General features: G+C 73.5%; 54 protein-coding genes and 1 pseudogene (2 of these 55 only partly in view). 35 read left to right on the top strand and 20 right to left on the bottom strand.

Going from position 1 to position 56437, the window contains the following annotated elements; translation table 11 throughout:
• Positions 1-2034, top strand: the 3' portion of a protein-coding gene (dnaE, locus tag OG802_RS09185) for a DNA polymerase III subunit alpha (RefSeq protein ID WP_329408912.1). 1506 nt of this gene lie to the left of the window's left edge; 2034 of the gene's 3540 nt are visible here — the last part of the coding sequence; the start codon falls outside the window, past its left edge; it ends in the stop codon at positions 2032-2034.
• 86 nt (positions 2035-2120) lie between these two features.
• Here dnaE and OG802_RS09180 read toward each other — a convergent pair whose 3' ends face one another.
• Complete coding sequence (locus OG802_RS09180) at positions 2121-2285, bottom strand: hypothetical protein (protein WP_329408910.1); 165 nt, start codon at positions 2283-2285, stop codon at positions 2121-2123.
• Between the two features lie 223 nt (positions 2286-2508).
• On the opposite strand from OG802_RS09180, the gene OG802_RS09175 reads away from it, so the two are divergent.
• The 4 genes from OG802_RS09175 to OG802_RS09160 all read left to right on the top strand — a co-directional run bounded on the left by OG802_RS09175 (position 2509) and on the right by OG802_RS09160 (position 6473).
• Complete coding sequence (locus tag OG802_RS09175; RefSeq protein ID WP_329408908.1) at positions 2509-3729, top strand: NYN domain-containing protein; 1221 nt, start codon at positions 2509-2511, stop codon at positions 3727-3729.
• Between the two features lie 108 nt (positions 3730-3837).
• Entirely contained in the window at positions 3838-4812 is a 975-nt protein-coding gene (locus OG802_RS09170) for an ABC transporter ATP-binding protein (protein WP_329417005.1), read from the top strand.
• A 103-nt stretch (positions 4813-4915) separates the two neighbouring features.
• Positions 4916-5740, top strand: a complete 825-nt coding sequence (locus OG802_RS09165) for an ABC transporter permease (protein ID WP_329408906.1) — start codon at positions 4916-4918, stop codon at positions 5738-5740.
• Between the two features lie 34 nt (positions 5741-5774).
• Positions 5775-6473, top strand: coding sequence for a DUF2567 domain-containing protein (locus tag OG802_RS09160; protein WP_329408904.1), 699 nt, complete (start codon positions 5775-5777; stop codon positions 6471-6473).
• A 191-nt stretch (positions 6474-6664) separates the two neighbouring features.
• Here OG802_RS09160 and ybaK read toward each other — a convergent pair whose 3' ends face one another.
• From ybaK to OG802_RS09140, 4 genes are all read right to left on the bottom strand, one after another.
• Positions 6665-7168, bottom strand: coding sequence for a Cys-tRNA(Pro) deacylase (ybaK, locus tag OG802_RS09155; RefSeq protein WP_329408902.1), 504 nt, complete (start codon positions 7166-7168; stop codon positions 6665-6667).
• Positions 7169-7187: 19 nt separating this feature from the next.
• Positions 7188-7928, bottom strand: a complete 741-nt coding sequence (locus OG802_RS09150) for an LON peptidase substrate-binding domain-containing protein (protein ID WP_329408900.1) — start codon at positions 7926-7928, stop codon at positions 7188-7190.
• Positions 7929-7939: 11 nt separating this feature from the next.
• The gene (locus tag OG802_RS09145) at positions 7940-8983 is read right to left on the bottom strand and encodes a hypothetical protein (RefSeq protein WP_329408898.1); all 1044 of its coding nucleotides are present in this window, start codon (positions 8981-8983) and stop codon (positions 7940-7942) included.
• A 120-nt stretch (positions 8984-9103) separates the two neighbouring features.
• Positions 9104-10693 carry an oxidoreductase gene (locus OG802_RS09140; protein WP_329408896.1) on the bottom strand — a complete coding sequence of 530 codons (1590 nt, stop codon included), beginning with the start codon at positions 10691-10693 and terminating at the stop codon, positions 9104-9106.
• A 167-nt stretch (positions 10694-10860) separates the two neighbouring features.
• Here OG802_RS09140 and hisD point away from each other — a divergent pair, with 167 nt between their 5' ends.
• The 10 genes from hisD (at position 10861) to OG802_RS09090 (ending at position 18626) form a co-directional block, all read left to right on the top strand.
• Positions 10861-12186 (top strand): histidinol dehydrogenase, encoded by a 1326-nt coding sequence (hisD, locus tag OG802_RS09135; protein ID WP_329408894.1) that lies wholly within the window; start codon positions 10861-10863, stop codon positions 12184-12186.
• Entirely contained in the window at positions 12183-13292 is a 1110-nt protein-coding gene (locus tag OG802_RS09130; protein WP_329408892.1) for a histidinol-phosphate transaminase, read from the top strand. Before hisD ends, OG802_RS09130 begins: the two co-directional genes overlap by 4 nt.
• The gene (gene hisB, locus OG802_RS09125) at positions 13289-13882 is read left to right on the top strand and encodes an imidazoleglycerol-phosphate dehydratase HisB (protein WP_329408891.1); all 594 of its coding nucleotides are present in this window, start codon (positions 13289-13291) and stop codon (positions 13880-13882) included. Before OG802_RS09130 ends, hisB begins: the two co-directional genes overlap by 4 nt.
• Before the next feature lie 4 nt (positions 13883-13886).
• The gene (locus tag OG802_RS09120) at positions 13887-14051 is read left to right on the top strand and encodes a hypothetical protein (protein WP_329408889.1); all 165 of its coding nucleotides are present in this window, start codon (positions 13887-13889) and stop codon (positions 14049-14051) included.
• The gene (hisH, locus tag OG802_RS09115) at positions 14048-14701 is read left to right on the top strand and encodes an imidazole glycerol phosphate synthase subunit HisH (RefSeq protein WP_443055207.1); all 654 of its coding nucleotides are present in this window, start codon (positions 14048-14050) and stop codon (positions 14699-14701) included. Before OG802_RS09120 ends, hisH begins: the two co-directional genes overlap by 4 nt.
• Entirely contained in the window at positions 14698-15423 is a 726-nt protein-coding gene (gene priA / locus OG802_RS09110) for a bifunctional 1-(5-phosphoribosyl)-5-((5-phosphoribosylamino)methylideneamino)imidazole-4-carboxamide isomerase/phosphoribosylanthranilate isomerase PriA (RefSeq protein ID WP_256914149.1), read from the top strand. Before hisH ends, priA begins: the two co-directional genes overlap by 4 nt.
• Complete coding sequence (locus tag OG802_RS09105; RefSeq protein ID WP_329408883.1) at positions 15420-15818, top strand: RidA family protein; 399 nt, start codon at positions 15420-15422, stop codon at positions 15816-15818. The genes priA and OG802_RS09105 overlap by 4 nt, the downstream gene beginning before the upstream one ends.
• Positions 15815-16570, top strand: a complete 756-nt coding sequence (hisF, locus tag OG802_RS09100; RefSeq protein ID WP_329408881.1) for an imidazole glycerol phosphate synthase subunit HisF — start codon at positions 15815-15817, stop codon at positions 16568-16570. Before OG802_RS09105 ends, hisF begins: the two co-directional genes overlap by 4 nt.
• Before the next feature lie 187 nt (positions 16571-16757).
• Entirely contained in the window at positions 16758-17345 is a 588-nt protein-coding gene (locus OG802_RS09095; protein ID WP_329408879.1) for an ArsR/SmtB family transcription factor, read from the top strand.
• Between the two features lie 12 nt (positions 17346-17357).
• Positions 17358-18626: an MFS transporter gene (locus tag OG802_RS09090; RefSeq protein ID WP_329408878.1), complete on the top strand. Its 1269-nt coding sequence runs from the start codon at positions 17358-17360 to the stop codon at positions 18624-18626.
• 55 nt (positions 18627-18681) lie between these two features.
• Here OG802_RS09090 and OG802_RS09085 read toward each other — a convergent pair whose 3' ends face one another.
• The gene (locus OG802_RS09085; RefSeq protein WP_329408876.1) at positions 18682-19317 is read right to left on the bottom strand and encodes a TIGR03085 family metal-binding protein; all 636 of its coding nucleotides are present in this window, start codon (positions 19315-19317) and stop codon (positions 18682-18684) included.
• A gap of 130 nt (positions 19318-19447) precedes the next feature.
• On the opposite strand from OG802_RS09085, the gene hisI reads away from it, so the two are divergent.
• From hisI to lgt, 11 genes and pseudogenes are all read left to right on the top strand, one after another.
• On the top strand, positions 19448-19897 hold the full coding sequence (gene hisI / locus OG802_RS09080) for a phosphoribosyl-AMP cyclohydrolase (RefSeq protein ID WP_329408874.1): 450 nt from the start codon (positions 19448-19450) through the stop codon (positions 19895-19897).
• An 11-nt stretch (positions 19898-19908) separates the two neighbouring features.
• A complete protein-coding gene (locus OG802_RS09075; RefSeq protein WP_329408873.1) occupies positions 19909-21393 on the top strand; it encodes an anthranilate synthase component I in 1485 nt (494 codons plus the stop codon).
• Positions 21394-21491: 98 nt separating this feature from the next.
• Entirely contained in the window at positions 21492-22142 is a 651-nt protein-coding gene (locus OG802_RS09070) for a TIGR02234 family membrane protein (RefSeq protein WP_329408871.1), read from the top strand.
• Positions 22143-22286: 144 nt separating this feature from the next.
• Positions 22287-22538 (top strand): HGxxPAAW family protein, encoded by a 252-nt coding sequence (locus OG802_RS09065; protein WP_329408870.1) that lies wholly within the window; start codon positions 22287-22289, stop codon positions 22536-22538.
• Between the two features lie 107 nt (positions 22539-22645).
• The gene (locus OG802_RS09060; protein WP_329408868.1) at positions 22646-23080 is read left to right on the top strand and encodes a DUF2752 domain-containing protein; all 435 of its coding nucleotides are present in this window, start codon (positions 22646-22648) and stop codon (positions 23078-23080) included.
• Positions 23081-23274: 194 nt separating this feature from the next.
• On the top strand, positions 23275-24084 hold the full coding sequence (gene trpC, locus OG802_RS09055) for an indole-3-glycerol phosphate synthase TrpC (protein ID WP_329408866.1): 810 nt from the start codon (positions 23275-23277) through the stop codon (positions 24082-24084).
• 21 nt (positions 24085-24105) lie between these two features.
• Positions 24106-24279: a tryptophan biosynthesis modulator TrpM gene (gene trpM / locus OG802_RS09050; RefSeq protein ID WP_329408864.1), complete on the top strand. Its 174-nt coding sequence runs from the start codon at positions 24106-24108 to the stop codon at positions 24277-24279.
• Positions 24280-24392: 113 nt separating this feature from the next.
• Complete coding sequence (gene trpB / locus OG802_RS09045) at positions 24393-25676, top strand: tryptophan synthase subunit beta (protein ID WP_329408863.1); 1284 nt, start codon at positions 24393-24395, stop codon at positions 25674-25676.
• The gene (gene trpA, locus OG802_RS09040) at positions 25673-26491 is read left to right on the top strand and encodes a tryptophan synthase subunit alpha (protein ID WP_329408861.1); all 819 of its coding nucleotides are present in this window, start codon (positions 25673-25675) and stop codon (positions 26489-26491) included. The genes trpB and trpA overlap by 4 nt, the downstream gene beginning before the upstream one ends.
• 77 nt (positions 26492-26568) lie before the next feature.
• Positions 26569-27345, top strand: a complete 777-nt coding sequence (locus tag OG802_RS09035; RefSeq protein ID WP_329408859.1) for a DsbA family protein — start codon at positions 26569-26571, stop codon at positions 27343-27345.
• 96 nt (positions 27346-27441) lie between these two features.
• Positions 27442-28261 (top strand): annotated as a pseudogene (lgt, locus tag OG802_RS09030) (prolipoprotein diacylglyceryl transferase); the annotation flags it as partial.
• Between the two features lie 393 nt (positions 28262-28654).
• On the opposite strand, the gene OG802_RS09025 reads toward lgt, so the two are convergent.
• The 7 genes from OG802_RS09025 to OG802_RS08995 form a co-directional block, all read right to left on the bottom strand.
• Positions 28655-29488: an HpcH/HpaI aldolase/citrate lyase family protein gene (locus OG802_RS09025; RefSeq protein WP_329408856.1), complete on the bottom strand. Its 834-nt coding sequence runs from the start codon at positions 29486-29488 to the stop codon at positions 28655-28657.
• A complete protein-coding gene (locus OG802_RS09020; protein ID WP_329408854.1) occupies positions 29485-30681 on the bottom strand; it encodes a CaiB/BaiF CoA transferase family protein in 1197 nt (398 codons plus the stop codon). Before OG802_RS09020 ends, OG802_RS09025 begins: the two co-directional genes overlap by 4 nt.
• Positions 30678-31571 (bottom strand): ribokinase, encoded by an 894-nt coding sequence (gene rbsK, locus OG802_RS09015; protein WP_329408852.1) that lies wholly within the window; start codon positions 31569-31571, stop codon positions 30678-30680. The genes OG802_RS09020 and rbsK overlap by 4 nt, the downstream gene beginning before the upstream one ends.
• Positions 31568-32956 (bottom strand): ADP-ribosylglycohydrolase family protein, encoded by a 1389-nt coding sequence (locus OG802_RS09010; protein ID WP_329408851.1) that lies wholly within the window; start codon positions 32954-32956, stop codon positions 31568-31570. Before OG802_RS09010 ends, rbsK begins: the two co-directional genes overlap by 4 nt.
• Positions 32944-34119 carry an ADP-ribosylglycohydrolase family protein gene (locus tag OG802_RS09005; protein ID WP_329408849.1) on the bottom strand — a complete coding sequence of 392 codons (1176 nt, stop codon included), beginning with the start codon at positions 34117-34119 and terminating at the stop codon, positions 32944-32946. Before OG802_RS09005 ends, OG802_RS09010 begins: the two co-directional genes overlap by 13 nt.
• An 8-nt stretch (positions 34120-34127) precedes the next feature.
• Positions 34128-35369, bottom strand: a complete 1242-nt coding sequence (locus tag OG802_RS09000; RefSeq protein ID WP_443055439.1) for an ADP-ribosylglycohydrolase family protein — start codon at positions 35367-35369, stop codon at positions 34128-34130.
• Positions 35370-35587: 218 nt separating this feature from the next.
• Positions 35588-36670 (bottom strand): ADP-ribosylglycohydrolase family protein, encoded by a 1083-nt coding sequence (locus OG802_RS08995; protein ID WP_329408846.1) that lies wholly within the window; start codon positions 36668-36670, stop codon positions 35588-35590.
• 282 nt (positions 36671-36952) lie between these two features.
• Between OG802_RS08995 and OG802_RS08990 the strand changes: the two genes are divergently transcribed.
• The 3 genes from OG802_RS08990 (at position 36953) to OG802_RS08980 (ending at position 44122) form a co-directional block, all read left to right on the top strand.
• Entirely contained in the window at positions 36953-37684 is a 732-nt protein-coding gene (locus tag OG802_RS08990) for a VIT1/CCC1 transporter family protein (RefSeq protein ID WP_329408845.1), read from the top strand.
• A 383-nt stretch (positions 37685-38067) separates the two neighbouring features.
• Positions 38068-42666, top strand: a complete 4599-nt coding sequence (gltB, locus tag OG802_RS08985; RefSeq protein WP_329408843.1) for a glutamate synthase large subunit — start codon at positions 38068-38070, stop codon at positions 42664-42666.
• Entirely contained in the window at positions 42659-44122 is a 1464-nt protein-coding gene (locus OG802_RS08980; RefSeq protein WP_329408842.1) for a glutamate synthase subunit beta, read from the top strand. The genes gltB and OG802_RS08980 overlap by 8 nt, the downstream gene beginning before the upstream one ends.
• A gap of 136 nt (positions 44123-44258) precedes the next feature.
• Here OG802_RS08980 and OG802_RS08975 read toward each other — a convergent pair whose 3' ends face one another.
• The gene (locus tag OG802_RS08975) at positions 44259-45209 is read right to left on the bottom strand and encodes a chitosanase (protein WP_329408841.1); all 951 of its coding nucleotides are present in this window, start codon (positions 45207-45209) and stop codon (positions 44259-44261) included.
• 118 nt (positions 45210-45327) lie between these two features.
• On the opposite strand from OG802_RS08975, the gene OG802_RS08970 reads away from it, so the two are divergent.
• Together OG802_RS08970 and qcrB are read left to right on the top strand one after the other, a co-directional pair.
• Positions 45328-46050, top strand: a complete 723-nt coding sequence (locus tag OG802_RS08970) for a vWA domain-containing protein (RefSeq protein ID WP_329408838.1) — start codon at positions 45328-45330, stop codon at positions 46048-46050.
• A gap of 93 nt (positions 46051-46143) precedes the next feature.
• Positions 46144-47898: a cytochrome bc1 complex cytochrome b subunit gene (qcrB, locus tag OG802_RS08965; protein ID WP_329408837.1), complete on the top strand. Its 1755-nt coding sequence runs from the start codon at positions 46144-46146 to the stop codon at positions 47896-47898.
• Between the two features lie 64 nt (positions 47899-47962).
• Here qcrB and OG802_RS08960 read toward each other — a convergent pair whose 3' ends face one another.
• Positions 47963-48535, bottom strand: coding sequence for a TetR/AcrR family transcriptional regulator (locus OG802_RS08960; protein ID WP_329408836.1), 573 nt, complete (start codon positions 48533-48535; stop codon positions 47963-47965).
• A 121-nt stretch (positions 48536-48656) separates the two neighbouring features.
• Here OG802_RS08960 and OG802_RS08955 point away from each other — a divergent pair, with 121 nt between their 5' ends.
• Positions 48657-49148, top strand: a complete 492-nt coding sequence (locus OG802_RS08955; RefSeq protein ID WP_329408834.1) for an FBP domain-containing protein — start codon at positions 48657-48659, stop codon at positions 49146-49148.
• Positions 49149-49223: 75 nt separating this feature from the next.
• Here the strand turns inward: OG802_RS08955 and OG802_RS08950 are convergent, their stop codons facing one another.
• On the bottom strand, positions 49224-50183 hold the full coding sequence (locus OG802_RS08950; protein ID WP_329417004.1) for an acyl-CoA dehydrogenase family protein: 960 nt from the start codon (positions 50181-50183) through the stop codon (positions 49224-49226).
• 23 nt (positions 50184-50206) lie between these two features.
• Positions 50207-51349 (bottom strand): acyl-CoA dehydrogenase family protein, encoded by a 1143-nt coding sequence (locus OG802_RS08945; RefSeq protein ID WP_329408832.1) that lies wholly within the window; start codon positions 51347-51349, stop codon positions 50207-50209.
• 60 nt (positions 51350-51409) lie between these two features.
• On the opposite strand from OG802_RS08945, the gene OG802_RS08940 reads away from it, so the two are divergent.
• From OG802_RS08940 to OG802_RS08930, 3 genes are all read left to right on the top strand, one after another.
• Positions 51410-52198, top strand: coding sequence for an SDR family oxidoreductase (locus OG802_RS08940; protein ID WP_329408830.1), 789 nt, complete (start codon positions 51410-51412; stop codon positions 52196-52198).
• A 26-nt stretch (positions 52199-52224) separates the two neighbouring features.
• On the top strand, positions 52225-52887 hold the full coding sequence (locus OG802_RS08935) for a TetR/AcrR family transcriptional regulator (RefSeq protein ID WP_329408828.1): 663 nt from the start codon (positions 52225-52227) through the stop codon (positions 52885-52887).
• A 94-nt stretch (positions 52888-52981) separates the two neighbouring features.
• Complete coding sequence (locus tag OG802_RS08930; RefSeq protein WP_329408826.1) at positions 52982-54139, top strand: acetyl-CoA C-acetyltransferase; 1158 nt, start codon at positions 52982-52984, stop codon at positions 54137-54139.
• On the opposite strand, the gene OG802_RS08925 is transcribed toward OG802_RS08930, so the two are convergent.
• The 3 genes in view from OG802_RS08925 to OG802_RS08915 are tightly spaced (each overlapping or abutting the next) and all read right to left on the bottom strand, a layout consistent with a single transcriptional unit that may run on beyond the window.
• Positions 54123-55181, bottom strand: a complete 1059-nt coding sequence (locus tag OG802_RS08925; RefSeq protein WP_329408825.1) for an NAD(P)H-dependent flavin oxidoreductase — start codon at positions 55179-55181, stop codon at positions 54123-54125. The genes OG802_RS08930 and OG802_RS08925 overlap by 17 nt on opposite strands.
• Complete coding sequence (locus OG802_RS08920; RefSeq protein ID WP_329408823.1) at positions 55181-55900, bottom strand: CoA-transferase subunit beta; 720 nt, start codon at positions 55898-55900, stop codon at positions 55181-55183. The genes OG802_RS08925 and OG802_RS08920 overlap by 1 nt, the downstream gene beginning before the upstream one ends.
• Positions 55897-56437, bottom strand: the 3' portion of a protein-coding gene (locus OG802_RS08915; RefSeq protein ID WP_329408822.1) for a CoA transferase subunit A. 296 nt of this gene lie beyond the right edge of the window; the window shows 541 of its 837 coding nt (coding positions 297-837); its start codon lies off the right edge, out of view; its stop codon occupies positions 55897-55899. The genes OG802_RS08920 and OG802_RS08915 overlap by 4 nt, the downstream gene beginning before the upstream one ends.

Raw genomic sequence — 56437 nt, 5'->3', positions numbered from 1 at the left:
GAGGCCGGCGAGATCCGCGCGATGTACGAGAACGAGCCGGACGTCAAGAAGGTCATCGACACCGCCAAGGGCGTCGAGGGCCTGGTCCGGCAGATGGGCGTGCACGCCGCCGGCGTCATCATGTCCAGCGAGACCATCACCGAGCACGTGCCCGTCTGGGTCCGGCACACCGACGGCGTGACCATCACGCAGTGGGACTACCCGAGCTGCGAGTCGCTCGGCCTGCTGAAGATGGACTTCCTGGGCCTGCGCAACCTGACGATCATGGACGACGCCGTCAAGATGGTGAAGTCCAACAAGGGCGTCGACCTGGAGCTGCTCAGCCTCCCGCTCGACGACCCCAAGACCTTCGAACTGCTCCAGCGCGGCGAGACCCTGGGCGTCTTCCAGTTCGACGGCGGCCCCATGCGTTCGCTGCTGCGTCTGATGAAGCCGGACAACTTCGAGGACATCTCCGCCGTCTCGGCGCTGTACCGGCCCGGCCCGATGGGCATGGACTCGCACACCAACTACGCCCTGCGCAAGAACAAGCTCCAGGAGATCACCCCGATCCACAAGGAGCTGGAGGAGCCGCTCGAAGAGGTCCTGGCGGTCACCTACGGCCTGATCGTCTACCAGGAGCAGGTGCAGAAGGCGGCCCAGATCATCGCGGGCTACTCGCTCGGCGAGGCCGACATCCTGCGCCGCGTGATGGGCAAGAAGAAGCCCGACGAGCTGGCGAAGAACTTCACGATCTTCCAGGCCGGCGCCCAGAAGAACGGCTACAGCGACGAGGCGATCCAGGCCCTGTGGGACGTCCTGGTGCCGTTCGCCGGCTACGCGTTCAACAAGGCGCACTCCGCCGCGTACGGACTGGTGTCGTACTGGACGGCCTATCTGAAGGCGAACTACCCGGCCGAGTACATGGCCGCGCTGCTCACCTCGGTCAAGGACGACAAGGACAAGTCCGCGATCTACCTCAACGAGTGCCGGCGCATGGGCATCAAGGTGCTCCCGCCGAACGTCAACGAGTCCGTGCACAACTTCGCCGCTCAGGGCGACGACGTGATCCTCTTCGGGCTGGAGGCCGTCCGCAACGTCGGCACCAACGTGGTCGACTCGATCATCAGGAGCCGCAAGGCCAAGGGCAAGTACGCCTCCTTCCCCGACTACCTCGACAAGGTCGAGGCGGTCGCCTGCAACAAGCGCACCACGGAGTCGCTGATCAAGGCCGGCGCCTTCGACACCATGGGGCACACCCGCAAGGGCCTCACCGCGCAGTTCGAGCCGATGATCGACAACGTGGTCGCGGTCAAGCGCAAGGAGGCCGAGGGCCAGTTCGACCTGTTCGGCGGGATGGGCGAGGAGGACACCAGCGAGCCCGGCTTCGGACTCGACGTCGAGTTCACCACCGACGAGTGGGAGAAGACGTATCTGCTCGCCCAGGAGCGGGAGATGCTCGGCCTGTACGTCTCCGACCACCCGCTCTTCGGCCTGGAGCACGTGCTGTCCGACAAGGCCGACGCGGGCATCGCCCAGCTCACCGGCGGCGAGCACGCGGACGGCGCGGTGGTGACCATCGGCGGCATCATCTCCGGCCTTCAGCGCAAGATGACCAAGCAGGGCAACGCCTGGGCGATCGCCACCGTGGAGGACCTCGCGGGCTCCATCGAGTGCATGTTCTTCCCCGCGACCTACCAGCTCGTCTCCACCCAACTCGTCGAGGACGCCGTCGTCTTCGTCAAGGGCCGCCTCGACAAGCGCGAGGACGTGCCGCGGCTCGTCGCGATGGAACTCCAGGTCCCCGACCTGTCCCATGCGGGCACCAACGCGCCCGTGATCCTCACCATCCCCGCCACCCGGGTCACCCCGCCGATGATCAACCGCCTCGGTGAGATCCTCACCCACCACCGGGGCGACAGCGAGGTGCGGATCAGGCTCCAGGGCCCGACGAAGACGACCGTGCTGCGTCTGGACCGGCACCGCGTCAAGCCCGATCCCGCCCTGTTCGGCGATCTGAAGGTGCTGCTCGGCCCGTCCTGCCTGGCCGGCTGATCACACGACGACGCGGCTGAGGGGCGCATCCGGCACCGGATGCGCCCCTCGCTGTGTCCGGGCTGCAACGGCCCGTCGTGCCGACGTCAGTTGTGGCCGAAGCGCTTCTGGCGGCCCTTGCGGGCCATGTCGGCGGGTGTCACCTGGGCGATGTGCTGCTCGGCCTGGGTCTCCATCGTGGACGGCCGTGCCGTCTGCTGACCACGCTCGGACTGCGGCTGCTTACGTTCCTGCTTCTTGTTCTTGGCCATGGTGCTCTGCCTCCTGGGGGGATCTAGGGGCCAGGGCCGGGACCAGATTCACATAGGCTGACTTACGACGCATTTCGGATAATTACCGTCTGTAACAGGGGTTGTCGGCGCGCACGTGCCCGAAACGCCACGCCGAAGATCGAGTTCGGGCCGTTAACCTCCGCGCCGTCGGGCAGACTCGAAGGAAGCCCGAAGCAAACCTCCCGGAAAGAGGGTGAGTCGTGTGGACCGCTGCATCGTCCTGGTGGACGCCGGGTATCTGCTGGGGGCGGCCGCGAGTCTCCTCGCCGGAGAGCCCTCGCGATCCCGGATCACCGTCGACCACGCCGCCCTCGTCCAGGGCCTGCGCGAACAGGCCGAGTCCGAGACCGAGCGGCCGCTGCTGCGCATCTACTGGTTCGACGGCGCACCCGACCGCGTTCCGCAGCCGGAGCACCGCAGACTGCGGGTGATGCCCCGGGTGACCGTCCGGCTGGGCGCCCTGACCCGCAGCGACGGGCGGTGGGCCCAGAAGGGCGTCGACGCCGCCATGCACGCCGAACTGACCGAGCTGGCCCGCAACCGCGCCTGCTCCGACGTCGTCCTCGTCACCGGCGACGGCGATCTGCTGCCCGGGATGATGGCCGCCAAGGAGCACGGCGTCGCCGTCCACCTGTGGGCCGTGCAGGCCGCCGACGGCGACTACAACCAGTCCGAGGACCTGGTCGCCGAGGCCGACGAACGGCGCGTCCTGGACCGCATCTGGATCACCAAGGCCGTCCGCGCGAAGGAACTGGGCGGGATCTGCGCGCCGCCGCCCGTCCCCCGCCCCGAGATCGCCGCCATCCTCTCCGCCCCGCTGCCCGACTCCGGCCTCGCGCCGACCGCCGAACGCGCCCCCGACGAGCCCGAGCACCCCTCCGGGGGCGGCGGCTCCGACAGCGGCGTCCAGGAACGCGTCCCCGCCCCCAAGGGCGTGCCCACCCCGAAGGACCTGGCCGCCCTGCGCGCCCCCGGCGCCCACCCCGCCCCGCACCCCGCCACCGCCACCCTGCGCTGGTCCTCCGACAAGGGCTGGGTCGACCGCCCCGGCACCGCCCCCGAGCCCTCCGACATCGCCTCGATGCCGACGCTCGCGCAGGTCACCACGGCCGAGCAGCGGTGGGCCGACCGCGAGGAGGACATCACCACCGTCGGCGGCGACCCCTACGAGGTGGGCCAGGTCTTCGCCCGCCGCTGGATGGGCCGCCTCGGCGACCAGGGCCATCTGCAGAAGCTGTCCGGCATGTATCCGCGGATCCCGCACCGCATCGACGGCGAGCTGCTCAGGTACGCCGCCCGCTTCGGCCTGCTCGCCCACAAGGACGACCAGATCGACGAACACGACCGCTACGCCATCCGGGCGGGCTTCTGGCGCGAGATCGACGTCCGCACGGCTGCCGAGCACGCTCCGGCGGGGGACTGAACCGGGTCCCCCGGCCGCCCCCGACGGCGAGCGGAGGTCCCTGACCCCGTAGTCTCGTGCCTTGTGAGTACGCGCGCGGCATCGGCACTTCGGCACGGGGACGAGGTCGTGTGCGCCGTGCGCGGGCTGACGAAGTCCTACCCGGCGGTCCGGGGCCGGCGCGGCGCTCCCGCCACCCCCGAGGTCCGGGCCACCGACGACGTGCGGCTGGACATCCGGCGCGGCGAGATCTTCGGGCTCCTCGGCCCCAACGGCGCGGGCAAGACCACCCTCGTACGTCAGATGACCGGCCTGATGCGGCCCGACGCGGGCCGGGTGGAGATCCTCGGCCACGACATCGTCCGCCACCCCGACCGGGCCGCCCGGATCCTCGCCTACCTCGGCCAGGAGTCCACCGCCCTCGACGAACTCACCGTCTCGCTGGCCGCGGAGACCACCGGCCGGCTGCGCGGCCTCGACGTGCACGCCGCCCGCCGGGAGCGCGACGCCGTCCTCGACGAGCTGGGCCTCACCCCGCTCGCCGGACGGCCGCTGCGCAAACTGTCCGGCGGACAGCGCCGCCTCGCCTGTTTCGCCGCCGCGCTGGTGGGCGAGCGGCCCCTGCTGGTGCTCGACGAGCCGACCACGGGAATGGACCCTGTCGCGCGCCGGGCCGTGTGGGCCGCCGTCGACCGGCGGCGGGCCGAACGCGGGACGACCGTGCTGCTCGTCACCCACAACGTCATCGAGGCCGAGACCGTCCTGGACCGGGTCGCCGTCCTGGACCGGGGCCGGGTCATCGCCTGCGACACCCCCACCGGGCTCAAGGAGCAGGTCGCCGGCGAGGTGCGGGTGGAGCTGGTGTGGCGCGAGCGCGCGCCGCTGGACGTGCCGGAGGTCGCCGCGCTGCGCGAGCGGGCCGTGGAGTCCGGCCGCCGCTGGACGCTGCGCCTGGCCCCCGACGAGGCCCGCGCCGTCGTCGCCACCGTCACCGGCGGGGCCGCCTTCGCCGCCCTGGACGACTTCACCCTGGCCACCCCGAGCCTGGAGGACGTCTACCTGGCGCTGGGCGGGGCGGCACGGCAGGGGCTGGTGCGCGCGTGAGCGCCTGGGAGGCCGGGAGGCCGAGGCGCCCCGGGGTGAGCGGGCGGGACGGCGGGGCCGTATGGGACGGTATGAGAACCGTAGGGAAGAGGAGCAGCGCCACGTGAGTGTCGTACCCGCCGAGGTTCTGCCGGGCGGCGCCCGGGGCGTCACCCGGATCGCCCCCGCCGGCGCCGCCGAACTCGCGCCGCGCGCCCGGCTGTGGCCGTCGCTGGCGGCCGTGTACCGGGCCCAGCTGTCGCGCGCCCGGGTGGCGCGCATCCCGCTGCTGTTCGTGGCGACCTTCCAGTCGGTCGGCATCCTGATCATGATGCGGGGCGTGGTCGACGGCGGTCACGAGGCGGAGTCGGTGGTCGCGGGGTCCGCGGTGCTGGTGGTCGCCTTCGTCGCGCTGAACCTGCTCGCCCAGTACTTCGGGCAGCTGCGGGCGAGCGGGGGACTGGACCACTACGCGACGCTGCCCGTGCCGCCCGCGGCCGTGGTGCTGGGCGCGGCGGGGGCGTACGCCTCCTTCACGGTGCCCGGCACGCTGGTGACCGCCGTGTTCGGATGCGTGCTGTTCGGGCTGCCCCTGACGCACCTGTGGGTCCTCGCGGCCGTGATCCCGCTGGCCGGCGCCGCCCTGTCCGGGCTCGGTGCGGCCTTCGGGCTGCTCGCGCCGCGGCCGGAGCTGGCCACGGTGCTCGGCCAGCTCGGCATGTCGGCCGCGCTGCTGCTGGGCGTGCTGCCGCCGGACCGGATGCCGCAGGCGGTGCGCTTCGCCCGCGACCTGCTGCCCTCGACCTACGGGGTCGAGGCGTTCGCCCGGACCTTCGGGACGGATCCGGACTGGGCGCTGGTGCTCGGCGATCTCGCCGTGTGCGCGGGGGTGGGCGTCGTCTCGCTCGCCGTCGCCACCTGGGCGTACCGCCGGGCCGCCGTCCGATGACGCGCCGTCCGGGCGGGCCTGGCACGATGTCAGGGTGACCGCACCGCTGACTCCGCCCCCGCCGCCGCACGAACCGTCCTCGCACGGGACCTGGCCGCCGTCGCCCGCGGGGCACGCCGGTCCGGCCGCCGCCCCCCACGACGTCGCGTACGGACAGGACGGGCCCGGGATGAGGACCGAACTGCGCGAGGCCGCCGTGATCACCGTCGCGGTCGCCGTCGCGGGCGTGCTGCTCGGGCTGCTGTGGGTGTGGCTGGCCCCGAACGTGCCGCTCGTCGGCGACCTGGCGGACGACCAGTGGGTCGTCTACTTCAAGGACACCGAGGGCGAACAGGCGATCGGGGTGGACGGGACGTTCGCGCTGCTGGCCCTGGCGTGCGGCGCGGTGAGCGCGGTCGCGGTGTTCTGGTGGCGGCGGCGCGGGGGAGTCCCGCTCGTCGTCGCGCTCGCGGTCGGCGGCTTCCTCGGCTCGCTGCTGGCCTGGCGGCTGGGGGTGTGGCTCGGGCCCGACTCCGACGTGATCGCGCACGCGCGGTCGGTGGGCAAGGGGGTGACGTTCTCCGCGCCGCTGAAGCTCGGGGCGAAGGGCGCGCTCCTGGCCTGGCCGTTCGCCGCCGCGCTGGTGCACCTGGGGCTCACGGCCCTGTTCGGGCCGCGCGACCCCGACCAGTACCAGGCCTACGGGCCGGCATCCGGACACGGGAAGGACGGGTACGGGGCACCCCTGTCCTAGAGCCTCCTGGAGGCGTCCTAGAGGGTCCTGGAGGGTCCTGGAGGGCGTGTTCCGAAAGGCCCGTCCGGTTCGCGACGTCCGGCACGGCGACTCGCCGCGTCGTCGCGAGGGCGACCCTCCGCCCTGCGATGCGCGCCTGCCGTCGCCGGCCGCGGGCCGGAGGCGGCCTGGGGCGGGCGGGCGCAGGCGGCTCAGCCGCGGCCGATGGGGGACAGGACGGCCGCCGTCAGCTCCGCCAGGTCCTTCGGGGACAGCTCCACCTCCAGGCCCCGGCGGCCCGCCGAGACGCAGATCGTGGCGTGGGCGGTCGCCGAGTCGTCCAGGACCGTCGGGAGCCTCTTGCGCTGGCCCAGCGGGGAGATGCCGCCCCGGACGTAGCCCGTGGTGCGCTCGGCGAGCGTGGGGTCGGCCATCGCCGCGCGCTTGCCGCCCACCGCGGCCGCCAGGGCCTTCAGGTCCAGGGAGCCGGCCACCGGGACCACCGCCACGGTGAGCGTCCCGTCGACGTCGGCGACCAGGGTCTTGAAGACCCGGTCGGGGGAGACGCCCATCGCCTGGGCCGCCTCCTCGCCGTAGGACGGGTGGTTCGGATCGTGGTCGTAGGCGTGGACCGTGAAGTCCACGCCGGCCGCCGTCAGGGCCACCGTCGCGGGCGTGCCCCCGGACTGCTGCTGCTTCTTCGACTTCTTCGCCATGCGGGCCTTCTCGGTGACGTCAGTTGAGACTCGTCGGGCCGCGGGTCAGGTCCGCCGCGGGCAGGGAGGGCAGGCTGCGGATGATCGCCGTCTCCGCGCGCAGCAGGGTCAGCTCGTCCCGCAGCCGGGAGGCCGTGTCCGGGGCCTGGAGCAGCCGCTGCTTGGTGGGGGTGTCCAGCATCATCGCCGCGGCCACCAGGTACGACACCACCGACGGGTCGTCCGGGAGGTCGGCGCCCGTGGTCAGCGAGCGTTCGCGGGCGCCCGCCAGCCGCTTCTGGTACTGGCGGAAGGACCGCAGCACGCCCTCCGCGAGGGCGCCCGCCTCCTCGCCCGGGTCCTCGGGCAGTTCCTCGAGCTCCGCCGTCAGGAACGGCCCGGAGGCGTCCACCGACAGCAGCTTCACGCGGGTCGTGCCCGTCGCCAGCACCTCGAAGGTGCCGTCGGCGCGCTCGCGGACCGTCGCGGCGTCGGCCACGCAGCCGACGCCGTGGAAGGCCTTGACCGGGTCGTCGCCGAAACCGGCCGCGGGGCCGCGTTCGGGCAGCGCCGTCTGGTCGGGCAGGCCGGGGGAGCTGGGCGCCACCTCGTGGCCGTCGCGGATGGCGACGACGGCGAACCGGCGCGATTCGTCCTCGGGGGTCTTCAGGAGGTCGCGCATCATGGCGCGATAACGCTCCTCGAAGACGTTGAGCGGGAGCACGAGTCCCGGGAACAACACCGAGTTCAGGGGGAAGAGCGGCAGACGGACGGTGGTCACGACGCAGAAGCCTAGTGGTCCGGCGGGCGGACTCGTCCGCCGTGCCCGCTCCCCGGACCCGCGGAAGGCTCCCCGGCCCGTCCCGAGGCCACTTCCTCCCGGACCGCCATGAAGTGGCCGAGGGGGTCGTCGGACAACCGGTCCCAGGGGAAGGACGTGGCGTACGGGCCGATCAGACGCAGCTGGGCGAGGGCCTCGTCGCGGCGGCCGAGGCGGACCAGGACGTACGTGAGCACGTTGCGTATCTCGGCCGGCCACGGGTCGGCCGCCGGGAAGCGGGCCGACAGCGCGACGGCACGGTCGGCGGCCGCCTCCAGCCGCTCGCGCGGCACCTCGGGGCCGCAGCCGTCGGTCAGGTAGGCGAAGGCCGCGCGGGCCGGCAGGGCCTGGACGAGGGAGCCGGCGGGCGCGTCCTGCGCGGCCCGGTCGGCGAAGTCGAAGCACTCGCGGTGCGAGCCGTGCCAGGACTCGGCCAGATAGCGCTTGGCCGCCACATGGCAGCCGTAGTGGTGCGGGGCGCGGCGCACCGCGGCCGCCCACAGCTCGCCGAAGTACTTGTGCCCGGCGCGGGCGCCGCGGGCGTGGTCCAGCGCTATCCGCCACGGCACCGGGTCGCGGACGTCGCTCTGCGCGGCCGCCGTGATCAGCGGGCTCACCTCGCGCAGCAGCTCGGCCCTGGCCGGCGAGTCCCACGCGCGGGCCACCGCGAGCTGCGCGGAGACGAGCAGCACGTCGGGGTCGCGCGGGGCGGCGGCGCGCCAGTCCTCGAACCACTCCGGGCGGGAGCGGGCGAAGGACGCCAGCCGGACGGCGTACCGGTCGCGGTACTCCCACTCGGCGCGTTCGCGGGTGCGAAGCAGCAGGGCGGCGGCGGGTGCGTAGGCACCCAGGCCGGCCGCGACGAGCGCGGGGCCGAGCCGGTCGTCCGGCACGTCGAGGAGCACCTCGTCGTCGGTGGGGAGCCCGGCGGCGCTGTGGGGGGCGACGTACCGTGCCGGCCGGGACGTCCGGGAGGCGCGGATAAAGGGGGGCAGCAGAGCCATGGTGCCGACCATTGAAGAGCCGCAGCTTCAGATTGCGCCAGGGGGTGCGGGCAACCCGCGGAAAGTTGTACGCCGCCAGGTCAAGGGCAGGTAAAAGGCAGGCCGGTCGCGGAAGCCCCCGGCCCGGCCGCGTCAGCCACGGCGCAGCAGACGCGTCGCGCCCGCCGCCACCGCCGTCGCCAGGACCCAGCCCAGCAGGACCAGCGCCGCCGACAGCCACTGCCAGCCCCCGCGCAGCTGCCACTGGCCCACCTGCCCGAGATCGATGACCGGCAGCAGCAGGTCCAGCGCGAACAGGGCCGGGTTCCAGGGCGGATGCCCGCCGGGGTCGACGGCCGGATGCGCGGCGTGCGCGAAGGCCAGCGAGCCGACGGCCCACAGCACCGCCATCCACACCGCGGCCCGGCCCGGCCGGTACCCGTAGGCCACCGTCCAGTCCTGCGCGTAACCCCACAGCTTCGCGGCGGGCGGCAGGGTCTCGCGCCGGCGGCGCTGCTTGGCCAGCAGGACCTCGCGGGCGTCCTCGTCCTCCCCGCCGGCCCGCAGCACGGCCGCCAGCCGCTCGTACGGCTCCGGCGCGTACTCGGCGGTCGCGGCGGCCACCCAGCGCAGCCGGTCCGCCAGCGAGAACGGGCCCTGCGGCACCAGGTTCTCGTACGCGAAGCCGCCCATGTGCAGACTGCCCGGACCCGGCCACGCGCTCGCCCGGTCCACCAGGTTCACCACCCGCGCGCCGGACAGCACGACCTTGCCGCGCCCCGGCTGCTCCCCGAGGAAGCGCAGCTCGGACGTCTGGACCCGGCGCAGCGACAGCTCCTGGTCCTCCGTGAAGGCGAACCGGGCCCGCTCCAGGTCGACGGCGTCGCCGAACCGTCCGTCGTCCAGGCGCACCCCGCCCCGGCACTCGAAGCGCTGGATGCGCGTCCCGCGCGCGGGGGTCGTGCCGCTGAGCGCCTGGCCCCCGACGCCGGCCGGGGTCAGGTACAGCGAGCGCTCCACCGTGAGCTGGGGCGCGTTCAGCGCCAGCCGCGTGTACGGGTTGGCCAGGCGCGCCCCGCGCAGGCTCAGCGAGACGCCGATCTTGGCGCTGCGCAGACTCAGCTCGCCGTGCGACTCCAGCAGTTCGGCCTGGAGATCCTGGCCGACCGTCAGCCCGTCGGCGGCGATCGAGCGGCCGGTGCGGTCGCGGTAGACGATCGCCTGGTTGAGCAGCAGGTCCGTGCCGATGTGCGCGTCGGTGAGCCGCACGCCGTTGTGGAACCGGCAGCGCGGCAGATGCAGATCGCCCTCGGTGTGCAGCCGGGCGGCCTCCAGCCGCGGCACCGAGCAGTCCACCATCCGCAGGGTCGCGAACCGGGCCTCCGGCAGCCGCACCTCGCGCTCGAAGCGGCAGCGCTTCATCTCCACGTACGGCACGACCGTGCCGCCCGCGAGGTCCAGGGAGCCGCTGATCTGCACGCCGGCCAGCTTCAGCGAGGCCACCCGGCCGGACAGCGCGGGCGGCCCGGCCAGCAGCAGCCAGGCGACGATCCGGGCCCGCACGGTGCGCGAAGGACCCCACGGATGCCCGCCGTGCGGATCGTCGACGACCGTGTCCCCGCAGCTCAGGTCGTACACGCTGCCGTTGCGGAAGGCCTGCCACATGCCGGCCTCGGCGGCCGTCAGGTCGTCCGGCAGCTCTCCGGCGTCGCCGCCCGTTCGGATGCCCGCCCCCTCGGTCACTCCACGCTCCTCTTCCCTCACGCACTGCGTTCGCACGGCTGTTCATGCCCGGTCGGCGGCCCCGGGACTCCGCGGGCGAAGAGCGTCTTCCGGATTCCGGCCATGTTCTGTATCAGCCATTGATACGCGCGGACGACCCCCGATCCCGGTCTGAGAGAATTGACCACGTGATCTCCCGAATCGATCTGCGCGGCGACGCCCTCCCCGAGGGCCCCGCCCTGCGCGACCTGCTGCCCCGAGCCGACTTCGACGTCTCGGCCGCCCTGGAGAAGGTGCGTCCGATCTGCGAGGCCGTGCATCATCGGGGCGACGCGGCGCTGATCGACTTCGCGGAGAAGTTCGACGGAGTGCGGCTGGAATCCGTCCGCGTTCCCGCGCGCGCGATGGCCGAGGCGCTGGAGCGGCTCGACCCGGCCGTGCGCGCGGCCCTGGAGGAGTCCGTGCGCCGGGCCCGCCTCGTCCACCGCGAGCAGCGCCGTACGACGCACACCACCCAGGTCGTGCCCGGCGGCTCGGTGACGGAGAAGTGGGTGCCCGTCGGGCGGGTCGGGCTGTACGCGCCCGGCGGCCGCTCGGTCTACCCGTCGTCGGTCGTCATGAACGCGGTGCCGGCCCAGGAGGCGGGCGTCGGGTCGATCGCCCTGGCCTCGCCGCCGCAGGCCGAGTTCGGCGGCCTCCCGCACCCGACGATCCTCGCCGCGTGCGCGCTGCTGGGCGTCGACGAGGTGTACGCGGCCGGCGGCGCCACCGCCGTCGCCATGTTCGCTTACGGCACCGAGTCCTGCGCCCCGGTCGACATGGTCACCGGCCCCGGCAACATCTGGGTGGCCGCCGCCAAGCGCTACTTCACCGGGAAGATCGGCATCGACGCCGAAGCGGGCCCGACCGAGATCGCCGTCCTCGCCGACGCCACCGCCGACCCGGTGCACGTCGCGTCCGACCTGATCAGCCAGGCCGAGCACGACCCGCTGGCGGCCGCCGTCCTGGTCACCGACTCCGTGGAGCTGGCGGACGCCGTCGAGAAGGAACTGGAGCCGCAGGTCGCGGCCACCAAGCACGTCGAGGACCGGATCGTCCCGGCGCTCGCCGGCCGGCAGTCCGCGATCGTGCTGGTCGACGGCGTCGACGAGGGCCTCAGGGTGGTCGACGCGTACGGCGCCGAGCACCTGGAGATCCAGACGGCCGACGCGGCCGCCGTGGCCGACCGGGTGAAGAACGCCGGCGCGATCTTCGTCGGCCCCTGGGCGCCGGTGTCCCTCGGCGACTACGCCGCCGGATCCAACCACGTCCTGCCCACCGGCGGCTGCGCCTGCCACTCCTCCGGGCTGTCCGTGCAGTCCTTCCTGCGGGGCATCCACATCGTCGACTACACGCGCGAGGCGCTCGCCGACGTCGCCCACCACGTGGTGACGCTGGCGGAGGCGGAGGACCTGCCGGCGCACGGCGCGGCGATCAAGGCGAGGTTCGGGTGGAAGGTGCCGACGGTCCAGTGAACATCGGAATCGACGATCTGCCGGTCCGCGACGAACTGCGCGGCAAGACCCCCTACGGGGCGCCCCAGCTCGACGTCCCCGTACGGCTGAACACCAACGAGAACCCCTACCCGCTGCCCGAGCCGCTGGTCGAGCGGATCGCCGAGCGCGTGCGCGAGGCCGCCCGCCACCTCAACCGCTACCCGGACCGGGACGCCGTCGAGCTGCGCACCCGGCTCGCCGAGTACCTCACCGACACCACGGGACACCCGGTCACCGCGGCCGGCGTGTGGGCGGCCAACGGCTCCAACGAGGTCCTCCAGCAGCTGCTCCAGACCTTCGGCGGGCCCGGCCGCACCGCGATCGGCTTCGAGCCGTCCTACTCGATGCACGCGCTCATCGCGCGCGGCACCGGGACCGGCTGGGTCTCCGGCCCCCGCCACGAGGACTTCACCGTCGACCTCGCCGCCGCCGAGAAGGCGATCGCCGAGCACCGCCCGGACGTCGTCTTCGTCACCACCCCCAACAACCCCACCGGCACCGCCGTCCCCGCCGAGACGGTCCTCGCCCTGTACGAGGCCGCCCAGGCGGCCAAGCCGTCGATGGTCGTCGTCGACGAGGCCTACGTCGAGTTCAGCCACAGCGCGTCACTGCTGCCGCTGCTCGAAGGACGGCCGAATCTCGTCGTCTCGCGGACGATGTCGAAGGCCTTCGGCGCGGCGGGACTGCGCCTCGGCTACCTCGCCGCGCACCCGGCGGTCGTCGAAGCCGTCCAGCTCGTCCGGCTGCCCTACCACCTGTCGGCCGTCACCCAGGCGACCGCGCTGGCCGCGCTGGAGCACACGGACACGCTGCTCAAGTACGTCGAGCAGCTGAAGTCGGAGCGCGACCGGCTGGTGAGCGGGCTGCTCGCCGCCGGGTACGAGGTCACGCCGTCCGACGCCAACTTCGTGCAGTTCGGGCGGTTCGAGGACGCCCACGCCGTCTGGCGGCAGATCCTCGACCGGGGCGTCCTGGTCCGGGACAACGGCGTGCCCGGCCGGCTGCGGGTCACCGCCGGAACCCCCGAAGAGAACGACGCGTTCCTCGACGCGGTCCGTGAAGTCAAGAAGGAGCAGAGCGCATGAGCCGCGTAGGACGTACAGAGCGCACCACGAAGGAGACGTCGGTCCTCGTCGAGATCGACCTCGACGGCACCGGCAAGGTCGACGTGGCGACCGGCGTCGGCTTCTACGACCACATGCTCGACCAGCTCGGCCGCCACGGTCTGTTCGACCTCACCGTCAAGACGGACGGCGACCTGCACATCGACTCCCACCACACCATCGAGGACACCGCCCTCGCGCTCGGCGCCGCCTTCCGGCAGGCCCTCGGCGACAAGGTGGGCATCTACCGCTTCGGCAACTGCACGGTCCCGCTGGACGAGTCGCTCGCCCAGGTCACCGTCGACCTGTCCGGCCGCCCCTACCTCGTGCACACCGAGCCCGAGAACATGGCGCCGATGATCGGCGAGTACGACACGACGATGACCCGGCACATCCTGGAGTCCTTCGTCGCACAGGCGCAGATCGCCCTGCACGTGCACGTGCCCTACGGGCGCAACGCCCACCACATCGTGGAGTGCCAGTTCAAGGCGCTGGCCCGGGCCCTGCGCTACGCCTCCGAGCGCGACCCGCGCGCGGCCGGCATCCTCCCCTCCACGAAGGGCGCGCTGTAACACCATGAGCGGACTGTCCACCGTCCTGATCGTCGTCGGCCTCTTCCTCGCCGGCGGCGTCTACTCCTTCGTCAAGCAGAAGATGCCCCGGAACCTGATCGTGCTGCTCTCGATCGGCTCCGCGATGTGTCTCGCGGCGGGCGTCGTGCGGCTGGAGGTGTGGAATTGAGCGGCGCGACGAACAGCGCGAAGAAGGTCGTCGTCTTCGACTACGGCTTCGGCAACGTCCGTTCCGCCGAGCGCGCCCTCGCCCGCACCGGCGCCGACGTCGAGATCACCCGTGACTTCGACACGGCCATGAACGCCGACGGGCTCCTGGTGCCGGGCGTCGGCGCCTTCGCCGCCTGCATGCGCGGCCTGAAGGAGGCCCGCGGCGACTGGATCATCGGCCGCAGGCTCTCCGGCGGCCGCCCGGTGATGGGCATCTGCGTCGGCATGCAGATCCTCTTCGCCCGCGGCATCGAGCACGGCGTGGAGACCGAGGGCCTCGACGAGTGGCCCGGCGCGGTCGAGCCGCTCCAGGCCGAGATCGTCCCCCACATGGGCTGGAACACCGTCGACGCCCCGGCCGGCTCCGAGCTGTTCGCCGGACTGGACGCGGACGCGCGCTTCTACTTCGTGCACTCCTACGCCGTCCAGGACTGGTCCCTGGAAGTGCTCAACCCGACGATGCGCGCTCCCAAGGTGGCCTGGTCGACGCACGGCAAGCCGTTCGTGGCCGCCGTGGAGAACGGCGCCCTGTGGGCCACGCAGTTCCACCCCGAGAAGTCCGGCGACGCCGGAGCCCAGCTCCTCACCAACTGGATCGGAACACTGTGAGCAAGCTCGAACTCCTTCCCGCCGTCGACGTCCGCGACGGCCAGGCCGTCCGTCTGGTGCACGGCGAGTCCGGGACCGAGACCTCCTACGGCTCGCCGCTCGAGGCCGCCCTCGCCTGGCAGCGCTCGGGCGCCGAGTGGCTGCACCTGGTCGACCTGGACGCCGCGTTCGGCACCGGCGACAACCGGGCGCTGATCGCCGAGGTCGCGGGCGCGATGGACATCAAGGTGGAGCTCTCCGGCGGCATCCGCGACGACGACACCCTCGCCGCCGCGCTGGCCACCGGCTGCACCCGCGTGAACCTGGGCACGGCCGCCCTGGAGACGCCCGAGTGGGTCGCCAAGGTGATCGCCGAGCACGGCGACCGGATCGCGGTCGGCCTGGACGTGCGCGGAACGACCCTGCGCGGCCGCGGCTGGACCCGCGACGGCGGCGACCTCTACGAGACGCTGGCCCGCCTCGACAAGGAGGGCTGCGCGCGGTACGTCGTCACCGACATCGCCAAGGACGGCACCCTCCAGGGCCCCAACCTGGAGCTGCTGCGCAACGTGTGCGCGGTGACCGACCGCCCGGTCGTGGCGTCCGGCGGCGTCTCGTCCCTGGACGACCTGCGCGCCATCGCCGAGCTGGTGCCGCTCGGCGTCGAGGGCTCCATCGTCGGCAAGGCGCTGTACGCCAAGGCGTTCACCCTGGAAGAGGCCCTGGAGGCGGTGGCCCGGTGAGCGCGCTGCGACGCGTCGCGACCGGCGCGCCCTGGGAGGACGCCTTCGGCTACTCGCGCGCGGTGGAGCTGCCCGGCGGCCTGGTGCTGGTCTCCGGCTGCACCTCGATCGTGGACGGCGAGATCGCCGGCGGCGGCCCCTACGACCAGACGCTCAACGCCTTCGGCGTCGCCTTCGCGGCGCTCGCGGAGCTGGGCCTCGGGCGTGAGGACGTCGTGCGCACCCGCATGTACCTCACCCACGCGCGGGACGTGGACGACGTGGGCCGCGCGCACAAGGAGCTGTTCGACACCGTCCGGCCCGCCGCGTCGATGCTCATCGTCTCCGGTCTGGTGGACCCGAGCCTGGTCGTCGAGGTCGAGGTCGAGGCGTTCCGCGGGGAGGCCCCCGCATGACGCTCGCCGTACGGGTCATCCCCTGCCTGGACGTGGACGCCGGACGCGTCGTCAAGGGCGTCAACTTCCAGAACCTGCGCGACGCGGGCGACCCCGTCGAGATGGCCAAGGTCTACGACGCCGAGGGCGCCGACGAGCTGACCTTCCTGGACATCACCGCCTCCTCGGGCAACCGCGAGACCACCTACGACGTGGTGCGCCGCACCGCCGAGCAGGTGTTCATCCCGCTGACCGTCGGCGGCGGGGTGCGCACCCCGCAGGACGTCGACAAGCTGCTGCGGGCCGGCGCCGACAAGGTGGGCGTGAACACCGCCGCGATCGCCCGCCCGGAGCTGATCAGGGAGATCGCCGAGCGGTTCGGCAGCCAGGTGCTGGTGCTGTCGGTCGACGCCCGGCGCACGCCGTCGGGGTCCTTCGAGGTGACGACGCACGGCGGCCGCCAGGGCACCGGCATCGACGCCGTCGAGTGGGCGCACCGCGCGGCCGAGCTGGGCGCGGGCGAGATCCTGCTCAACTCGATGGACGCGGACGGCACGAAGGACGGCTACGACCTGGAGATGATCGCGGCGGTCCGCCGGCACGTCAGGATCCCGGTGATCGCCTCCGGCGGCGCCGGGCGGCTCACGGACTTCCCGCCGGCCGTCGAGGCGGGCGCGGACGCGGTGCTGGCCGCGTCGGTGTTCCACTTCGGCGACCTGAGGATCGGCGAGGTCAAGGACACGCTGCGCGAAGCAGGTCACCCGGTGCGGTGACGTTCCGCGCGAGCGTGCTGACGCCGTTGCCGTTGTACTGACGTCCTCGCCGTCGTACTGACGCCGTGGGGAAGTGAGGCCGGCCCCGGCCGCCCGGAGCGGTCGGGGCCGGCTCGTCCCGAGATGCGAAAGAAAAATTGCGCAAGAACAGTTGCGCAATTTCTCCTTCGTTTCTACGGTGTGGGGCATGACAGGCAGGCAGAACCGGCGGATCACCGACGTGGGCACGCTGAAGGCGCTCGCCCACCCCCTGCGGCTGAACCTCTACCGGGCCCTGTACCTGGAACGCGTGGCCACGGCCTCACGGCTGGCCGAACTCGTCGACGAGGCCGTCTCGCTGGTCAGCTACCACCTGCGCAAGCTCGCCGAGCACGGACTGATCGAACCGGCGGAACCGCAGAGCGCCGACGGGCGCGAGCGCTGGTGGCGGCCCGCCTCGGACGGCGTCAGCATCCACGACGAGGACTTCCGTGACGCGCCGGAGAAGGCCGCCGCCCACCGCTCCGCCTCCCGGCTCTTCTTCGCGCACCGCAGCGAGCTGTACCACCGCCACCTCGACGAGCGCGCCTTCTGGGACCCCGAGTGGAACAGCGCCTCGTTCGACTCCGAGTACCTCTCCCGGCTGACCTCCGCCGAACTGGCCGAGCTGTCCCGGGAGGTGGACGCCCTGATGACCCGCTACGTCGACAAGGGGCGCGCGGCCGAGGCCGCGGGCGACACCGAGGGGCGCGAGAACGTCGCCCTGCACCTGTACGGCTTCCCGTTCCGCACCTGAGAGGCCCCGGCCATGACCACCGCGTCCCGGACGTCCGCCGCCCGCGCCGCCGACGAGCGCCCCGCCCACCGCGACGGCAACGTCCTGCGCTGGCTGGGCGCCTACGCCTCCTCGATGGCCGGCGACGGCGTCTACTACGTCGCCCTGTCCTGGGCCGCCGTCCAGGCCGGCACCCCCGCGCAGGCGGGACTGGTGCTCTCCGTCAGCGCGCTGCCCCGCGCCGTCCTCATGCTGGGCGGGGGAGTGCTGGCCGACCGGTTCGGGCCGCGCCGGGTCGTCATCGCCAGTGACGCCGTGCGCTGCGCCGCCGTGCTCGCGGTGGCGGCACTGCTGTTCCTCACCGGCCCCAGCCTGTGGCCGCTCACCGTGCTCGCCCTGGTCTTCGGCACGGTGGACGCCGTGTTCGTCCCCGCCGTCGGCGCGCTGCCCGCCCGCATAGCCGACCGCGGCCAGCTCGCCCGCGTCCAGGGCATGCGCGGCCTCGCCTACCGGTTCGCCGTCATCGTGGGCGCGCCCCTCGGCGGGCTCGGCGTCGCCGTCGGCGGCGCGGCCGCCGCGTTCGGGCTCGCCGGACTGCTGACGGCCCTGTCCCTGCCCCTGCTGCTCCGGGTGCGGATGCGGGACCTTCCGCCGGACGACGCCGCGGACGACACCCCGGACGCCCGCGGCCGGACCGCCCGGGCCGACCTCGTGGCCGGCCTGCGCCACATCCGCCGCCACCCGGTCCTCGCCCCGCTCACGGTGGCCATCGCCCTCGGCGACCTCGGCTTCGTCGGACCGCTCAACGTGGGCCTGACCCTGCTCGCCGACGAACGCGGCTGGGGCGCCTCCGGCATGGGCTGGGTGCTGTCCGGGTTCGGCGCCGGCGCGGGCGCCGCCTCACTCCTGCTCGCCCTGCGAGGCCGGCTCCCGCACGCCGGCCGGGTCGCCGGGTGGTCGCTCCTGGCCGGCTCGCCCGCCATCGGCGCCCTCGCCTTCGCGCCGGCCCTCGCCGCCGCCGTCGGCACCGCCGTGCTCATCGGGCTGCTCGCCGGGCTCAGCGGCGCGGTGTGCGCGGCCCTGCTCCAGACCCAGGCCGACCCGGCCTACCTCGGCCGTGTGACCGCCGTCGCCAGCCTGGTCAGCCTCGGGCTCACGCCGCTCAGCATGCCGCTGTCCGCTGCCGCCGTCGGCGTCTGGGGCACCGGGCCGGTGTTCGTCGTGAGCGCCGGGGTCTGCGGGCTCGGCGGGATCGTCGCCCTCGCCGTGCCCGCCCTGCGCCGCGCGGAACTCCCGCGCTGACATCCGGCGGAGCGCGCCCGGCGGGCCGGAGCCCGGCGGGTCGAAGCCCGGCAGGTCAGATGCCGAGCTGCTTGCCGCCGTGCAGCCGCTCGACGGCCTCCTTCTCGCCGTCCAGCTCCACCGCGGCGACGTTCTGCCGGCCGTACAGGAGCAGCAGCAGCTCCGACGGCTCCCCGGTCGCCGTCACCACCGGTGTGCCCCGGTTGGCGACCGCCGTACGGCCGTCCGGGCGGCGCAGCACCAGCCCCGTCGGCGCGCCGCGGCCCATCAGCCGGGCGGTGCGCTCCAGCCGCGTCCACAGGGCGTCCTGGAAGACCGGGTCGAGGGCGCGCGGCGTCCACTCGGGCCGCGCCCGGCGGACGTCCTCGGTGTGGACGAAGAACTCGATCGTGTTCGACGCCTCGTCCAGCTGCTTGAGCTGGAACGGCGAGAAGCGCGGCGGACCGGTGCGGATCAGCTGAAGGAGCTCCTCGTACGGCTTGGCCGCGAACTCCTCCATCGCCCGCTCCAGCCGGGGCGCGAGCTGCTTGATCAGCAGCCCCCCGGCGGCGTCGGGGCGGCGCTCGCGCACCACCACGTGAGCCGCCAGATCCCGGGTCAGCCAGCCCTCGCAGAGGGTCGGCGCGTCGGGGCCCGCCGTTTCCAAGAGGTCGGCGAGCAGGAGCCGTTCACGCTTGGCGAAAGTCGACATGCGGCCAGCCTACGGCGGCGACGCCGCGGCCGCGCCCACCCGCCGGGATCGCGCCACCGCCCGGCCGGCCGCCGCCCACCCACTGGACGCCCCGCCGTCACTGTCAGTGGCGCGCGGCACAATGGCACCCATGACCAGCACGCCCGAGCCCGCCCGTCCCGCGAGCAGCGCCCTCGCCCCCGAGATCGCCGCGCGCCTCAAGCGCAGCGCCGACGGACTCGTCCCCGCCATCGCCCAGCAGTACGACACCGGAGAGGTGCTCATGCTCGGCTGGATGGACGACGAGGCGCTGCACCGCACCCTCACCACCGGCCGCTGCACCTACTGGTCCCGCAGCCGCCGCGAGTACTGGGTCAAGGGCGACACCTCCGGCCACTACCAGTGGGTCAGGTCCGTCGCCCTCGACTGCGACGCGGACACCGTGCTCGTCAAGGTCGACCAGGTCGGCGCCGCCTGCCACACCGGCGCCCGCACCTGCTTCGACACCGACGTCCTCCTCACCGAAGCCGCCGCCACCGTCGCCGCCCCCGCCGCCGACGCCGCGGCCGCCGATTCCGGCCTCCCGGCCGCGGGTCAGTAAGGTCAGCCGCCATGGACCTCGAGACGTTCCGCAAGCTGGCCTCCGACCGCCGCGTCATTCCGGTCACCCGCAAGCTCCTCGCCGACGGCGACACCCCGGTCGCGCTCTACCGCAAGCTCGCCGCGGAACGCCCCGGCACCTTCCTCCTGGAGTCCGCGGAGAACGGCCGCACCGCGTTTCGATGGTCCCGGTACTCCTTCGTCGGCGTCCGCAGCGCCGCCACGCTCACCGTGCGGGAGGGCCGCACCCACTGGCTCGGCACCCCGCCCGTCGGCGTCCCCGTCGACGGCGACCCGCTCGCCGCGCTGCGCGCCACCATCGAGACGCTCCACACCCCGCACACCGAGGGCATGCCGCCCTTCACCGGCGGCATGGTCGGCTACCTCGGCTACGACATCGTGCGCCGCCTGGAGAAGGTCGGCCCCGGCGAGCGCGACGACCTGCGGCTCCCCGAACTCACCATGCTCCTGACCAGCGACCTCGCCGTCATGGACCACTGGGAGGGCTCCGTCCTGCTGATCGCCAACGCGATCAACCACAACGACCTCGACACCGGCGTCGACGAGGCCTACGCCGACGCCGTGGCCCGCCTCGACGCCATGGAGGCCGACCTCTCCCGCCCGGTCGCCCAGCCCCCGGCCGTGCTGCCGCCCTCCGAACTCCCCGACTACACCGCCCTGTGGGGCGGCCCCGACTTCCGGGAGGCCGTCGAGGACATCAAGGAGCGCATCCGCGCGGGCGAGGCCTTCCAGGTCGTCCCCTCCCAGCGCTTCGAGACGCCGTGCACGGCGAGCGCGCTGGACGTCTACCGCGTCCTGCGGGCGACGAACCCCTCGCCCTACATGTACCTCTTCCGCTTCGACGGCTTCGACGTCGTGGGCTCCTCCCCGGAGGCCCTCGTCAAGGTCGAGGACGGCCGCGCCATGGTCCACCCCATCGCCGGCACCCGGCACCGCGGGGCCACCCCGCAGGAGGACCAGGCCCTCGCCGACGAACTCCTCGCCGACCCCAAGGAGCGCGCCGAGCACCTCATGCTCGTCGACCTCGGCCGCAACGACCTGGGCCGGGTCTGCGAGCCGGGCTCCGTCGAGGTCGTCGACTTCATGTCCGTCGAGCGGTACTCGCACGTGATGCACATCGTCTCCACCGTCACCGGCAAGGTCGCGCCGGGCCGCACCGCCTTCGACGTCCTCACCGCCTGCTTCCCCGCCGGCACCCTCTCCGGCGCGCCCAAGCCGCGCGCCCTCCAGATCATCGACGAGCTGGAGCCCTCCCGGCGCGGCCTGTACGGCGGCTGCGTCGGCTACCTGGACTTCGCGGGCGACTCGGACACCGCCATCGCCATCCGCACCGCCCTGCTGCGCGACGGCACCGCCTACGTCCAGGCCGGGGCGGGCATCGTCGCCGACTCCGATCCGGTCGCCGAGGACCAGGAGTGCCGCAACAAGGCCGCGGCGGTCCTGCGCGCCGTCCACACCGCCAACCGGCTCGGCTGACAGGGGCGCCTCGCGGCCGGGTCCGCGAACAGAGGCGAACAGATAGGACGCGTCTCACGTGAGCCCCGGGTGCCGGTCTGCCCGGGGTTCAGGCGATAGTGGAGTACGTGACTGCTGCCGTTCCTCCCCCACGCCCCGAATCCCCCGCCGCCCGGTCGAGCCGCCGAAGCCTCGCCGTCGCCCTGCTGAGCGGCGCGCTGGGCTCGGCCGTGACCCTGCTGGCCACCCGCCAGCGCTGGTCCGAGGGCACCGCCACGGTCGCCGGCGGCCCCTTCTCGCTGACCGCCCGGGGCAGCGACGTCACGGGCGTGCCCGCGGCGCTCGCCATAGTGGGCCTGGCCGCGCTCGTCGCCGTCTTCGCCGTCCGCAGGGCCGGCCGGCTCGCCGTCTCCGCCCTGCTCGCGCTCTCCGGCGCGGGGATCATGGCCGCCGCCCTCATCGGCGCCGGCGACAGCTCCGCGCTCGACGAGCAGGCCGCCAGGGCCACCGGCGACACCTCGGCCGCCGTCGCCTCGTTCAGCCACACCGCGTGGCCCTACGCCGCGGCCGTGGGCGGCGCCCTGATCCTCCTCGCCGGACTGCTCGCCCTGCGCCACGGCCGCCGCTGGCCCGCCATGTCGGGCCGCTACGAGCGCGACGGCTCCCCGCGCCCGCGCCGCACGGCCCGGCCCGCCGACCCCGAGCGGCCCGAGGAGATGTGGAAGGCCCTGGACCGGGGCGAGGACCCGACCGGCATGGACCCGGCCTGACCGGCCCGCCGCCCCGCTCCGCGGTGTGGCGAAACAGACTCGACGGGACCCCGACCCCCGCGTCCGGCGCGCCCGCGCGTACGGGACAATGGACGACGAGCGTCCGGCTCGGACGGACACACAGACAGCAATGAGGAGCAAGTCATGGCGGGCAGCAGCCACGGACACACCCCGGCCGCCTGGACCGGTGTCACCATCGCCTTCGTCGGGTTCGCCGTCGCGGGCCTGTTCATGGTGATGGCCGAGCCGATCGGCTTCTGGGCCGGCATGGTGATCGTGGCACTCGGCGGCGTCGTCGGCGCGGCCATGCGCGCCGCGGGCCTGGGCCAGCCGAAGGAGACGCACCCCGTGCACCAGGTCTCGGCGACCGCCAAGCCCGCCGGCGTCGAGGGCTGAGTCCCGCCGGACCTCGTCACTTCGTGACCTGGTGACTTCGTGACCTCGTGAGGGGCGGCCGGCATCCGGCCGCCCCTCACGCGCGCGCGGCGCCCCGCCGGGGCAGAATGCGAGGCGTGAACGCCGACACCCGGCGCGTGACGCCGACCGCCGCGGGCAGACTGGCCGTGCCCGCCGGGATCCTCGCGGCCGTCGCCGCCGCCTTCGCGTACGTGGGGGCCGTCGATCCCCACGAACCCGGCCACTACCCGGTCTGCCCCCTGCTGCGCGTCACCGGCCTGTACTGCCCCGGCTGCGGCGGCCTGCGCAGCGCGCACGCCTTCGTCCACGGGGACCTCGCCGGCGCCCTGCACGACAACGCGATGGCCGTCGTCGCCTACCTGGGCTTCGCGGTCCTGTGGACCGTCTGGGCGATCCGCGCGGCACGCGGACGCCCCATGAGCGTGGAGCTGACCCCGGTGCGGCTGTGGACGCTGGGCGCGGTCCTGCTGGCCTTCACGGTCGTCCGCAACCTGCCCTTCGGCGGCCTGCTGCACCCCTGACCGGCGGCGGGCGTCCCGTGGCGGCGCCTCCCGCCCGCCGCCGGAAGCGGCCGGCCCGAGGGCGCGCGGCGACCGACGCCGACCGGATGCGAGGCCTTCGCCCTCCTCCGGATACCATCGCAGTGACCACCTTTTTCTCCACGGGTCGCTGGAACTGTCCACCGTCTCGCAGGCATCGGAAGGGGGCCGCTCGCGTGAGTGTGCTCGACGAGATCATCGACGGAGTCCGTGCCGACCTCGCGGAGCGGCAGGCGCGCGTCGGCCTCGACGAGCTCAAGGAACGCGCGGCCAAGGCCCCCGCGGCCAAGGACGGCGTCGCCGCGCTCCGGGGCGACGGCGTCAAGGTGATCTGCGAGGTCAAGCGCTCCAGCCCCTCCAAGGGCGCGCTGGCCGCGATCGCCGACCCGGCCGGCCTGGCCGCCGACTACGAGGCGGGCGGCGCGGCCGTCATCTCCGTCCTCACCGAACAGCGCCGCTTCGGCGGCTCGCTCGCCGACCTCGAAGCGGTCCGCGCGCGGGTCGACATCCCCGTGCTGCGCAAGGACTTCATCGTCACCTCGTACCAGCTGTGGGAGGCCCGCGCGTACGGCGCCGACCTCGCGCTGCTGATCGTCGCCGCGCTGGAGCAGTCGGTCCTCGAATCGCTGATCGAGCGTGCCGTCTCCATCGGCCTCACCCCGCTCGTCGAGGTCCACGACGAGGACGAGGTCGACCGCGCGGTCGACGCGGGCGCCAAGGTGATCGGCGTCAACGCCCGCAACCTCAAGACCCTGGAGGTCGACCGGGGCACCTTCGAGCGGGTGGCCCCCGAGATCCCGGCGCACATCGTCAAGATCGCCGAGTCCGGGGTGCGCGGCCCGCACGACCTCATCGCCTACGCCAACGCCGGCGCCGACGCCGTCCTGGTGGGCGAGTCCCTGGTGACCGGGCGCGACCCGAAGACCGCGGTCGCCGACCTGGTGGCGGCCGGCGAACACCCCGCACTGCGCCACGGCCGCGGCTGATCCTTCGCTAGGCTTGCCCCGATGACTCCCACGCCCTCCCGGACGCCCACGGACCGGTACGCCCGCCTCGCGCGCGGCTGCCGCCCCCGTGGCTGCCGCGCGCCCGCCCGCCGGGTGCACGGCCGCCGGGTGCGCTACGTCATCGGGGACGAGCCCGGCCAGGTGAACGGCATGCGATGGCAGCCGCGCCCCTAGGGCGCGGGGAACTGCACGTCGAGCCATGGACGGCCGTCAGCCGTCCGACGACCCCCGCCCCACGGCGCTGTTTCGTGTCCGCACACCAGACCGTCCCACCGTGAGGTTTCCGCATGCCCAGCGAGTTCTTCATTCCCGACCCCGAGGGTCGGGTGCCCACCGCCGAGGGCTACTTCGGCGCGTTCGGCGGCAAGTTCATCCCGGAGGCGCTCGTCGCCGCCGTGGACGAGGTCGCCGTCGAGTACGACAAGGCCAAGCACGACCCCGAGTTCGCCCGTGAGCTGGACGACCTGCTCGTCCACTACACCGGCCGCCCCAGCTCCCTCACCGAGGTGCCGAGGTTCGCCGCACACGCCGGCGGCGCCCGGGTCTTCCTCAAGCGCGAGGACCTCAACCACACCGGCTCCCACAAGATCAACAACGTGCTCGGCCAGGCCCTGCTCACCAAGCGCATGGGCAAGACCCGCGTCATCGCCGAGACCGGCGCGGGCCAGCACGGCGTCGCCACCGCCACCGCCTGCGCCCTCTTCGGGCTCGACTGCACCATCTACATGGGCGAGATCGACACCCAGCGCCAGGCCCTCAACGTGGCCCGGATGCGCATGCTGGGCGCCGAGGTCGTCGCGGTGAAGTCCGGCAGCCGCACGCTGAAGGACGCCATCAACGAGGCCTTCCGCGACTGGGTCGCCAACGTCGACCGCACCCACTACCTCTTCGGCACCGTCGCCGGACCGCACCCCTTCCCGGCGATGGTCCGCGACTTCCACCGCGTCATCGGCGTCGAGGCCCGCCGCCAGATCCTGGAGCGCGCCGGACGCCTGCCCGACGCCGCCGTCGCCTGCGTCGGCGGCGGCTCCAACGCCATCGGCCTCTTCCACGCCTTCATCCCGGACGCCGGGGTGCGCCTGATCGGCTGCGAACCGGCCGGACACGGGGTGGAGACCGGCGAGCACGCGGCGACCCTCACCGCGGGCGAGCCCGGCATCCTGCACGGCTCGCGCTCCTACGTCCTCCAGGACGACGAGGGCCAGATCACCGAGCCCTACTCCATCTCGGCGGGCCTGGACTACCCGGGCATCGGCCCCGAGCACTCCTACCTCAAGGACACCGGCCGCGGCGAGTACCGCGCGGTCACCGACGACGCGGCCATGCAGGCGCTGCGCCTGCTGTCGCGCACCGAGGGCATCATCCCGGCCATCGAGAGCGCCCACGCGCTCGCCGGCGCCCTGGAGGTCGGCCGGGAACTCGGCCCGGACGGGCTGATCGTCGTCAACCTGTCCGGTCGCGGCGACAAGGACATGGACACGGCCGCCCGGTACTTCGGGCTGTACGACACCGACGCCGAGGTCGCAGCCGACGCGGCCGACACCGCGGAGATCGAGGGGGACGCCAAGTGAGCGGGAACATCCAGCTGCTGTCGGACACCCTCGCCGCCGCGAAGGCCGAGGACCGCGCCGCGCTCATCGCCTACCTCCCGGCCGGGTTCCCGACCGTGGACGGCGGCATCGAGGCGGTCAAGGCCGTCCTGGACGGCGGCGCGGACGTGGTCGAGGTCGGACTGCCGCACAGCGACCCGGTCCTCGACGGCCCGGTCATCCAGACCGCCGACGACATCGCCCTGCGCGGCGGGGTGCGCATCGCGGACGTCATGCGCACGGTCCGCGAGGCGTTCGAGGCCACCGGCAGGCCGATCCTGGTCATGACGTACTGGAACCCCATCGACCGCTACGGCGTCGAGCGGTTCACCGCCGAGCTGGCCGAGGCGGGCGGCGCGGGCTGCATCCTGCCCGACCTGCCCGTGCAGGAGTCCGCGCTGTGGAGGGAGCACGCCGACAAGCACGGCCTCGCGACCGTCTTCGTCGTGGCGCCGAGCAGCCAGGACGCGCGCCTGGCGCAGATCACCGCAGCGGGCAGCGGCTTCGTCTACGCGGCCTCGCTGATGGGCGTCACCGGCACCCGTGAGTCGGTGGGCGAGCAGGCCCACGACCTGGTGGAGCGGACCCGGGCCACCGGCTCCGGCCTGCCGGTCTGCGTCGGCCTCGGCGTCTCCGACGCCCGGCAGGCCGCCGAGGTGGCCGGCTTCGCCGACGGCGTGATCGTCGGCTCGGCCTTCGTCAAGCGGATGCTGGACGCTGCGGACGACGCGGCCGGCGTCGAAGCGGTCCGCGCCCTCGCGGGCGAACTGGCGAAGGGCGTGCGCCGCCAGGCGTGACCAGCGGGTCGGTCACCCGAACGGGTGGACCTGGGATCGGGGAGGCGCAATGCGCCTCCCCGGTTCGTTCTGGGGGTGTGAGCGAGAAGAATCGTGACGGAAAGCGCAACGCCCGCGAACGGCTGGCCGCGGAGCGAGAGAAGCACAAGGCCGCCGAACGGCGCCGGCGCACACTGATCGTCGGCGCGAGCGTGGTCTGCGTGCTCGGCCTGGCCGCGGTGATCGGCGTCGTCGCCGCGAACTCCGGCAAGGACGACGGCGAGAAGAAGGCGGGCCCGGTCGTGGCCCCCTCCGGGGCCCAGGGCCAGGACGCGCTGGCGATCCCCGTGGGCAAGGAGGGCGCCAAGTCCACGCTCACGGTGTGGGAGGACTTCCGCTGCCCCGCCTGCAAGGGGTTCGAGACGGCGTACCGGCCCACGGTCCACGAACTGGCGGACGCCGGAAAGCTCAGGGTCGAGTACCACCTGGCCACCCTCATCGACGGGAACATGGGCGGCAGCGGCTCCCGCCGGGCGGCCAACGCGGCGGCCTGCGCCCAGGACGCCGGCAAGTTCGCCGCCTACCACGACGTGCTGTACGAGAACCAGCCCGAGGAGACGAAGGACGCCTACGCCGACAACGGCAGGCTGATCGAACTCGCGGGCAAGGTCGACGGACTCGACACGCCCGCCTTCCGCGCCTGCGTCCGCGACGGCACGCACGACACCTGGGTCGTGAAGTCCGACCAGGCCTTCCGCAACGGCCACTTCGGCGGCACCCCGACCGTGCTGTTCAACGGCAAGAACATCTACCAGGACCAGTCGATGACACCGGCGAAGCTGAAGCGGATGGTGGAGGAGGCGGACCAGGGGTGAGCACGGAGGTAAGGCCTCTTCACACCCGCCCGTTATGGAGCCGTAGCCGGGCTGCCCGCCGTCGGCCCGGCCCGGCACGGTAGCGTCGACCCTGCCATGGAACTTGCCTACATTCCCAGCCCGTCGCACGGGGTGCTGTACCTCGGCCCCGTACCGCTGCGCGGCTACGCGTTCTGCATCATCATCGGCGTCTTCGTCGCGGTCTGGCTCGGCAACCGGCGCTGGGTCGCCCGGGGCGGGCGGGTCGGGACGGTGGCCGACATCGCCGTCTGGGCGGTGCCCTTCGGCCTGGTCGGCGGCCGGCTCTACCACGTGATCACGGACTACGAGCTGTACTTCAGCGAGGGCCGCGACTGGGTGGACGCCTTCAAGGTGTGGGAGGGCGGCCTCGGCATCTGGGGCGCGATCGCCCTCGGCGCGGTGGGCGCCTGGATCGGCTGCCGGCGCCGGGGCATCCCGCTGCCCGCGTACGCCGACGCCATCGCGCCCGGCATCGCCCTCGCGCAGGCGATCGGCCGCTGGGGCAACTGGTTCAACCAGGAGCTGTACGGCAAGGAGACCGACCTGCCCTGGGCCCTGCACATCACGTCCTCCGCGGACGGCCGGGTGCCGGGCTACTACCACCCGACGTTCCTGTACGAGTCGCTGTGGTGCGTCGGCGTCGCCCTCCTCGTCATCTGGGCCGACCGCCGCTTCAAGCTGGGCCACGGCCGGGCGTTCGCCCTGTACGTCGCGGCGTACTGCGTGGGCCGCGCGTGGATCGAGTACATGCGGGTCGACGACGCCCACCACATTCTGGGCCTGCGCCTGAACGACTGGACCGCGCTGGTCGTCTTCCTGCTCGCGGTGGCGTACATCGTCGTCTCGGCGAAGAAGCGCCCCGGACGCGAGGCGGTCGTCGAGCCGGGAGCGGACGCCTCCGGCGACACGGCCGGGACCGGAACGGACGGCGAAACCGGCGAAGCCGCGGAGACCGCGTCGAAGGACGAGGCCGGGGCGGAGAGCCCCGCGGAGAGCGTGAGCGCCGCGAAGAAGGCGGAGAAGGACCCGGCGAAGACCGGCTCCGGGGACGAACCCGCCGCCGCGAAGTCCTCGGACGCGAAGCCTTCGGACGTGAAGGCCGGTACGGACGCCGAGACCGGCGCGGCGGGCGACGGCGCGGGGGAAGCCGGGACCGCCGGCGACGGCGTGAAGAAGGACGAAGCGGAGTCGGCCGGCAAGAAGGCCTGACGGCCGAGGGCACGACGACGGTACGAGACGAGGGGCGCCCGAGTTCGCTGGGCGCCCCTCGCCGTGTGTCCGGGCGCGTTCAGTCGCCGCGCGCCGCGAGCGACAGGGTGCGCCGGGCGGCCGCCACCACGGCCGCGTCGACGAAGCGGCCGTCCGGGAGGGCCTGGGCGCCCCGGTCGGTGGCCGCCGCCTTCACGATCGTCTCGGCGTCCTCCAGTTCCTGCTGGGTGGGCAGGTAGGCCCGTTCGATGATCGGGAGCTGGCGGGGGTGGATGGCGGCGCGGCCCAGGAAGCCGAGGGTGCGGCCGTGGGCGCAGCTGACGGCGAGGCCGTCCAGGTCCCGGATGTCGGGGTGGACCGACTGGGGCGGCGGCGCCAGGCCCGCGGCCCGGGCGGCGACGATCACGCGGGAGCGGGACCAGTCGAGACCGGCGTCGGCGCGGACGCCCAGGTCGGCGCGGAGGTCGGCCTCGCCGAGGGCGATGCCGCGCAGGGCGGGGTGGGCGGAGGCGATGGCGTAGGCGTGTTCGACGCCGAGGGCCGTCTCCAGCAGGGCGTGCAGCGGGACGGCCGCGCCGTCGGCCCGTGACGCGGTCCGCGCGGCGCGGGTGATCTGGTGCGGCGAGGTCACCTTGGGCAGGCGCACGCCGTGCACGCCGGGCAGGGCGGCCAGCGTGCGCAGGTCCGCCGCGGCGAACGGCGTGTCCAGGGCGTTGACCCGCACGTGGACGGGGACCGGCTGGGGTTCGCTCAGGCGCTCGGCGGTGGCGGCGCGGGCGTACTCCTTGCGGTCCGGGGCGACCGCGTCCTCCAGGTCGACGATGACGACGTCGGCGCCGCAGCCGAGGGCCTTGGTGACGGTCTGCGGACGGTCGCCGGGGACGTACAGCCAGGTCAGCTGGGGTGTCGTCATACGGCGCCCTCCGCGCGCAGAGCGGTCAGCTCGGCCGGGGTCAGGCCCAGCTCGGTCAGCACGGCCTCCGTGTCGGCGCCGTGCGGCCGGCCGGCCCAGCGGATCGCGCCGGGGGTCGCCGAGAGGCGGAAGAGGACGTTCTGCATGCGGACGCGGCCCAGTTCCGGGTCGTCGACGGCGGTGATCGTGTCGAGGGCCTGGTACTGGGGGTCGGTCATGACGTCCCGTACGTCCTGGACGGGGGCGACGGCGGCCTCGGCCTTCTCGAAGGCGGCCAGGACGTCGGTGCGGGTGCGGGCGGCGATCCAGGCGCCGACCGCGTCGTCGAGGACGTCGGCGTGCGCGGCCCGGTCGGCGCCCGTCGCGAACCAGGGCTCGTCGATCAGGTCGGGCCGGCCGACCAGGTGCATCACCCGTTCCGCGACGGACTGCGCCGAGGTCGACACGGCGACCCACTCCCCGTCGGCCGTGCGGTAGGTGTTGCGGGGCGCGTTGTTCGCGGACCGGTTGCCGGTGCGGGCCTGGACGTAGCCGAGCTGGTCGTACCAGAGGGGCTGGGGTCCGAGCACGGTGAGGATGGGCTCGATGATCGCCATGTCGACGACCTGGCCCTCGCCGGTGCGGTCGCGGGCGGCGAGGGCCGTCATCACGGCGTAGGCGGTGGCCAGGCCGGCGATCGAGTCGGCCAGGCCGAACGGGGGCAGGGTCGGCGCGGCGTCCGGCTCCCCGGTGATGGCCGCGAACCCGCTCATCGCCTCGGCGAGGGTGCCGAAGCCGGGACGGTGCGCGTACGGGCCGAACTGGCCGAAGGCGGTGACCCGGGCGAGGACCAGCCGCGGGTTGACGGCCGACAGCTCCTCCCAGCCGAGGTCCCACTTCTCCAGGGTGCCCGGCCGGAAGTTCTCGACGATCACGTCGGCGGTGGCGGCCAGCCGCAGCAGGGTGGCGCGCCCGCCGGGCCTGGACAGGTTCAGGGTGACGGTGCGCTTGTTGCGGCCGAGGAGTTTCCACCACAGGCCCACGCCGTCCTTGGCGGGGCCGTGACCGCGGGACGGGTCGGGCCGGCCCGGGTGCTCGACCTTGACGACGTCCGCGCCGAAGTCGCCGAGCAGGGTGGCGGCGAGGGGCCCGGCGAAGAGGGTGGCCAGGTCGAGGACGCGCACACCGTGCAGGGGAGGAGTCGTCCCGGTCATGAGGCGTACCGCGTCTCGATCTCGGAGCGGTAGGGCATCGAGGCGGACGCGCCGGGGCGTTGCACCGACAGCGCGGCCGCGGCGGCCGCCCAGGCGAGCGCCTCGCGCACCGGGCGGTCCTCGCCGAGGGCGACGGCGAGGGCGCCGACGAAGGTGTCGCCCGCACCGGTCGAGTCGACGGCGGTGACGTGCGGGGCGGGGACGGTCAGGGGCTCGGCGCCGCGGGCCGCGTACAGGCTGCCGGCCGCGCCCAGCGTGATGATGACCTCCGGCACGCTGTCCAGCAGGGCGCGGGCCGCCTCGTACGGGTCGGTGCGCCCGGTGAGCGCGGCCGCCTCGTGCTCGTTGGGGATCAACAGGTCGGTGGCGGCGAGGAGTTCGGGCGGCAGCGGTTGGACGGGGGCGGGGGTGAGGATCGTCCTGACGCCGTGGGCGCGGGCAGCCCGGGCGCCCGCGACGGCCGCGGCCACCGGGACCTCGAGTTGCAGCAGGAGGGCGTCGGCGGAGGCGATGAGGCCTTCGTCGCCGGGGGCGAGGTGGTCGACGGTGGCGTTGGCGCCGGGCACGACGACGATGGCGTTGCCGCCCTCGTCGTCGACGACGATGTGCGCGGTGCCCGAGGGCGCCTCGACGGTGCGCAGGTGGTCGGTGTTGACGCCCGAGTGTTCCAGCGTGGAGCGCAGCCGCGCGCCGAAGGCGTCGTTGCCGACGGCGCCGATCATCGAGACCGTGCCGCCCGCGTGGGCGGCGGCGACCGCCTGGTTGGCGCCCTTGCCGCCGGGGATCGTGCGGAACTCCCGTCCCGTCACGGTCTCTCCGCGCTGCGGGGGTTTCTCGACGTAGGCGACGAGGTCCATGTTCGTGCTGCCGAGCACGACGATGTCGGTCATGGGCGGGACGCCTCCCGGTGGGTGAGGGACCAGGTCAGGTGGGCCAGGGTGTCGAAGCCGACGCCGTCGAGGTCGGCGACGGAGGTGGCCAGCCGGTTCTTGAGGGGGGCCGTCCAGTGGTCGGGCAGGGCGGCCGGGTCGCCGGCGAGGAGGGCGGCGACACTGCCGGCCGTCGCGCCGGCCGAGTCGGTGTCCAGGCCGCCGGCCACGGCGCCGTGCACGGAGCGGGTGAAGTCGCCGTCCGCGTGGGTGAGGGCGGCGGCGATCAGGGCGGTGTTGGGCACGGCGTGGACCCAGTGGGACGCCCCGTGCACGGCGTGCAGTTCGTCCACGACGGTGTCGAAGCCGTCGGGGCCGGGGTGTTCCCCGGCGAGCCGGACGGCGTGCGCGACGGCCCGGTGGAGGCGCGAGCGCGGGGGGACCACGGTCAGTCCGGTGCGCAGACAGGCGTGGACGTCCCTGTCGCCGGCCGCGGCCGCGGCGATGACGGCCGCCGTGAACATCGCCGCGTAGACGCCGTTGGCGGTGTGGGTGAGACAGGCGTCGCGGTGGGCCTGTTCCGCGGCGGCGGCCGGGTCGCCGGGGTTGGTCCAGCCGTGGACGTCGGCGCGGATCAGGGCGCCGATCCACTCGCGGAAGGGGTTGCGGTGGCGGGCGGTGTGCGGGGGTTCGACGCCGCAGAGGAGGTTGCGCAGGGCGATGCGCTCGGCGGTGAAGGCGCGGCCGGGCGGGAGGTGGTCGAGCCAGAGCCGGGCGACGTCCGCGGTGGTGAAGTCCCTGCCGTGGCGTTGCAGCAGGAGCAGGTTGAGCAGCGGGTAGTCGAGGTCGTCGTCCTCGGGCATGCCGTCGATGTTCTCGGCGAGGGAGGTGCCCGCCGAGCGGCGGTTCCAGGGGTGGGCCCCGAGGAGGGCTTCGGGGACTCCCCGGGCGGTGAAGTAGCCGGTCAGGGGCCAGTTCCCGGTGGCGCGGGCGAGTGCGCGGACGGCGTCGAGGGGGAGTTTCTCGACGGGTTTGCCGAGCAGGCAGCCGACGGCACGGCCCAGCCAGGCCGCCTCCAGCCGGAGCGGGGTGACGGCCGGGGGAGGGACGTCGTCCGGCCGAGCCGGCCACTGCGGGCACAGGGCCCTGATCTCCTCCAGTTCCGTCGGCTCGTCCTCCGTCGATCTGCCGGGCAGGTCGGCCAGTTCGTCCAGGAGGTCCTCGGCGAGCAGGCGCAGGTAGCGGGAGGCGCGCTGCGGGGACGCGCCCGCCCGCTCCGGCGCCTCGCAGCCGCCTGCGGCCTTCCAGCGGGCGGCGATCGCGCCCGCCTCCCGGCCGTCCTCGGCGGCCTGGCGCAGCTCGTGGCCGAGGAGGTCCTCCGGCTGGACCCAGGTCAGTCGGAGCATGTCGTGCCTCCCAGTGCGTGAAACGCCTGCTCGTGGGCGCGACGGCGGTCCACGTCGCGGGCGAAGACCTCCCGGGCGACCTCGGCGAGTGTCGCCGCGGGCTGCCAGAGGTCGAGCCGGCTGGCGTCGGCGACCTGCTTGGACCACTCGTCCGGGACGGGCGAGCCCAGGGCGCCGGCCAGCGCTCCCGCCATGGTGGCGATGGAGTCGCAGTCGCGGCCGTAGTTCACCGAGCCGAGCACCGCCTGCCGGTAGTCGCCGCCGGCCGCCAGCAACATGCCGAGGGCGACCGGGAGTTCCTCGATCGCGTGGATCCGGGAGGGCCGGCGGGCGGCCAGCGAGGGCCGGCGGTAGTCGGGCCCGACCGTGTCGAAGGGCGCCACCGCCTCCCGCAGCGGGACGAGCGCGGACTCGACGTCGGTGTGCCGGGCGGCCGTCTCGCAGACCGCCTCGATCGCCGCGCGGGTGCCGTCCTTCGCGAGGGACAGACAGCTCGCGACCACCGAGTCCGGCGTCGCCCCCGGCGCGCAGGCCGCTGCCACGGCCGCCGCGAAGACCCCTGCCGCCTCACGGCCGTACGACGACTGGTGGGCGCCCGCGACGTCCAGCGCCTCGGCGTACGCGCGCGCCGGACCGGCCGCGTTGACCAGCCCCACGGGGGCCATGTACATCGCGGCGCCGCAGTTGACGATGTTGCCGACGCCAGCCTCGCGCGGGTCGGCGTGAGCGTAGTGGAGCCGGGCCACCAGCCATTTCTCCGCGAGGAAGATCCGGTGCAGGGGGAGCGCCCGCGCCTCCAGCTCCGGGATCCAGCGGGGCGTCGTCATCAGGTCCGCCACCAGGTGGTCGGCGACGGCGTAGGCGTCCAGGTGGTCGCGCACGGTGGCGTAGACCCTGATCAGGGCGTGCGTCATCAGGGTGTCGTCGGTGACGTGCCCGTCGCCCTTGTGGTACGGCGCGAGGGGGCGGGCGGTGCGCCAGTCGTCGCCGTCCCAGGGGCCGACGATGCCGTGGATCCGGCCGCCGTGCCGCTGGAGGATCTGCTCGGGGGAGTAGCCCTCGACGGGGCCGCCGAGGGCGTCTCCCACGGCGGCCCCCACCAGGGCGCCGGTGACACGTTCGTCCAGCGTCGCGCCATTGCTCTGTGATGCTTTGGGCGTCATGTCCCGAATCATCCTCCTGGCGGGGCCGGTTGCGCGGCTTCCAGGAGTTCGGCGAGTTCCACCAGGTCGGTCCCAGTGAGCCGGGGGAGCGCGCAGCCGGAGAGGACGCGGCAGCTGTCGCGCCACGCGGCGGGGATGGCGTCGCCGCCGCCCAGCGCGCCCGTCAGCGCGCCGGCCAGCGCGGGGGCCGAGTCCGCGACCCGGGACAGACAGGCCGCGGCCGGGACCGCCTCGCCGACGCGGCCGCCGGAGGCCGTCGCCAGCGCGAGCGCCACGGGGACCGTCTCCGCCGCCGCGATGCCGTAGCTGTAGACGTGGTCGACGATCTGGTGCTCCAGCAGGGGGACGAGGGCGAAGGCGCTGTCGGCGTCCCGGGCCAGCCGGAGCGCGTGCCGGGCGTTGCGGCCGATCTCGGTGTGCTCGGGCAGCTCGGCGAGCGCGGCCGTCACGCACTCCTCGGGGTCCGCGCCCACGAGGGCCAGCGCGAGGGCCGCCGCCATCGCGCGCGCTCCGTGCACGCCGTCGCCGTCCTGGGTGTAGCGGGCGTCGAACTCGGCGAGTTCGGCGGCGAGCCGGGGGTCGCCGGGGTGGGCCACGGCCAGGACGCAGGCGCGTACGCAGGCCGCGTCGTCGAAGTAGTGGGGGTTGTCGTGGCCGGTGGCCGGGGGGCGCAGACCGGCGGCGAGGTTGCCCAGGCCGGCCCGGACGGAGATGCGGGCGCGCAGCGGCAGGACGGCGGACTCCACCTCGGGCGCGCGGTCGGCCGCCGCCGCGACCTCGCAGGCGATCGCGTTCCAGGCGAGGTCGATCGCGGCGCGTGTGCGGCGCTCCCGGCTCAGGTCGCCCAGGGCGGTGTCGTCGCCGGCCCGCAGCACCGCCTCGGCCGCGAACGCCGCCCACTCGGCGTCGTCGGAGGGGCCCAGCCGCAGGGGCTCGGGGGGCTGGTTCAGGGCGATGGGCACGGGGAGGGTGGTCGTCGCGTTGTGCTCGGCGAAGGTGTCCAGCTCGCGGGTGAGGCGGCGGGTCCACTCGGGCATCCGGGCCGCGCGGTGCCGCGCGGCGGGCCACCCGGCGGCGTCCCCCGCGGCGAGGCCCAGCAGCAGCCCGACGATCCGCCGCGCGGGACGCGGAGCGCGCGGGTGCGCGCCGGCGGAACGGCCGGCGGCCCCGGCTCCCTCGTCGATCTCACGGACGCCGCCGACGGCGCGGGCGCGGGTTCCCCCGCCGCCGACGGCGCGGTCTCCGTTCATCTCGCGGGCGCCGCGTGCGCCTGTGTCACGGGCGCGGCTCGCATCCGCCTCGCCCGTGCGGTCCGCGGGGGCCGGTCCGGGCGTCCGCGGCGAGGCGTCCCGCGCCCGGGTGGCCGGGGTGGGGGCTTCGTGCGCCGGGGCGTCCTGCGCGGGCGCTGTCCGGGTGCCGGTGGGGGCGGGGTCGTCCGGGTCCGCCGGGGACGCGAGCGTCTCGGCCGTCATGCGCCCGCCTCCGTGCCGTCGGTGGCCGCCAGGGTGAAGGCGGCCGGGTCCGGGGCGGGGGGCCGGACGAGGCCCATCAGGCCCGGCACGAGGTCCGCGACGACCACTCCCTCGCCCCACTTGCCGCCCTCGTCCGGCACCAGCAGTTCCGCGACGTCCAGGACATGGTGTCCGGCCATGGAGGGCAGGCAGCTTCCCCGGGCCGGGCCGATCGCCGCCGCCCAGTCCGCCGGGATCGCGCCCGCCCCCCGCGCGGCCCCGGCCAGGGCGCCCGCCACGGCCGCCGTGGTGTCGGCGTCGCGGCCCATGTTCACCGCCGTCAGGACGGACTCGCGGAAGTCGCCGTCGGCCGCCGCGTACGCGCCGAAGGCGAGGGCGACCGCCTCGGGGGCGAGGTCGGTCCACGGGTAGCCGCCGATGACGACCGCGGAGCGGACGGCCCGTTCGCCGCGGTGGGCCACCGCCGCCGCCCGGCGCAGCGAGCGCGCCGTCCAGGAGTCCTCGGGGATCACGGCCAGCGCCGCGGCCACCACGGCGGCCGTCGGCGCTCCGGCCATGGCCGCCGCGACCCCGGCCGCGACCGCCTGCCCGCCGTGGATGCCCTCGCCGTCGTGGCTCACCGAGCCGTCGATCGCGACCAGCCGGGCCGCTTCGGCCGGGCGGCCCGCGGCGAAGACGCCGAAGGGCGCGGCGCGCATGGCCAGTCCGTCGCTCCAGGCGTGCCGGTGCTGGGCGGAGATCGGTGCGGCCAGGCCCCGGCGGAGGTTCTCCAGGGTGCCGCGTTCGCTGAAGCCGGCCCCGCGGAAGGGTCCCTCGTCGAGGTCGGCGATCCACTGGTGCCAGGCGGCTTCCACGTGGGCCGGGGTGAGCGCGGAGCCGTGCCGGGCCAGCAGCAGCCCGGAGAAGATCGCGTACTCGGTGTCGTCGGTGCCGGCCGGCCGGTCGGTGACGTATCCCGTGATGCGGCCCCAGCGGGCTCGGATCTCGGAGGGCTTCAGGTTCTCCGCGGGGGCGCCCAGGGCGTCGCCCACGGCCAGGCCGAGCAGGGCGCCGCGGGCTCGGTCACGGATCGTCGGCATGGGCGGCCTCTCCGGCGGGGGCTCCGCACGGGCGCGGAGCCGTCTGCGGATGTGTCCCACCGTCGGCGGTTGACCCGAGCCTGAATTCTTCTCATGTCACCCGGTCGACATCTGTGCAGCTGCTGTCTCGAATGAGCGCTCGAAGGTAAAGCCGCAGGTTAGCCGAGCCTTTCCTTGCTGGCGACCCGGAATCCGCAAGCGTACTTTGGTGTTGTCACAAATTAGAACGTGTCCAAAGTTAGCTTTGGCTTAGCTATCTTTTCCGTCGCAGGGGGATCCCGCATGGCCATCATCGAGACCGAGGCGTCACTGCACGAGGCGCACCGGGACAACCACACCCACCGGGACGTCAACGGGGGCTGGCTGCGCCCCGCCGTGTTCGGCGCGATGGACGGTCTGGTCTCGAACCTCGCCCTGATGACCGGCGTCGCCGGCGGATCCGTCGGCCAGCAGACCATCGTCATCACCGGTCTCGCGGGGCTGGCCGCCGGCGCCTTCTCCATGGCCGCCGGCGAGTACACCTCCGTCGCCTCGCAGCGTGAACTCGTCGAGGCCGAACTGGACGTGGAGCGGCGGGAGCTGAGGAAGCACCCGCAGGACGAGGAGGCCGAACTGGCCGCGCTCTACGAGTCGCGGGGCGTCGAGCCCGCACTCGCGCGGCAGGTCGCGCAGCAGCTCTCGCGCGACCCGGAGCAGGCGCTGGAGATCCACGCCCGCGAGGAACTGGGCATCGACCCCTCCGACCTGCCCTCGCCGCTGATCGCCGCCGTCTCCAGCTTCGGGGCCTTCGCGCTCGGCGCGCTGCTACCCGTGCTGCCCTATCTGCTGGGGGCCGCCTCCTTGTGGCCGGCCGTGCTGCTCGCGCTGGCCGGGCTGTTCGGCTGCGGCGCGGTGGTCGCCCGGGTGACCGCGCGGACCTGGTGGTTCAGCGGACTGCGCCAACTCGTCCTCGGCGGCGCGGCGGCCGGTGTGACGTACGCCCTGGGCACGTTGTTCGGAACGGCCGTAGGATAGATCGGATGCTACTTATGCGGTGGGACGCATAAGTAGTTGTTACCGACTGGTTTCGGCGGCTCGGCCACCGGGCATGAGCCGTAAGCGCTGTGGGCAATGAGGCCTGCGGCGCACTCGCGGAGTGGGTGACGCCGCTCCCTCCGCCCCCCTTCCGGCCCGGCGGGCCATGATCAGACCGATCCCCTCCCGTCCGGTCCCCCCATACTTTTCGGCCACGTCCGCGGCACCCCCGACGGCCCGTGGCGTCCGCATGCTGGAACGGAGTATCCGGTTCCCGAGAACCGCTCCATCATGTAACCTGCACGAAATTTTGCGTTACGCAGAGGGCCAACGTCGTCCCTTCGCCAGCAGACATGCCACTTGAGACGACGACGGGAGAGCCGATGCGTACGCCGCGCCAGCCGTCCCAGCATTCCGCGAATGGCCAGAACTGGTCCTTCATGGATGCTCGCCCTGCTGCGCAGGGTATGTACGACCCCCGCAACGAGCACGACGCCTGCGGCGTCGGTTTCGTGGCCACCCTCACCGGCGAGGCGAGCCATGCGCTGGTCGAGCAGGCGCTCACCGTTCTGCGCAACCTCGAACACCGCGGCGCCACCGGCTCCGAGCCGGACTCCGGCGACGGCGCGGGCATCCTGACCCAGGTCCCGGACGCCTTCTTCCGCGAGGTCGCCGGATTCGAGCTGCCCGAGGCCGGCCACTACGCCGTCGGCATCGCCTTCCTCCCCGAGGACGGCCTCGCCGAGACCGTCTCGCGCATCGACGCCATCGCCGACGACGAGGGCCTCACCGTCCTCGGCTGGCGCGAGGTGCCGGTCGCCCCCGAGCTGCTCGGCGCCACCGCCCGCTCCACGATGCCCGCCTTCCGCCAGGTCTTCGTCACCGACGGCCGCTCGCAGGGCATCGACCTCGACCGCAAGGCGTTCGTGCTGCGCAAGCGCGCCGAACGCGAGGCCGGCGTGTACTTCCCGTCGCTGTCCGCGCGGACGATCGTCTACAAGGGCATGCTGACCACCGGCCAGCTCGAGCCCTTCTTCCCGGACCTGTCCGACCGCCGCTTCGCCTCGGCCGTCTCGCTCGTCCACTCCCGCTTCTCCACGAACACCTTCCCCTCGTGGCCGCTCGCGCACCCCTACCGGTTCGTCGCCCACAACGGCGAGATCAACACCGTCAAGGGCAACCGCAACTGGATGACCGCCCGCGAGTCGCAGCTCGTCTCCGACCTGTTCGGCTCCGACGACAAGGCCATCGAGCGGATCTTCCCGGTCTGCACCCCCGACGCCTCCGACTCGGCGTCCTTCGACGAGGTGCTCGAACTGCTCCACCTCGGCGGCCGCTCGCTGCCGCACTCCGTGCTGATGATGATCCCGGAGGCGTGGGAGAACCACGACTCCATGGACCCGGCCCGGCGCGCCTTCTACCAGTTCCACTCCACGATGATGGAGCCCTGGGACGGCCCGGCCTGCGTCACCTTCACCGACGGCGTCCAGGTCGGCGCGGTCCTCGACCGCAACGGCCTGCGCCCCGGCCGCTACTGGGTCACCGACGACGGCCTCGTCGTCCTCGGCTCCGAGGTCGGCGTCCTCGACATCGACCCCGCCAAGGTCGTCCGCAAGGGCCGCCTCCAGCCCGGCCGCATGTTCCTCGTCGACACCGCCGAGCACCGCATCATCGAGGACGACGAGATCAAGGCCCAGCTCGCCGCCGAGAACCCCTACGCCGAATGGCTCGAAGCCGGCGAGATCGAGCTGATCGACCTCCCCGAGCGCGAGCACATCGTGCACACCCACGCCTCGGTCACCCGCCGCCAGCAGACCTTCGGCTACACCGAGGAAGAGCTGCGCATCATCCTCGCGCCGATGGCCAAGACCGCCGGCGAACCCCTCGGCTCCATGGGCACCGACTCGCCCATCGCCGCGCTCTCCGCCCGCCCGCGCCTGCTGTTCGACTACTTCACGCAGCTGTTCGCGCAGGTCACCAACCCGCCGCTGGACGCCATCCGCGAGGAGCTCGTCACCTCGCTGCGCTCCTCCCTCGGCCCCGAGGGCAACCTGCTGGAGCCCACCGCCGCGTCCTGCCGCTCGGTCACCCTGCCCTTCCCGGTGATCGACAACGACGAGCTGGCCAAGCTCATCCACATCAACGCCGACGGCGACATGCCCGGCTTCAAGGCCACCACGCTCTCCGGCCTGTACCGGGTGCACGGCGGCGGCGACGCGCTGGCCGCCCGGATCGAGGAGATCTGCGCCGAGGCCGACGCCGCCATCGACAACGGCGCCCGCCTCATCGTCCTGTCCGACCGCCACTCCGACGCCGAGCACGCGCCGATCCCCTCGCTGCTGCTCACCTCGGCCGTCCACCACCACCTCATCCGCACCAAGCAGCGCACCCAGGTGGGCCTGCTGGTCGAGGCCGGCGACGTCCGCGAGGTCCACCACGTCGCCCTGCTCATCGGGTTCGGCGCCGCCGCCGTCAACCCGTACCTGGCGATGGAGTCCGTCGAGGACCTGCTGCGCGCGGGCACCTTCCTCGACGGCATGGAGCCCGAGCAGGCGATCCGCAACCTGATCTACGCCCTCGGCAAGGGCGTCCTGAAGGTCATGTCCAAGATGGGCATCTCCACCGTCGCCTCCTACCGCGGCGCCCAGGTCTTCGAGGCCGTCGGCCTCGACGACGCCTTCGTCGCGAAGTACTTCAGCGGCACCGCCACCAAGATCGGCGGCATCGGCATCGACGTCGTCGCGCAGGAGGTCGCCGCCCGCCACGCCAAGGCCTACCCGGCCTCCGGCATCGCCCCGGCGCACCGCGCGCTCGACATAGGCGGCGAGTACCAGTGGCGCCGCGAGGGCGAGCCGCACCTGTTCGACCCCGAGACGGTCTTCCGCCTCCAGCACTCCACCCGCACGGCCCGCTACGACATCTTCAAGAAGTACACGGACCGCGTGAACGAGCAGTCCGAGCGCCTCATGACGCTGCGCGGCCTCTTCGGCCTCAAGTCGGACCGCCCCTCGATCCCCCTCGAGGAGGTCGAGCCCGTCTCCGAGATCGTCAAGCGCTTCTCCACCGGCGCCATGTCGTACGGCTCCATCTCCCAGGAGGCGCACGAGACCCTCGCCATCGCCATGAACCAGCTGGGCGGCAAGTCCAACACCGGTGAGGGCGGCGAGGACCCGGAGCGCCTGTACGACCCGGCGCGCCGCTCCAGCATCAAGCAGGTCGCCTCCGGCCGCTTCGGCGTCACCTCCGAGTACCTGGTCAACGCGGACGACATCCAGATCAAGATGGCCCAGGGCGCCAAGCCCGGCGAGGGCGGCCAGCTGCCCGGCCACAAGGTCTACCCGTGGGTCGCCAAGACCCGGCACTCCACCCCGGGCGTCGGCCTGATCTCCCCGCCGCCGCACCACGACATCTACTCCATCGAGGACCTGGCGCAGCTGATCCACGACCTGAAGAACGCGAATCCGCAGGCGCGGATCCACGTGAAGCTGGTCTCCGAGGTCGGCGTCGGCACCGTCGCCGCCGGCGTGTCCAAGGCCCACGCGGACGTCGTGCTCATCTCCGGCCACGACGGCGGCACCGGCGCCTCCCCGCTCACCTCGCTCAAGCACGCGGGCGGCCCCTGGGAACTCGGCCTCGCCGAGACCCAGCAGACCCTGCTGCTCAACGGCCTGCGCGACCGGATCGTCGTCCAGACCGACGGCCAGCTCAAGACCGGCCGCGACGTGATCATCGCCGCGCTGCTCGGCGCCGAGGAGTTCGGTTTCGCGACCGCGCCGCTCGTCGTCTCCGGCTGCGTCATGATGCGCGTCTGCCACCTGGACACCTGCCCCGTCGGCATCGCCACCCAGAACCCGGTCCTGCGCGACCGCTTCGCCGGCAAGGCCGAGTACGTCGTCAACTTCTTCAGGTTCATCGCCGAAGAGGTCCGCGAACTGCTCGCCGAGCTGGGCTTCCGCTCGATCGAGGAGGCCGTCGGCCACGCCGAGGTCCTCGACGTCGAGCGCGCCGTCGACCACTGGAAGGCCCAGGGCCTCAACCTGGCCCCGCTCTTCCACGTGCCGGCGCTGCCCGAGGGCACCGCCCTGCACCAGGTCGTCGCCCAGGACCACGGCCTGGAGAAGGCGCTCGACAACCAGCTCATCAAGCTGGCCGCCGACGCCCTCGCCGCGGACTCCGCGACCGACGCCCAGCCGGTGCGCGCCCAGGTCTCCATCCGCAACATCAACCGCACGGTCGGCACCATGCTCGGCCACGAGGTGACCAAGCGGTTCGGCGGCGCGGGCCTGCCCGACGACACCGTCGACATCACCTTCACCGGCTCCGCCGGCCAGTCCTTCGGCGCCTTCCTCCCGCGCGGCGTCACGCTGCGCCTGGAGGGCGACGCCAACGACTACGTCGGCAAGGGCCTGTCCGGCGGCCGGGTGATCGTCCGTCCCGACCGGAACGCCGACCACCTCGCCGAGTTCTCCACCATCGCGGGCAACACCATCGCCTACGGCGCGACCGGCGGCGAGCTGTTCCTGCGCGGCCGCACCGGCGAGCGGTTCTGCGTGCGCAACTCCGGCGCGACGGTCGTCTCCGAGGGCGTGGGCGACCACGGCTGCGAGTACATGACCGGCGGCCACGCGGTGGTCCTCGGCGAGACGGGCCGCAACTTCGCGGCCGGCATGTCCGGCGGCATCGCCTACGTGATCGACCTGAACCGCGACAACGTCAACGCCGGCAACCTCGCCGCCGTCGAGACGCCGGACGACGCGGACAAGCAGTGGCTGCACGACGTGGTGCGCCGCCACGCCGAGGAGACCGGCTCCACGGTCGCCCAGAAGCTGCTGGCGGACTGGGACGCGGCGGCCGAGCGTTTCAGCAAGATCATTCCCAGTGCCTACAAGGCAGTGCTCGCCGCCAAGGACGCCGCCGAGCAGGCGGGACTCTCCGAGTCCGAGATCACCGAGAAGATGATGGAGGCGGCGACCAATGGCTGACCCGAAGGGCTTTTTGAACCACGGCCGCGAGGTCGCCCGGTCCCGTCCCGTCGACGTGCGGCTGAAGGACTGGAACGAGGTCTACGTCCCCGGTTCGCTGCTGCCGATCATCGGCAAGCAGGCCAGCCGGTGCATGGACTGCGGCATCCCGTTCTGCCACAACGGCTGTCCGCTGGGGAACCTGATCCCCGAGTGGAACGACTACGCCTACCGCGAGGACTGGTCGGCCGCGTCGGAGCGGCTGCACGCCACGAACAACTTCCCGGAGTTCACCGGGCGGCTGTGCCCGGCTCCCTGCGAGTCGGCGTGCGTGCTCGGCATCAACCAGCCGCCGGTCACCATCAAGAACGTCGAGGTCTCGATCATCGACAAGGCGTGGGAGACCGGGGACGTCGCCCCGCAGGCCCCCGAGCGCCTGTCCGGCAAGACCGTCGCGGTCATCGGTTCGGGCCCGGCCGGTCTGGCCGCCGCCCAGCAGCTGACGCGGGCCGGTCACACGGTCGCCGTCTACGAGCGCGCGGACCGCGTCGGCGGCCTCCTGCGCTACGGCATCCCCGAGTTCAAGATGGAGAAGCGGCACATCAACCGCCGCATCGAGCAGATGCGCGCGGAGGGCACCCGCTTCCGTACCGGCGTCGAGATCGGCCGCGACCTCAAGGCGACCGACCTCAGGAAGCGCTACGACGCGGTCGTCATCGCCGCCGGCGCCACCACCGCCCGCGATCTGCCGGTTCCCGGCCGTGAACTCAAGGGCGTGTACCAGGCGATGGAGTACCTGCCGCTGGCCAACAAGGTGCAGGAGGGCGACTTCGTGGCGCCCCCCATCTCGGCCCAGGGCAAGCACGTCGTCGTCATCGGCGGCGGCGACACGGGCGCGGACTGCGTGGGCACCGCCCACCGCCAGGGCGCGGCCTCGGTCACCCAGCTGGAGATCATGCCCCGCCCGGGCGAGGAGCGGGACGCGGTCTCCCAGCCGTGGCCGACCTTCCCGATGCTGTACAAGGTGACCTCCGCGCACGAGGAGGGCGGCGAGCGGGTCTACTCCGTCTCCACCACCCACTTCGAGGGCGACGAGGACGGCAACGTCCAGTGGCTGCACCTCACCGAGGTCGAGTTCGTCGAGGGCAGGCTGACCCAGAAGCCGGGCACGGAGCGCAAGATCCCCGCCCAGCTGGTGACGCTGGCCATGGGCTTCACCGGCACGGACCGCGAGAACGGCCTGGTCGAGCAGTTCGGCCTGGAGCTGGACGAGCGCGGCAACATCGCCCGCGACGCCGACTTCGCGACCAACGTGCCGGGCGTGTACGTCGCCGGTGACGCGGGCCGCGGCCAGTCGCTCATCGTGTGGGCGATCGCGGAGGGCCGCTCGGCCGCCCGCGGCGTCGACCGGTTCCTCACCGGCGCGAGCGAGCTGCCCGCCCCGATCCGCCCGACGGACCGCTCGCTGATGGTCTGATCCCCCGCACCGGGGGAACCCCGAAACGTCCCGTACAAAGGCGTGCGGAACACACGCGGCGCCTGCCACGTCCCCGACCGGACCGGCAGGCGCCGCGGCATGTCGGCGGCGCCCCGGGGACGGCGGCCGGCGTCCCCTACGGAACCCGGAACGTCTCCCCGTAGACCTGCCAGCGCAACGGCGGCCGCAGGCCGAGGTTGCCCTCGCGCAGGAAGCGGCGCTGGGTGGTGTCGACGCGTGAGGTGTCGACGCCGGGGTGCCGGACGATCATGGCGCGGCGGCGGGCGTCGAGGAACGCGTCGAGGTAGGCGGTCTCGCCGCCGCCCTGGGCCGGGGTGCGGGCCTGGCGCATCGCACGGGCGCGGATGCCGTCGAAGCTGGTCGGTCCCGTGCCGGGGCCGTGGAAGACGAGGGCGTCGTAGTAGATGAACTGGCCCAGCGCGCCCAGCCCGTCGGCCCGGCCCCGGCGCACCGCCGGATCGAAGTAGACGCGGTCGCGCTCGGCGTCCTGCGCGGCCCGGAAGGCGGGGACGCGGGACTCGGCGCGCCAGGCGTCCGGGAAGCCGGGGTCGAGGCCCTCGTGCGAGTCGGTGCCGTCGACGCGGCGCAGGGCGGGCAGGTAGGGGGCGAGCGCGTTGCCGGGGTGGGCGCGGGTGTAGTCCCCGACGAGGGAGAGCAGATCGCTCGTGCCGGTGCAGAAGCCGATCAGGCCGGCCGTGTAGCCCTGGCCGTCGCCGATGTCCTCGACATAGCCGTACGCGCCGCGCCAGTCGAGGGTGCCGTTCTCCGCGCTGGCCACGATCTGCTGGGCGACTTCCTTGTGGGCGGGAGCGGCCAGACCGGGCGCCGCCCCTCTCCCGGCCGCCGGCCGGGCGGGCCGGGCGGGCCGGGCGGGGGGTGACGCCGATGCGGACCGTGCGGGCGGTGCGGAAGACGCCGAACGGGCGGGCTGCGGGCGGCGTTCGGCCTGTGCGGGGCGTTCGCGCCGCACCGGGTCCTCGTCCTGGGAGGGGCCTGCGGTCTGCGAGGGGATGAGCAGGTACACCGTCGACGCCACTGCGGCGCAGACCAGGGCGGCACGTTTCATGCCGCACACCCTAGAGCGGGCATGTCGCGTTCTTTGTCATTTCATCCTCATTGGCCGATGTGCGAACAGACGGGCGAACAGGCGGGTGAACAGCGGCCTGTGTGGGAGGCTTTGCGCCATGGCCGCGATCAGTCTCACGAAGGTCCAGCAGGCCGCGCCCGCGCTGGTCGACCTCTACAAGCACGCCGGAGCGTCCCTCGCCGAGCACGGTCTCGACGGCCAGCGGGCCGCCGTGTATCTCGTCGTCGACTACTCGGGGTCGATGAAGCCGTACTACCGGGACGGCAGCGTGCAGGCCCTGGCCGACCGGGTATTGGGGCTGTCGGCGCATTTCGACGACGACGGGCGGGTGCCGGTCGTCGTCTTCTCCACCGACGTCGACGCCGTCACCGAGATCGCCCTCGACGACCACCTCGGCCGCGTGGACCGCATCGTGGCCGGACTCGGGCACATGGGGAAGACCAGTTACCACCTGGCCATGGACGCCGTCATCGACCACTACCTCGACAGCGGTGCGAAGGATCCCGCTTTCGTCGTCTTCCAGACCGACGGCGGACCGATCAACAAGCTCGCCGCCGAACGGTATCTCTGCAAGGCCGCGAAGCTGCCGCTGTTCTGGCAGTTCGTCGGCTTCGGCGACCGCGGCAGCAAGCAGTTCGACTTCCTGCGCAGGCTCGACGAACTGCCCGTGCCGGCGAAACGGGTCGTCGACAACGCCGGTTTCTTCCACGCCGGCCCGGATCCGCGAGCGGTCGCGGACGCCGACCTGTACGACCGGCTGGTGCGCGAGTTCCCGCAGTGGCTGGCGGCCGCGCGGGCCCAAGGGATCGTCACGGCGTAGCCGGGCCCACCGCCCGCCGACGTCCGCACCGTTGGCTCGGCCGGTCCCCCGTGGCACCCTGAGGAGGTTGATCCGAGGGGGAGGCGACGGCGCATGGCCGACAGCGCGATATCGGTGAACGAGGGAGCGGGCGGGGGGAGTTCGGGGCGACGGGGCGAGCCCGGCCGGGGTGAGCGGGTCGCCGACTGGGCCGACGGCCGGCTGGGCCTGTACACGCTGGCGAAGGCCAATCTGCGCAAGGTGTTCCCGGACCACTGGTCGTTCATGCTGGGCGAGATCTGCCTGTACAGCTTCCTCGTCCTGCTCCTGACCGGCGTCTGGCTCACCCTGTTCTTCGAGCCGAGCAGCGCCGAGGTCGTCTACCACGGCACGTACGTCCCGCTCAACGGCGTCACCATGACGAAGGCCTACGAGTCGACCCTGCACATCAGCTTCGACGTGCGCGGCGGGCTGCTGATCCGGCAGATCCACCACTGGGCGGCGCTGGTCTTCGTCACCGGGATGCTCGTGCACATGATGCGGGTGTTCTTCACCGGCGCGTTCCGCAAGCCGCGCGAGGTCAACTGGGTGTTCGGCTGGCTGCTGTTGTTCCTCGGCATCCTCACCGGCCTGACCGGCTACTCGCTCCCGGACGACCTGCTGTCCGGCACCGGGGTGCGGTTCGCGGACGGGGCGATCCTGTCCGTGCCGATCGTCGGCACGTACCTGTCGTTCTTCCTGTTCGGCGGGGAGTTCCCGGGGCACGACATCATCTCGCGGTTCTTCCCGATCCATGTGCTGCTGCTGCCCGGGATCATGCTGGGGCTCGTCGTGGCCCACCTGATCCTGGTGTTCTTCCACAAGCACACCCAGTACCCGGGGCCCGGCCGCGACCAGAAGAGCGTGGTGGGCATGCCGTTCATGCCGGTCTACATGGCCAAGGCGGGCGGATTCTTCTTCCTCGTCTTCGGCGTGCTGGCGGTGATGGGCGCGATCGCGAGCGTCAACCCGGTGTGGGCGTTCGGGCCCTACCGCCCGGACCTGGTGACGACCGGCGCCCAGCCCGACTGGTACCTCGGCTTCTCCGAGGGGCTGATCCGGGTGATGCCGGGATGGGAGATCAACGCCTGGGGCCACACCCTGGAGCTGGGCGTGCTGATCCCGTTCTCCCTCTTCCCGCTGATCCTGCTCGCCATCGGCGTCTACCCGTTCGTCGAGGCGTGGATCACCGGGGACCGGCGCGAGCACCACATCCTGGACCGGCCGCGCAACGCGCCCGTGCGCACCGGGCTCGGGGCGGCCTGGCTGGCGCTGTACGCGGTGCTGCTGATCGGCGGCGGCAACGACATCGTGGCCACGCATCTGCATCTGTCCATCAACGCGATCACCTGGTTCGTGCGGGTGTCCGTGTTCGCCGCCCCGGTGATCGTCTTCACCGTGACCAAACGCATCTGCCTGGGGCTCCAGCGCCGCGACCGCGACAAGGTGCTGCACGGACGGGAGACGGGCACCATCAGGCGGCTGCCGCACGGCGAGTACGTCGAGGTCCACGAACCCCTCGGCCAGGGCGCGCTGTTCACGCTCACCCAGCACGAGCAGCACCCGCCGTACGCGATCGGCCCGCTCGTCGACGACAACGGTGTGCGGCGGCCGGTCACCGCGGCCCAGCGGGTGCGGGCGCGTCTCGCGCGGGTCATGTTCGGCGCCGGCAGCCACATCCCCAAGCCGACCGCGCGGGAGTACCGGGAGCTGACCGCGGGCCACGGGCAGGGGCACGGCCACGGGCCGGGGCGCGGGGACGGGCCGGGGCGCGGGGACGGGCCGGGGCGCGGGGACGGGCCGGGGCGGGGGGCGGGGTCCGGGCACTGACGTCCGCCCGGACCGTCCCCCCGCGTCCGCCCCCCGCCCGGCCCCGTCGGCCCGTGGCCGGCCCTCAGCGCTCGGCGGGCCAGGTGCGCAGCAGCACGTCGAGGGCGTCCAGGATCCGGGTCCAGGTCTCCTGGGTGTCGGGTGCGCTGTGGCTGAAGCCGCCGCCCAGCTCCAGGCTGACGTAGCCGTGGAAGACGCTGCCGAGCAGGCGGACGGCGTGCGTCTGGTCCGGCTCGGCGAGGTCGTAGCCGCGCAGGACCGCGCGGGTCATCCGGGCGTGCCGGCCGCCCGCGCTCGCGGCCGCCGTCTCGGGGTCCAGCCGCAGCTGGGCCGCGGCGTAGCGGCCGGGGTGCTCGCGGGCGTAGTCGCGGTAGACGTCGGCCAGCGCGGTCAGGGCGTCCTTGCCGGCCCGCCCGGCCAGCGCGACGTCGCCCCGGTCGGCCAGCTCGGCGAGCGCCAGCAGGGCGATCCGGGTCCGCAGATCGTCGGAGTTCTTCACGTGCGAGTACAGGCTCGCGACCTTGACGTCGAAGCGCCTGGCCAGCGCCGAGACGGTCACTTGGTCGAAGCCCACCTCGTCGGCCAGTTCCGCACCCGCCCTGACCAGGCGTTCCGTGCTCAGTCCTACGCGCCCCATGGTCGTCTCCCGCCCGGTTTGGTGGCTTGCCGCAGCGAGCCGTCCGCCGACGGTCATTATGCGCTACCCGTAACGACTTAAGCATTTGCCTAAAAGCTTTAGGCAAATTAGCCTGAACGATATGAAGCCGCTGACCGAACAGCAGATCCGCGCCGCGTTCGTGAACTGCACCAAGGGCGAGGCCAAGCGCCTGGCCGTGCCGCGCGACTTGGCCGACCGGCCCTGGGACGACCTGGACTACCTCGGCTGGCGCGACCCCCAGGCCCCCGACCGCGCCTACCTCGCGGTCGAACTGGACGGTCGCCCCAGGGCCCTCCAGCTGCGCGCGACCGCCTCCGGCTGGGGGCAGTCCCGGCGCAGCATGTGCACGATGTGCCTGACCACCCACTCCGGCGGCGTCAGCCTGATGGTCGCCCCCAAGGCGGGCAGGGCCGGCCAGCAGGGCAACTCCGTGGGGGCCTACATCTGCAGAGACCTCGCCTGCTCGCTGTACGTGCGGGGCAGGCGGGACGCGGGCGCCGGGGCCCGGCTGCACGAGACGATCACGCTGGAGGAGAAGATCGCCCGCACCGTGGCCAACCTCGCCGCGTTCGTCGCCAAGGTGACCGCGTGAGGCGCTCGTTCGTCGCCGAGCTGACCGCGTGAGACGCTCGTCCGTCGCCGAGGTGACCGCGTGAGGCGCTCGTGATCAGTGCACCTGGCCGTGGGCCCGCAGCACCTCCGCCCGGCACTCGCCGGGCGTGCCCCATGCCGTGCGCAGGGCGGCCGCCTTGGTGAGCCAGAGCGACAGGTCGTACTCCGCCGTGTAGCCGAGCGCCCCGTGCAGCTGGAGCGCGGCGCGCGCACTCGCGTAGGCCGCCTCGCCGGCGCTCGCCTTCGCCGCCGCCACGTCCGCCGCCGTCATCGTCACGGCGGCCCCGAGCACCAGGGGACGGGCGAACTCCAGGGCGATCTTCACGTCCGCCAGCCGGTGCTTGACCGCCTGGAACGAGCCGATCGGCGCCCCGAACTGCACGCGCCGGTGCACATGCGCCACCGTCCGCTCCAGCAGCGCGAGGCCCACGCCGAGGGCCTGGGCGGCCGTGGCGAGGCGCGCCCACCGCAGCGCGCGGTCCACGGCCGGCGCCGCGTCGAGGAGTTCGCCGCCCGGCGACAGCCGGGTCAGCCGCCGGGCCGGGTCCAGGGACGGCCGCACCGGGCCGTGACCGGGCGCGAGCCGCAGGCCGTCGGCGGTCAGCGCCAGCCGGAGCGTGACCGCGTCGCCGTCCAGGGCGTAGCGGCCCTCGCGGGCGACCGTCGCCGCCGAGCGGCCCGAGGCCAGCCCCGCGAGGAACCGCTCGGCGGGCCCCGGCCCGGACAGCAGGGCCGCCGCGGCGACCGTCTCTGCCAGCGGGCCCGGAACCGCGTGCCGCCCCAGCTCCACGAAGGCCACGACCAGATCCACCGGCCGCGGCCCGAGACCCTCGTACTTCTCCGGGACCGCCAGGGCGAACACGCCCGCCTCCGCTATCCGGGACCACAGCGCCCAGCCGCGCGCCCGGTCCCCGCGGCTCCAGTCGCGCACCGCCGCCGTCGTGCCGGCCGCGCCCAGCATCGCGTCCAGCGACCGGGCGAACGCCCGCTGTTCGGCGTCCAGCAGGAACCGCACCGGCACGGGCGCCTGCGAGGAGGTCATGTGCGGCGTCCCTTCGGCAGGCCGAGCAGGCGCTCGGCGACGATGTCGCGCTGGATCTCGTTGGCACCCGCGTAGATCGGCCCGGCCAGCGCGAAGACGTACCCCTCGGCCCACGGGGTGTCGCCCGTCTCGCCGTCCTCGCCCAGCAGGTCCAGCGCCGTCTCGTGCAGCGCGATGTCGTACTCCGACCAGAACACCTTGTTCAGGCTCGACTCCGGTCCGAGCCGCTCGCCGGCCAGGACGCGCGAGGCGGCCGCCCAGGTGAACAACTGGTACGCGCGCGCACCGATCAGGGCGTCGGCGACCCGGTCCGCCGCCTCGGGCGGACCGCCCCGGTCCTGCCACAGCGCGTGCAGTCGCGCGGCCGAGGCGAGGAAGCGGCCGGGGGAGCGCAGGGTGAGCCCGCGTTCGTCGGCCGCCGTCGACATCGCGATGCGCCAGCCCTCGCCCGGCCGGCCGATCACGTCCTCGTCCGGCACGAACACCCCGTCCAGGAACAGCTCGGCGAAGGCCGGCTTCCCGTCCAGGCGGCCGACGGGGCGGACCGTGACGCCGGGGGCCCGCAGGTCGAACATGAAGTAGCCCAGGCCCCGGTGCGGCGCGTCCGCGCCGGGATCGGTGCGGAACAGGCCGAAGGCCCGGTCGGCGAACGCCGCGCGCGAGGACCACGCCTTCTGCCCGCTCAGCCGCCAGCCGCCGTCCGCGCGGACCGCCCTCGCGCGCAGCGACGCCAGGTCCGAGCCCGCCTCCGGCTCCGACCAGGCCTGCGCCCACACGACCTCGCCGGCGGCCATCGGGGGCAGCACACGGGAACGCTGCTCCTCGGTGCCGTGCTCGAACAGGGTGGGGGCGAGCAGGCTCACGCCGTTCTGGCCGACCCGGCCCGGTGCGCCCGCCGCCCAGTACTCCTCCTCGAACAGCAGCCAGCGCGTCAGCCCGCAGTCCCGGCCGCCGTAGCGCTCCGGCCAGTTCACCGCCGACCAGCCGCCGGCCGCCAGCTCGGCCTCCCACGCGCGGTGCGCGGCGAAGCCCTCGGCGGTCTCCAGGGACGGCAGCGGCCGCGCCGGCACGTGCGCGCGCAGCCAGGCCCTTGCCTCGGCGCGGAACGCCTCGTCGGCGGGGGAGTGTGCGAGGTCCACGGCCACCCTCTTTCCCGGACGTTCTTCCCTAACAAGTGTTTGGTAGGTTAGCGTGCTGTCATGACGAACGTCGAGGGTCCGCCGTACGTTCCCGGGCACGCGCTGCTCCACGGACGCGGCGCCGTCGTCACCGCGGCCGCCGGCACGGGCATCGGCGCGGCCACCGCCCGCCGCTTCCTCGAAGAGGGCGCCCGCGTCCTGATCAGCGACGCCCACCCGCGCCGGCTCAAGGCCCACGAGGCGGAACTCGCCGAGGAGTTCGGGCCCGACGCGGTCACGGCACAGCCCTGCGACGTCACCGACGAGCGCCAGGTACGCGCCCTGTTCGACGCCGCCGTCGCCGCCCACGGACGGCTGGACGTCGTCGTCAACAACGCCGGACTGGGCGGCACCGCACCCCTCGCCGACATGAGCGACGACCAGTGGACACGGGTCCTCGACGTCACCCTGAACGGCACCTTCCGCTGCACCAGGGCCGCCCTGCGGCTCATGCGCGCGAGCGGCGGCGGCGTCATCGTCAACAACGCCTCCGTCGCCGGCTGGCGCGCCCAGGCCGGACAGGCGCACTACGCCGCCGCCAAGGCGGGCGTGATGGCCCTGACCCGCTGCGCCGCCGTCGAGGCGGCCCCCCACGGGGTGCGCGTCAACGCCGTCGCGCCGAGCCTGGCCATGCACCCCCACCTCGTGAAGGTCACCACCCCCGAACTGCTGGAACAGCTCACCGAACGCGAGGCCTTCGGACGCTACGCGCAGCCCTGGGAGGTGGCCAACGTGATCGTCTTCCTGGCCTCGGACTACTCCTCGTACATGACGGGCGAGGTCGTCGCCGTCAGCAGCCAGCACGCCTGACGACCGGAGCAGCCCACAATGGACCCGTGCCGACCAAGAAGAAGCCCCAGGTGACCGCCGCGCCCGCGCGCCGCGGCGAACTGCTCGACACGGCCGCCGAGGTCTTCGCCGAGCAGGGCTACAACGCCACCACCGTGCGCAAGATCGCCGACCACGCGGGCATGCTCGCGGGCAGCCTCTACTACCACTTCGACTCCAAGGAGTCGATGCTCGAGGAGATCCTGCGCACCTTCCTCGACGAGCTGTGGAGCGGCTACGACACCGTCCTGGCCGCCGGGGAGGGCCCTCGCGAGACCCTCGAAGCGCTGGTCACCGAGTCGTTCCGGGAGATCGACCGGCACCGCGCCGCCGTCGCGATCTACCAGAAGGAGAGCCGCCAGCTCGTCGCGCAGGAACGGTTCGCGTTCCTCGCCGAGTCGCAGCGCAGATTCGAGAAGGCGTGGCTGTCCACACTGGAACGCGGCGTGGCGGACGGCGTGTTCCGCGCCGACCTCGACGTCCGGCTCACCTACCGCTTCGTCCGCGACACCGTCTGGGTCGCCGCCTCCTGGTACCGGCCCGGCGGACAGCACAGCCCCGAGGAGATCGCCCGCCAGTACCTGTCGATGGTGCTGGACGGCATCGCCGTACGACAGCCGGACCGGCCGGCCCCGGGCGAACCGCCGCACACCCAAGGCCGCCCCGCCTGAACAGCCGCCGGCCGGCAGCGCAGACCGACGACCGCACGAGCACAGCCGCAGGAGAACAGTCCGAGCAACCGCCCCTTCCCCCGAGGGAGTCGCCATGGCCGAGGCCTACATCGTCGAAGCGGTCCGTACCCCCGTGGGGCGGCGCGCGGGAGGTCTGTCCCGGGTGCACCCGGCCGACCTCGGGGCGCACGTCCTCAAGGAACTCCTCGCCCGCGCGGGCGTCGACCCCGCGGCCGTCGAGGACGTCGTCTTCGGCTGCCTGGACACCGTCGGACCCCAGGCCGGGGACATCGCGCGGACCTGCTGGCTGGCCGCGGGACTGCCCGAGGAGGTGCCCGGCGTGACCGTGGACCGCCAGTGCGGCTCCTCGCAGCAGGCCGTCCACTTCGCCGCGCAGGGCGTCCTGTCGGGCACCCAGGACCTGGTCGTCGCGGGCGGCGTGCAGAACATGTCCCAGATCCCGATCGCCTTCGCCACCCGGCAGGCCGCCGCACCGCTCGGCTTCACCCAGGGCCCCTTCGCGGGCAGCGAGGGCTGGCGCGCCCGCTACGGCGACCGGCCCGTCAACCAGTTCGCCGGCGCCGAGATGATCGCCGCCAAGTGGGACATCACCCGCCGCGACCAGGAGGAGTTCGCCCTGCGCTCGCACCGGCGCGCCGTCCGCGCCCTCGACGAGGGCCGCTTCACCCGCGAGACCGCCGCCCTCGGCGACGTCACCGCCGACGAAGGGCCGCGCCGGGACACCTCCCTGGAGAAGATGGCCGCGCTCAGGCCCGTCATCGACGGCGGCACCGTCACCGCGGCCTGCTCCTCGCAGGTCTCCGACGGAGCGGCCGCCCTGCTGCTCGCCTCCGAGGCCGCCGTGCGCATCCACGGACTGCGCCCCCGCGCGCGCGTGCACCACCTCTCCGTACGCGGCGAGGACCCCGTCCGCATGCTCACCGCCCCCATCCCGGCCACCGCGCACGCCCTGAAGAAGACCGGCCTCACGATCGACGACATCGACCTCGTCGAGATCAACGAGGCCTTCGCGCCCGTCGTCCTGGCCTGGCTGAAGGAGACCGGCGCCGACCCCGACCGGGTCAACGTCAACGGCGGCGCCATCGCCCTCGGCCACCCCCTCGGCGCGACCGGCGCCAAACTGATGACGACCCTCCTGCACGAACTCGAACGCACCGGCGGCCGCTACGGCCTCCAGACCATGTGCGAAGGCGGCGGCCAGGCCAACGTGACCGTCATCGAACGGCTCTGAAACCTTCCAGCGACGCCAGCACCCCCTCCGCCTGCCCCATCACCCGCCCCACCAGCTCCGCGCACGACGGCAGGTCGCCGATCACCCCGGCGACCTGCCCGGACGCCATCACCCCCGCATCCGTGCGCCCCTCCACCATCGCCGACCGCAACAGCATCGGCGTGTTCGCCGCGAGCAGCACCTGACTCCAGGACAGATCCTTGCCGTGCCGCAGCGCCAGGCCGTCGCGCACCATCTGCCGCCAGGTCAGCCCCGACAGCCTGCGGAACGCGGCCGCGTGCCGCACCGCCCGCAGCAGGGCCGCGGCACGCCCCGCGTCCTCCAGCGCCCCCACCAGCTCCGAGCGCAGCATGCGGTGCGGAAGACCGTCCACCGCCCGGGTGACCGTGACGTCCCGCACGCCCGCCGCCAGATAGCGCGCCTTCACCGCGTCCGGGACCGGCGAGTCCGACGTGAGCAGGAACCGGGTGCCCATGGCCACGCCCGCCGCCCCGTACGCCAGCGCCGCCGCCAGCCCCCGGCCGTCGAAGAACCCGCCCGCCGCCACGACCGGCACGTCCACCGCGTCCACCACCTGCGGAAGCAGTACCGTCGTCGCCACCTCGCCGGTGTGCCCGCCGCCCTCCCCGCCCTGCACGATCACCGCGTCCGCCCCCCACGCGGCGACCTTCTCGGCATGCCGGCGCGCCCCGACCGACGGCATCACGACCACGCCGGCCCCCTTCAGCTCGGCGATCAGCTCACGGGACGGCGCGAGCGCGAACGACGCCACCCGCACCCCCTCGTCGACGACGATCCGCACCCGGTCGCCCGCGTCCGCCGCGTCGGCCCGCAGATTGACGCCGAACGGAGCGTCCGTGCGCGCCCGCACCTCCCGCACCGCCGCCCGCAACTGGTCCAGCGTCATCGTGGCCGACCCCAGCACGCCCAGCGCCCCCGCGTTCGCCGCCGCCGACACCAGCCGCGGCCCCGCCACCCATCCCATCCCGGTCTGCACGATCGGGTGGCGCACCCCGACCAGCCGGGTCAAGGCCGTCTCCATCAGCCGGCGACCTCCCGCGCGCGGACCCCGTCCGGATCGATCACCTCACGGATCAACCGCAGCTCCTCGGCCGTCGGCTCCCGCGTGAACGGCACCCGCTCCGGCACCGCCAGCTCGAACGCCGTCGCCCCGCGCACCTCCTCCACGCTCACCCCCGGATGCAGCGACGCCAGCCGCATCGAGCGGTCCGCAGTCGCGAAGTCGAAGACGCCGAGGTCGGAGACCACCCGCGGGATGCGGTGGTGCCGCGCCCCGTCCGCACGGTCGTAGCCCACCCCGCACACCATGTCGACCCGCTCCACGAACACCCGCCGCGAATGCCGTGGCACCCAGTAACTCGTCGGATTGTTCAGGGAGTTGACCGGCGCACCCCGCACCCCCAGCAACTGGCGCACCGGCTTCTCCCAGTCGCCGATGCAGGAGATGTTCTGGTTGCCGAACCGGTCGATCTGGCTCGCGCCCATCATCACGTGCCGCCTGCCCCCCATGACCAGCTCCAGATGCGACCGGTAGGGCAGCCAGCCCTCCACCACGCCGTCCACCCCGACGAGCAGCGCCTCGCCGTCGGTCAGCAGCAGCTCCGGCGAGAACGTGCACCGGGCCAGCCGCGCGCCGACCGAGGGGATCACGCCCATCGGACTCGCCAGGATCTCGCCCGCCCCCCGCCACGCCTCCGCGCACGCGACCACGCAGTACTCCGCCCGCGTCACCGCGCTCACGTCGCCTCCCCGGCCGCCGCCCGGTACGCCCGCTCGTCCCCCGCGAGGAACCGCGCCGCGAACTGCGGCCACGGCGTCGTCGCGTACACCTTCTGGAACGCCTCGTCCCGCCCGTAGTCCGGCGCGCACGACGTGAAGTGCGCGCCCTGGGGCGCCTCCACGACCCCCGTCACCGTGTGCCGCCTGATCAGCAGCGACTGCGGCGGCCCCTCCTTCGTCAGCTCCGCCGTGTCGACGATCCGCTCACAGCTGACGTACGCCGCGTCCGCGGCCTCGCAGAACAGGTCGTCGAAGTACGGATCCGGGCCCAGATACTGCCCGTTGCCCCGCCGGTCGGCCCGGTTGACGTGCACCAGGGCCGCGTCCAGCCGCAACGCCGGCATGGCCACGAACGTCTCCCCGTCCTCGTACGGCGACGTCACCGTCCGCAGCCCCGGACTGACCCGCATCACGTCCGAGCCGAGGCCCGCGCGCACCGGCAGGAACGGCAACCGGTGCGCCGCCGCGCGCAGCCCCCACAGGAACATCGCCTCGTCG

The organism is Streptomyces sp. NBC_00704 (genome assembly GCF_036226605.1).
GTDB lineage: Bacteria > Actinomycetota > Actinomycetes > Streptomycetales > Streptomycetaceae > Streptomyces.
This window is presented reverse-complemented; position numbering and strand designations above follow the sequence as displayed.

Bases quoted from the DNA above. Each gene is read 5' to 3' on its own strand.
- OG802_RS08990 (WP_329408845.1), top strand. From the start codon at position 36,953: ATGGCCATCATCGAGACCGAGGCGTCACTGCACGAGGCGCACCGGGAC.
- OG802_RS09075 (WP_329408873.1), top strand. From the start codon at position 19,909: ATGGACCTCGAGACGTTCCGCAAGCTGGCCTCCGACCGCCGCGTCATT.
- trpB (WP_329408863.1), top strand. From the start codon at position 24,393: ATGCCCAGCGAGTTCTTCATTCCCGACCCCGAGGGTCGGGTGCCCACC.
- OG802_RS09005 (WP_329408849.1), bottom strand. From the start codon at position 34,119: ATGACGCCCAAAGCATCACAGAGCAATGGCGCGACGCTGGACGAACGT.
- OG802_RS08995 (WP_329408846.1), bottom strand. From the start codon at position 36,670: ATGCCGACGATCCGTGACCGAGCCCGCGGCGCCCTGCTCGGCCTGGCC.
- OG802_RS09180 (WP_329408910.1), bottom strand. From the start codon at position 2,285: ATGGCCAAGAACAAGAAGCAGGAACGTAAGCAGCCGCAGTCCGAGCGT.
- OG802_RS08930 (WP_329408826.1), top strand. From the start codon at position 52,982: ATGGCCGAGGCCTACATCGTCGAAGCGGTCCGTACCCCCGTGGGGCGG.
- OG802_RS09090 (WP_329408878.1), top strand. From the start codon at position 17,358: ATGACCACCGCGTCCCGGACGTCCGCCGCCCGCGCCGCCGACGAGCGC.
- OG802_RS08970 (WP_329408838.1), top strand. From the start codon at position 45,328: ATGGCCGCGATCAGTCTCACGAAGGTCCAGCAGGCCGCGCCCGCGCTG.
- OG802_RS09060 (WP_329408868.1), top strand. From the start codon at position 22,646: ATGCGAGGCGTGAACGCCGACACCCGGCGCGTGACGCCGACCGCCGCG.
- hisI (WP_329408874.1), top strand. From the start codon at position 19,448: ATGACCAGCACGCCCGAGCCCGCCCGTCCCGCGAGCAGCGCCCTCGCC.
- OG802_RS08925 (WP_329408825.1), bottom strand. From the start codon at position 55,181: ATGGAGACGGCCTTGACCCGGCTGGTCGGGGTGCGCCACCCGATCGTG.
- OG802_RS09095 (WP_329408879.1), top strand. From the start codon at position 16,758: ATGACAGGCAGGCAGAACCGGCGGATCACCGACGTGGGCACGCTGAAG.
- OG802_RS09085 (WP_329408876.1), bottom strand. From the start codon at position 19,317: ATGTCGACTTTCGCCAAGCGTGAACGGCTCCTGCTCGCCGACCTCTTG.
- hisF (WP_329408881.1), top strand. From the start codon at position 15,815: ATGACGCTCGCCGTACGGGTCATCCCCTGCCTGGACGTGGACGCCGGA.
- gltB (WP_329408843.1), top strand. From the start codon at position 38,068: ATGCGTACGCCGCGCCAGCCGTCCCAGCATTCCGCGAATGGCCAGAAC.
- OG802_RS09020 (WP_329408854.1), bottom strand. From the start codon at position 30,681: ATGACCGGGACGACTCCTCCCCTGCACGGTGTGCGCGTCCTCGACCTG.
- OG802_RS08955 (WP_329408834.1), top strand. From the start codon at position 48,657: ATGAAGCCGCTGACCGAACAGCAGATCCGCGCCGCGTTCGTGAACTGC.
- OG802_RS08980 (WP_329408842.1), top strand. From the start codon at position 42,659: ATGGCTGACCCGAAGGGCTTTTTGAACCACGGCCGCGAGGTCGCCCGG.
- OG802_RS09010 (WP_329408851.1), bottom strand. From the start codon at position 32,956: ATGCTCCGACTGACCTGGGTCCAGCCGGAGGACCTCCTCGGCCACGAG.
- OG802_RS08960 (WP_329408836.1), bottom strand. From the start codon at position 48,535: ATGGGGCGCGTAGGACTGAGCACGGAACGCCTGGTCAGGGCGGGTGCG.
- qcrB (WP_329408837.1), top strand. From the start codon at position 46,144: ATGGCCGACAGCGCGATATCGGTGAACGAGGGAGCGGGCGGGGGGAGT.
- rbsK (WP_329408852.1), bottom strand. From the start codon at position 31,571: ATGACCGACATCGTCGTGCTCGGCAGCACGAACATGGACCTCGTCGCC.
- hisB (WP_329408891.1), top strand. From the start codon at position 13,289: ATGAGCCGCGTAGGACGTACAGAGCGCACCACGAAGGAGACGTCGGTC.
- OG802_RS08940 (WP_329408830.1), top strand. From the start codon at position 51,410: ATGACGAACGTCGAGGGTCCGCCGTACGTTCCCGGGCACGCGCTGCTC.
- trpM (WP_329408864.1), top strand. From the start codon at position 24,106: ATGACTCCCACGCCCTCCCGGACGCCCACGGACCGGTACGCCCGCCTC.
- OG802_RS09145 (WP_329408898.1), bottom strand. From the start codon at position 8,983: ATGGTCGGCACCATGGCTCTGCTGCCCCCCTTTATCCGCGCCTCCCGG.
- OG802_RS09065 (WP_329408870.1), top strand. From the start codon at position 22,287: ATGGCGGGCAGCAGCCACGGACACACCCCGGCCGCCTGGACCGGTGTC.
- OG802_RS08975 (WP_329408841.1), bottom strand. From the start codon at position 45,209: ATGAAACGTGCCGCCCTGGTCTGCGCCGCAGTGGCGTCGACGGTGTAC.
- ybaK (WP_329408902.1), bottom strand. From the start codon at position 7,168: ATGGCGAAGAAGTCGAAGAAGCAGCAGCAGTCCGGGGGCACGCCCGCG.
- OG802_RS09025 (WP_329408856.1), bottom strand. From the start codon at position 29,488: ATGACGACACCCCAGCTGACCTGGCTGTACGTCCCCGGCGACCGTCCG.
- OG802_RS09120 (WP_329408889.1), top strand. From the start codon at position 13,887: ATGAGCGGACTGTCCACCGTCCTGATCGTCGTCGGCCTCTTCCTCGCC.
- OG802_RS09000 (WP_443055439.1), bottom strand. From the start codon at position 35,369: ATGAACGGAGACCGCGCCGTCGGCGGCGGGGGAACCCGCGCCCGCGCC.